Below are 56,167 nucleotides of genomic sequence, written 5' to 3' on the forward strand. Positions count from 1 at the left end.
TACATCTCCCTCGACGACTACCGGATCGTCGCCGACCAGCTGACGGGCGAGGGGAACCGCTCCACAGCCGACCGGGTGGCCGTGCCGTACACCCTCTTCATGACACCGCCGCTGGCCCGCGTCGGCCTGACCGAGACCGAGGCGCGCGCCACCGGCCGGCCTGTGCGCGTGGCCGCCAAACCGATCGCGGCCATCGCGGCGATGCCCCGCGCCCGCATCCTGGACGACGTCCGCGGGCTGATGAAGTTCGTGATCGACGCCGAGACCGACGCCATCCTCGGAGCCGCGCTGCTCAGCGTGGACGCGCAAGAGCTGGTGAACACCGTGGCGCTGGCGATCCGCAGCGGGGTGACCGCCGGCGGGCTGCGGGACGCGATCTGGACCCACCCCAGCTCCACCGAGGCCTTCAACGAGGTACTGGCCAACGTGGTGCGCTGACCCGACCGCGGCCACAGTCTCAAGGAGACACATCATGACGAGCAACCCCACCACCGCGACGCACCAGCTTCGGCCCGGCCTCGCGCTCACCGTGCGCGCGGCCGGACACGGTCGGCCAGTGCTGGTGCTGCACGGCGCCGGCGGTCCCCACACCATCGACTCGCTCCTCGTGCACCTCGCCGACGGGCAGCAGGTGCTCGCACCGACCCACCCCGGCTGGGACGGCACCACCCGCCCCGAGAGCATGACCAGCGTCGCCGATCTCGCCGCCACCTACCTCGAACTGCTCGAAGCAGAAGGGCTGAGCGAGGCGACAGTGGTCGGCGTCTCGTTCGGCGGCTGGGTGGCCGCCGAGATGGCCGTGCGCGACCGGGACCACCGCGTCGGCCGGCTCGTGCTCATCGACGCCATCGGCCCGCAGATCCCCGGACAGCGCCCCGCCATGCCGAGCAACGCGCCACCGGAGAATCTGGCCGCGCTCCGCGCCTACACCCGAGACACCCTGGAAGACCCGACCCTGCTGGACCGGGCCCGGCTCCGTACGATCCCCGAACTCCTCGTCTGGGGTGCGGACGACCCTGTCGTCAGCGCCGAATTCGGCCGCCGTTACGCCGACGCCATCCCCGGCGCACGTCTCGTCCTCATCCCGGGTGCGGGGCACCTGCCCATGCGGGACGCGCCCGAGGCGACGTTCGCCGCCATCGACGCCTTCCTCGCGGAGGCCGCCCCCACGAGAAGCTGACTGCCGGGCGATCCGACGACCCGCCCAGGCGCATTCATCGACTCGGTCGTCGGCGAAGCAGGGCGGTGGCTCAGTACTGCTGCGGGCCGACGGAGCGCTTCAAGTTGGCCGCGGTCACGCCTCGGGCTCGCGATTGCCGGGCGTCTCCCGTGCAATCGGCGAGGCGAGATCCTCGAGCGGCCGCTGCCGGCTCCGCAACGCGTCGACCAGCGCGATAAGAGCCAGCACTCCGGCCACGACGCTCAGTCCGACCATCGGCGACCAGCGCGCCAACGCCGTCGTGACCAGCAGCAGAACCACCAAGCCGATCACCCGCGACCTGGGGACCCGGCCGAAGATCTCGTAGTCCAGCCGAATCCGAGCGAGGAGGAAGAGCACCGGGCCGCCCACCACGAAGAGCAGCCACGTCGGCCGCGGCGGCCCGAACGGTTGCGCGATGACCAGCTCGTAGCCAACCGCGGTGACCAGCACGCTGAGTACGATCAACGCGTGCGTCCGTTCCGACGCCGTACCCAACTGGCCGGGCAGGCCCGCCCGCCCCAACGCCTCGTTCAGCAACCGGCCGGCGCGGTGAAAGTAGATCCGCCACAGCACCGCGCTGGTGATGAACGCGATCCCGAAGGCGGCCGCCCGCTCCGCGGAGTAGTCCACGCCACCGAAAGCGGCGCCGATGACCAGAATCGACTCGCCGAGCGCGATGAGGAAGATCTGCTGGTGACGTTCGGCCAGATGCTCTCCGGTGATCCGCCAGCGACCGACCGCCGCGGCACCGAGCCGAGGCAGCGGCCAGCCCAGAGCCCAGGCGAGGTAGTCCACCGCCAGCGCGGCAGCCCACAGCGACAGGCGAAGCCGGTCCGGGCCCAACGCGCCGACCAGCCAGAGCGGTGCGGAAAGCGCTGACCAGGCGGCGAGTCGAAACGGCACCAGCCGCCGTGGATGGCCACGCAGTGCGGCCGCGACCACCAGCGGCCGCACCACCATCACCATCAGGTACGCGACCGTGAACGGCACCGCCCGCTCCTCCACGGCGCGCGGCAGCGTCACCGCCATCACCAGGGCGGCGAACATGGTGCCGATCACGACCGCCTGAATGATCGACCGTTCCGGCTCGTAGCGACTGGTGATCCAGGTGGTCTGCGACCAGATCAACCAGAGCGCCAGGAACAGCAGCAGCGTACGACCGAGCCCGCCGACGAGCGCCCAGCCGGTCTCGTCGCTGACGTCGGCGAACCGTTGCGAGACCCGGGTCAGGGCGACGACGAAGGCGAGATCGAAGAAGAGCTCCAGGAACGTGGCACGCCCCGAACTCGCTTCGGCGCGCAGCAGCGCAGCACCGCGTCCCGCCGCCATCGTCCGCTCCCGTCCGCCCCTGGCACCAACGAGTTGGCCGGCGGCCCTGACCGAACCGACAGACGGGTGTGGGGGCCGGCTGGCTGCTGGCCCCCACACCCTGTGACACATGCCCGTTCGTCATGTCGGCACGTGACCAGCGGATCCCGCACGATGCTTCTATCCGTGGTCGGCGGTGTCGGCGAGTCGGTACACCTGGCACCGACTTCGATCGGTGCGAGGCGACCGTCGGCCGGGCCGCCCAGGAACCAGGCCTCCACGGCGGGCATCCGGGTTCCCCGGATCAGGGCCGTGTCGTTTGAGGGCCCGGTCGGATCGGCTGCTGGCCGGCAGGGGCGTACAGCACTGAGGCCAACCGCGGCTGTCTGCGCCGACGCGGGATCAAGGCGGCCATCCCGGGAATGCACGGCGCGCCGTGCGCTACGAAGCCACCGTTCACGTCGCCTCGATCAGCATCTGGCTCCGGGGCCTGAAACGACACACGTAGAACATGATCTCGAATCTCACCCCGTGCCCTGCGGTTGCCGACCGAGGCGGCTCCAGCTCCTAGTCCTCGACGTCCACGTCCACGTCGATGTTCCCGATGCAGACGACGGTGTTGTTGGGCTGAGTCTGGTTGTCGTTCGTCGTCTCGACCGACGCGGACTGCTCGTAGCTGACGTCGCTGTCCTCGATCTTGTTGTCGCTGATGATCTGGTTGATGCTCACCTTGTTGGTCTGCACGGTGTTCGCGCAGGCAACCTCGGTGCGGTCCGAGGCCTGTTCGTAGGGTGCGGCGTGCGCGGCAGCGGGCGTGCCGAGCAGCAGGGCGCCGCCGCCCAGCGCCACCCCTACGGCGAGCTTGGTCAGAAACCTCTTCGACATGTCCCTCACTCCCTCCTGGTCGTCTCGGGCAGACGAGCCATGACGAACATAAGAAGGATTCATGTCCGTTCGGAGCGCTTTCCGGGTTTCTGACGCAAGCATGCCTTGGACTGCTATACGAGGTTGCCTCACGTTTTCGGGTGATAGGCCTGGTTCAGGTCTTGTCTGCGGCGACTCATGGGAACGTTGGCTGTACCCCTGACGGGACTGCCTCAGCCTCCGTTGGAGCGGAGTGACTGGCGACCGGTCTCCTCATTTGGCTCGTTGTCCGCCGCCGGCTTGCCCAGCCGGGCCACCCAGTCGACGAACTCCGCGTCCTGCCTCGCCAGCGGCTCGCCGTCCGCCGGGGTGCCCGTGCCGTCCCCGTCGGCCCGGGACTTGCTGCGCCGGAACAGGCCCAGCCGGCCGCTGGCCCGCCCGCCGGCCCGTCCCGCCTCGACGACGGATGCCGGGCCGGCCGGCGCGGTGCCGGTCGCGGGCGGCGGCCCGGCCCGCCGGGCGCTCGCGAGGGCGTCCCAGTTCGCGGCCAGGTTCAGGTTGGGCAGGGGCGGCCGGTGCCGGGGTGGGAGCGCCGGCTCGAGCCTCTCTTGCTTGCCGGCCGGTTGGATCGCCTCGGCGCCAGGAGCGGGCTCGGTGGAGGGCGGCACCCGTCGCGCCGGAACGACCGGCCAGGTCGACTGAACCTGCGTCCGGTCGGTCTTCGGCGGTTGGTACATCCGGAGGGTTCCCGGGGCGACGAGTGCCCCGCCGGTCGGCATTCCGTCGGGCCCGATGTTGTCGGCCTCCGTCTCCGCCGTTCCGGAGTCGTCCCCGCCGAATCCCGCGGGAAGGTGGGCCGCCGTCGCGGGGATCGGTTCCGATGTCTCCGAGGTGTCGTCGAGATCGGCGGGTACGGCGCGGGCCGCCGGCACGGTGGCGACCGCCGGTGCGGCGGTCCGCGGCGCGTGGTCGGCCGGTACGGCGCTGTCGTCCCGGTCGCCGGGCGGCGCATCGAGGCTCAGCGGTTCGGCGGCGCGCGGGAGCTCCGCTGCGATTGCACCGGTGACCGGCAACGTGCCGGCCAGGTCGGCGGGCCCCGGCTCGTCGGCCGGCGTCATGGCCTGCGGCACGGCCGCGTCGACGGAGAGTGGACGGAGGACCTCGGTCGGCTCGACCGCCTCCTCATCGGCCGTGCGCCGCAGGAGCGGCCAGCGGAACGACGCGACGACGGCCGAACCGAGCAGACCGGCGACGACGGCGAGCAGCGCGGTGTAGTAGGGCGTGATCTGGTACCGGTCGACGGCCTCGCCGGGACCGGCGGTCAGGTAGGCGAAGGCGACCAGCACCGGGCCCGCCGCGCCGGTCGCGCCGTTGACCAGCGGCGGATGCCCGCGCCGGCGGGCCAGCCCGCTGGTCACCGCGCCGAGGAGCAGGGCTACCGCCGGCAGGATCAGGATCGCCTGTCGTTGGGCCGCCTCCGCGCCGAGCCCGACCGGTTCCAGCACACCGAGCCGTACGGCGGGCAACACCCCGGCGGTCGCCAGCGACGGGACGACCGGGACGAGCGCCAGCAGCCAGACCACGCCGCCCACCGCCGCCATGTTCCAGCCCAGCGGCGGCTTCACCAGTGCGGCGATCGCACCACCCGCGCCGACCAGCGCGCCGAGGATCGCGCAGATGCCGACGGCCCAGATCGGGTCCACGGAGAGACGCTCGGCTGCCTGGACCGGCCGGACGCAGAGCGGCGCCACGACGGTGGCGCCGAGCGCCGCGGTGGCGGCGATCGCCACCAACCTGCCCGTGCTTCCCGGCTCCCCGTAGCGGCGGGCCAGGCGTGCGGTGACGACGGTGCCGGCCACGGCGGCGTATGCCGCGAACCAGCCCACCCAGACGAGCTGGGCAGGCCACTGGTTCACTGTGGTGTCGGCGGGGGCGCCGGCGAGCTGGACGATGCCGAGGCCGAACGCGATGCCGAGCTGACCGGCACCCGCGAGCACTCCCAGCCCGAGCGCTGTGAGCAACAAGTTACGCCAGGTACGAAGGACCATGTCCGGAACGTTACGCAACTGATGCAGACATTTACGGCGAAATGCTGGATTTCACATCGGACTGCAGTGTCGACGGTCACCCTCAGTGCGGGTCCGGCGCGCGATTCGGGTGCTGCCGCCACTGTGGCCAGCATGTGGACGACGTCCGGGTGGTGACGGTCGCCGCGTCGGCCAGTGTGGAACGTCGAGGCGCGGGTCCTGCCCGCTCCTGGTCGGCGCGTTCAGGTCGCGTCGGCCGTGCAGCAGGAGCAGTCCGGCCGGCATCCGCACGCATCGACCTCGCCGACGCCGGGCCCACCGGCGGCGGTGGCGGTGCGGGGGGCGGTCAGCGGGACGGCGCAGCAGGCGTCACCGCGCCACGCCTCGCGGCCCTCCTTCACCGCCACCGCGGCGATGACCAGCGCGGCGATCGGGTCGGCCCAGGACCAGCCGAAGAGGCCACCCCCAGACCCACGAGCAGTACGCCGGAGAGGTACGTGCAGAGCAGGGTCTGCTTGGAGTCCGCGACCGCCGAGCGTGAACCGAGTTCTCGCCCGGCGCGGCGCTGCGCGTACGACAGCACGGGCATGATCGCCAGCGACAGCGCCGCCAGTACCAGCCCGATGCTGGAGTGCTCGGCCTCGGCGCCGCCGAACAGCGCCCGTACCGACTCCACGGTCACGTACGCGGCGAGGGCGAAGAACGAGAGCGCGATGATCCGCAGTGCGACCTTCTCGCGTGACTCGGGATCGCGGCCGGCGAACTGCCACGCCACCGCCGCCGCGGACGACACCTCGATCACCGAGTCCAGCCCGAAGCCGATCAACGCGGTCGACGACGCGAGCGTGCCGGCGGTGATCGCCACGACCGCCTCGATGACGTTGTAGGTGATCGTGGCGGCGACCAGCAGCCGCACTCGCCGGGCGAGCACCTGACGGCGCGCGGGCGGCGGCCCCGCCGGGGGCCGACCGATCAGGGGCAGGTCCATCAGCAGCAACCCTTCTCGTCGGCATCCGGGCAGGCGGCCGGGTCGACCGCCAGCACGAGACCGAGCAGGTCCGCCAGGGCGTGTGCCAGCCGGCCGTCGGCCAACTCGTAGCGGGTGCGGCGGCCTTCCGGCGCCGCGACCACCAGGCCGCAGCCACGCAGACACGAGAGGTGGTTCGACAGGTTCTGCCGGGTCGTGCCGAGCAGGTCGGCGAGCTCAGCCGGGTAGCCCGGCCCCTCGCGCAGCGCCAGTAGCAGCCGGGCCCGCGTCGGATCGGAGAGGGCGTGACCGAAGCGGGCCAGCACCTGACCGTGCGTCAAGGTCTCCACTCGTCGGACAGTACAGCATATGATGTACTATGCCGCGAACTCGGGCGTAGTCGCTCCGAGCCGGTGGCGGAACAGGCGGGTCGCCGCGGCCCTCCGCCCGTTCGTACCGCCTGGTTCACACCCGGGCTTCCACGCGCTCCGGTGCGGGATCGAGCGGCAGGTCGCGCAGCCGGCGGATCGGGGTCGACAGGTAGATGATCGGGGAGAGCACGGTGAGCGCGCCGAAGATCAGCAGAGTGGTGCGGGCGCCGAGCGGCCCGGCCAGGGCGCCGGCGAGCAGGCCGCCGAGCGGAATGGCGCCCCAGGAGACGAACTTGACCGTGGCGATCACCCGCGACAGCAGCTCCGGCGGGCTGGCGAGCATCCGGTAGGTGCGGGTGGTCACGCTGAGCACCACCGAGCAGCCGGCGAAGACGAGGTTGCCGACGGCGAAGGCGAGGTAGGCGACGGTGCCGGTGCCCAGCGGGATGACGAGCGCGCCGACCACGCTGACGACCGCCGCGATGACCAGGCCGCGTGCGGTGCCGACCCGATCGGTGAACCGGGTCGTCAGCGCGGCGCCGACGAGCGAGCCGAGGCCGTCGACGGCGATCAGCAGACCGACCAAGAGCGGCGGGGCGTGCAGCTCGCGCAGCAGGTAGTACGGGAAGAGGGCCAGCATCGCGCCGGAGACGAAGTTCGTCGCGGTGGCGTCCCACATCGCCGGTCCGATGATCGGGTGGCGGTGCACGTAGTGCCAGCCCTCGCGGATCATCGTGACCATCGGGGGCCGCTCGGCCGGTCGCTGCACCCGCCGGGCCGGCAGGGTGCGCAGCAGCGTGGCGGAGATCAGATAGCTGACGGCGTCCACGAAGAGCGTCGGCACCGCGCCCAGCAGCTGCACCGCGAGCCCGCCCAGCGACGGCCCGCCGAGCTGCGCGGCGGCATGCGTACCGGAGGTGAGGCTGTTACGCGCCTGCAACTGCGCCGCCGGCACGATCTCCGGCAGGAAGGTCTGGTTCGCCACGTCGAAGAGCACGTTGGCGAAGCTCGTCACCAGGGCGACCGCGACCAGCTGGGCCACCGTCAGGGCGTCGAACCACCACGCCAGGGGGACGGACGCGATGGCGAGCGCCCGGATCAGATCCAGGGCGACCTGCATGCCGCGCAGCGGCAGGCGCTGCACGATCACCCCCGCCGGCAGGCTGATCAGCAGGTACGCGAGGTAGCCGGCGGCCGTGATCAGACCCATCTCGAAGGCGGACGCGTGCAGCACGGTCAGTGCGGTCAACGGCAGGGCCAATCCACCGACCGCCGAGCCGAAGAGGCTGGTCGTGCCGGCGACCCACCAGCGCCAGAAGACAGTAAGTTTCATAATGGAACTGACCATAGTGATGGCTGCGCGGAAAGTCGACCTCGCCCTCCGGAGACCGCCCGGTACCGCGGTACCGGCGGAGGGCCGGGCCGGGCCGGATCGCGGGGGATCGGTCAGGACGCCGGAGCGCCGCCCCGGATCGCGGCCGCCTCCTCCTCGGTCGCCACCACCGGCGGCGCCGCCGGCATCGGGCGGCGGGCGGTCTCCGGCGCGAAGTACACCGCGATGCCGCCGACCAGCCCGGCCGCCACCAGCAGGAAGGCGGGGGCGATCAGGCTGTGGGTGCCGTCGACCAGCGCCGCGGCGACCAGCGGCGTCGTGCCGCCGAAGAGCGAGGTGGAGATGTTGTACGTGATGGAGAGCGCGCCGGCCCGTACCCGGGTGGGGAAGAGCGTCGGCAGGGTGCCCGGCTCCGTGCTGTCGAAGCAGAGGTACATCAGGCCGACGAGCAGCGTGCCGAAGAAGACGGCGACCACCGTGCGTTGCTGGATGATCAGGAAGGCCGGCACGGAGAGGACGACCAGCAGGACGCAGCCGGTCATCATGACGGGCCGACGCCCGACGCGGTCGGAGAGCCGGCCCGCGAACTGCAGCAGCACCATGAGGATCACCAGGACGACCACCACCACGATCAGCGAGGTGTTCTGGGAGAAGCCGAGCTGCGCCGACAGGTAGCTCGGCAGGTACGCGGTGAGCATGTAGCTGGGCACGTTCAGCACGAGGACGAGGCCGAGGCAGACCAACAGCGGGCGGCGCTGATGGCGGACCAGTTCCTTCGCCTCCCTGCGGAGCCCGGCCGAGCGCTTCGGCGCGCGGGTCTCCAGATGCTCGAAGGCGGGCGTCTCGGTCAGCCGCAGGCGCAGGTACAGGCCGACCAGGCCGAGCGGGCCGGCGACGAGGAACGGGATTCGCCAACCCCAGGAGTCGAGGTCGGCTGTGGACAGCACGCTGGTCAGGAGCGTCACCAGCGACGCGCCGAGCACGAAGCCGGTCAGCGTGCCGAACTCGAGCCAGCTGGCCACGAAGCCGCGCCGGCGGTCCGGCGAGTGCTCGGTGATGAACGTCATCGCCGAGCCGTACTCACCGCCGGTGGAGAAGCCCTGGATCAGCCGGGCCAGGAGAAGCAGCACCGGGGCCCAGACGCCGACCTGGGCGAAGCCGGGGAGCAGCCCGACGGCGAACGTGCCGAGCGACATCGTGATCACGGTGAAGACGAGCACCCGCTTGCGGCCGATGCGGTCGCTCAGCGGGCCGAAGAAGAGGCCACCCAGGGGACGGACGAGGAAGGCCGCGGCGAAGGTCGCGAACGACGAGAGGAGCTGCGCCGACTGGCTGGCCTCGGGAAAGAACACCCGCCCGATCGTCACGGCGGTGAAGCTGTACACCCCGAAGTCGAACCACTCGATCATGTTGCCGACCGCGGTCGCCGCGACGGTACGCCGGAGATCGCCGAGGCGGACGACGGTCACCGCGCCCGGGTCAGGGCTCCCCGCCGCGCCGTCACCGGTCGGGGCCGAGCCGTCCGGGCCGGCGTCTTCGCTCATCTCGTACGCCCTCCTGGCCTGCGCTGTGCGACCACGGCGGGCGGGCCCGTCTCGATCGCGGGGAGGCGCATTCCCGGCCGCGGGTTCGCGAAACGCGCTCCCCTTCGTTCCGGCTGCCGACCGCGGTTCACCGCGCGCCACGACCGGGCCTTTTCGTCCGGCGATGGTGTCCCGGAGCAGGGGGCCTGTGGGACCATCACCGCATGAGGCGGACCTTGGCCGACGTGGTCGGCCGGCGTTACGAGGGCTACTTCCGCGACCGCACTCCCGTGCCGTTCGAGATCGTCGACCGTGACGGCGCTACCCACGGCTTCGGGGTCAGCGAGGCCCTGCCACCCCGGTTCAGTCTGGTCGTCCGCGACGACGTCGGTCAGCAGGCGCTGCACTCCCTCGACCAGCTCCAGGTGGTCCTCGCGTACCTCGCGGGACACCTCGACGTCGAGGGTGATCTGTTCGCCGCGCTGACCATGCGCCGGTTCTTCTCCGACGTGCACCCGATCGCCTTCCTCGGCCGCTGGCTGCCGGCCCTGGTGCACGGGCGGTACGGCCATGACCAGCGGTCGATTTCCCGGCACTACGACGAGGACTCCGACTTCTTCCTGACCTTCCTCGACACCCGGCACCGCTGCTACACCGAGGGCGTCTTCGCGCGGGACGACGAGGCGCTGGAGGACGCGGTGACCCGCAAGCTCGACCTGGCACTCGACGCCATCGGCGTCGGTCCGGGGGACCGGGTGCTGGAGGTCGGCGGCGGGTGGGGAGCGTTCGCCGAACACGCGGCGCGGCGCGGCGTGGCAGTCACCACCGTGACGCTGGCCGCCGAGTCCGAGCGTTTTCTCACCGACTTCTTCGCCCGGGAGGGGTTGCCGGTCACCGTGGTGCGGGAGCACTTCTTGCGCTACCGGTCCGCCGAGCCCTTCGACGCGATCGTCAACATGGGCGTGACCGAGCACCTGCCCGACTACCGGGCCACACTGCGGGCGTACGCCCGGCTGCTGCGTCCCGGCGGGCGGATCTACCTCGACGCCCTCGCCATGCGGCGCAAGCAGCATGTGTCCACGTTCTTCAAGCAGTACGTCTACCCGGGGAACTCGGCCCCTCTGGTGCTGCACTCGTACCTGCGGCAGGTGGCCCGATCTCCGTTCGAGCTGCTCGACCTCGAGGACGACCGGCACAACTACTTCCTGACCTGCCGGGCCTGGGCGCAGCGGCTGGACGCGCGGCGCGAGGAGATCGTCGCCCGCTGGGGGGAGCCGCTCTACCGCCGGTTCCGGATCTTCCTCTGGGGTTCGGCCGCCGGCTTCGACACGGGTCTCGTCCAGGCGTACCGGTGGGTCCTCATCCGCACCGCGGCCCGCCCGGCCTGAGCCGACCGAGGCCGGGCGCGGCCCGACCTCGGCCCCGAGCGGACCGGGTACGACGGGTACGCGGTGCTCGACGCCGGAGGCCGGATCGTGCGTCTGCTTACGCCACGGCTCCGGTCACCGCGAGGGTGTACTCCCAGAGCCGGTCGGCGGCGGCGGGATCGACGGACCAGCCGGCCACGCCGGCCATCGCCCCGGGACCGTTCGCCAGCGTGTGCGGGCCGCCCTCGACGACTTCGGCCTCCTGGTTGTGCTCGAAGTAGCGCCCGGTCACGCCCTCGAGCATCGGCGCGGCGGCGAGCAGGACCGTGGTGGCGGCCCCCTGCGCGGGCGTCTTGTAGTAATCCGGAGTGAGCAGGTCACCGTTCGCGTCCATGGCGCCGAGCGCTTGCAGGGTGGCCGCGTCCATGTGCCGCGTCAGGTTCGTGTGGATCGAACCCGGCGAAGCGGCGTTGGCACAGATCCCGTCCTCGGCCCATCGACGGCTGAGCGCGACGGCGAACAGCGTGTCGGCGGCCTTCGACTGCGCGTACGCGATGAGCGGGTCGTACGGCCGCCGCTCGAAGTGCGGATCGTCGAAGTCGAAGCCGGCCAGCAGTTGCGCGCTGGAGCTGACCATGACCACGCGCGGACCGAAGCTCCGCGTGCGCCCGGTCGACCGGAGGGCCGCCCGCAGGCCGGTCACCAGAGCGAAGTGGCCGAGGTAGTTGGTGGCGAGCTGCATCTCCCAGCCTGCCGCGTTGAGCTGGCGCTCGGGGAGCGCCATCACGCCCGCGTTGGCGACGACGGTGTCCAGCGGGCCGTCCCACTGGTCGCAGAAGGCACGTACCGACGCCAGGTCGGCGAGGTCGAGTGCGGCGACGGTGGTGCCCGGGAACTCCTCGACGATGGCCTTGGCGGCGGCAGGGTTGCGGGTGGCGATCGTGACCTGGGCGCCGGCGCCGGCGAGCGCGCGAGTCGTCTCGCCTCCCAGCCCAGACGCCCCGCCCGTGACGATCATGCGGCGTCCGGTCAGGTCCACTCCGGTGAGGATCTCCGCCGCCGTGGCGCGCACGGAGAAGGGGGTAGTGATGAGTGACATGGCTGGTCTTCCAATTCTCGATGGAGCAGGCCCGCGCGACACGCGACGACGGCGGCGACCGGAAGGCGCCCCGGTGGCCGGAGGGTGCGGCGGGCGTTGCGGGGGAGGGCGCGTCAGGCGGCGGCGGTGTAGTGGCCGGGGACCATCCGGGTGGAGACGCCGAAGCGGTTGAAGGCGTTGATGGTGGTGATGGCGGCGATGAGGTGGGCGAGTTCGGTCTCGTCGAACTCGTTCGCGGCGCTCGCGTACACCTCCTCGGGGACGAAGCCGTCGGTGAGGACGGTGATCGCCTCGGTCAGCGCGATCGCGGCGATCTCCCTCGCCGTGTAGAAGTGCTTCGACTCGGTCCACGCGCCGAGCTGGATGATCCGTTCCGCTGATTCGCCGGCCGCCAGGGCGTCCTTGCTGTGCATGTCGAGGCAGAAGGCACAGTGGTTGAGCTGGGAGGCGCGGATCTTCACCAGGTTGAGCAGGGTCGGTTCGATGCCCTGCCGCGCCGCCGTGTCGAGCCGGATCATGGCCTTGTAGACGTCGGGGGCGAGCTTCATCCAGTCCAGGCGCGGGGCGTGCTCGGGGAGCCGCTCCGTGCGGTCGTTGATCGTCATGCCGGCAACCGTACGGCTCATGTGGCCCTGAGATCTGGTCCAATTTCGCGGTAGATCTCCGGACCAATTCGGAGGGTGCCCCACCGCCGCTCTGCGGCGCCGACCCGCATCCCGGCCTGGCGGGGGCCCGCGCTTCGCAGCTCGCCGCGCGGGCCCCGGCGTGCCCTCCGGGGGAGGGTCAGGTCAGTCGAGGTTCGGTGCCACGAATCCGCCGAACTCCCGCTCGAGCAGCTCCGCGAAGCGGATGGGCGTGTGATCCTCGAACATCGGTCCGATCAGCTGGACGCCGATCGGCAGACCGTCGCGAGACCGCGCGACGGGGGCCACCGTGGCCGGGTTGCCGGGCGCGGACGCGATGCCGGCCCAGACGAGCTGGTCGGGGTAGTCGTACTCGACGCCGTCGACGGTGATGCGGCGTGCCCACTGGTCGGCACTCTGGTCGTGTCCGAAGGCGGTGGTGGGCGCCGCCGGGCAGAGCACGACGTCGAACTGCGTGAACAGCGCGGCCCAGGCGGCCCGATGCCGGGTGCGGAGCGCGTCGGTCTCGAGCCAGTCCCGGTGACTCAGCGCCGCTCCGCGCGCCCGTTCGGCGGCCAGGCTGACGTCGCCGCTGTCGATCTGCTCTGCGGCCTTGCGGACCTGTTCGTAGGCGTCCGGCGGGTAGGCGGCGGCGACAGCGGCAAGCAGGAGGCGCATGTAGAGCCGGGCCGCCTCGGTCTGATCGGGCAGGAGTGGGCTGTGCCGCTCCACCCTCGCGCCCGCCGCGGCGAGCTTCTCCGCGAGACCGTCGATCGCCGCGGCGACCTCGGTCGATGTCGGAATGGCCGGATGGCTGTCCAGGACGAGGACCCGGTAGTCGGCCAGGCGGTCGTGGCGGGCCGGTGGCGGTTCGTGCCGGTACGCGACGCCGAGCCCCGGCGTCTCCGGCTCGGCCAGCAGGTCGAGCAGGAGCGTGAGATCGGCGGCGGTGCGGGCCATCGGGCCGATGACGGCGAGATCCCGGTCGTACGACAGCGGCGGCGTCGCCGGTGGCGTGTGCCCCCGCGACGGCAGCAGGCCGAGCGAGGGCTTGTGCGCGTACACCCCGGAGAAGTGGGCCGGTAGCCGCAGCGAGCCCGCGATGTCGGAGCCGAGTGACACCGGGCCGAACCCGGCGGCGAGCGCCGCGGCTGAACCACCCGAGGACCCGCCCGGCGTACGGCTGGTGTCCCACGGGTTGTTCGTCGTGCCGTACAGCGGGTTGTAGGTCTGCAGGTCGCCGAGTGCGATGGGGACGTTCGTCTTACCGAGGATCACGGCCCCGGCGGCCTTGAGCCGCGCGACCGCGAGGGCGTCCTCGGCCGGAACGAAGTCCTTGAACGGCGGAATGCCCCAGGTCGTCGGCAGCCCCGCGACGTTGAACGACTCCTTGACCGTCATCGGTATCCCGAGGAGAGGCCCGCCGGCTCTCCGCGCCCTGGCCCGGTCGGCCTTCCGCGCCGCGTCCAGGGCCCGATCGAAATCGCGCACGGGTACGGCGTTGAGCTTGCCGTCGTAGCGTTGAATACGCTGGATCACGACCTCGGCCAGCTCCACGGCGGACACCTCGCGCGCCTCCAGCGCGGCGGCCAACTCCCGCACCGTCGCGTACGCGTAGTCCTCGGTACTCAACATCCACTCCTTGGTGATTGCCAATCGGCGAGGGATCGTGCGCGTGGGTCAGCTGCTCGGCGAGTCGACCCAGTCGCCGTTCGCGACGATCGCGAGACCGTCGGGGTCGAGGCTTCGGCCGGATTCGGTACGCGGGCCGATCGTGACCGGCTCGCCGGTGCTGCGTTCGACGAGTCGCAGCGGCCCGCCCTCCTCGGCCTGCAGGTGCTTGTTGCCCCACTGCATCAGGGCGAAGACCGCGGGGAGCAGGTCCTTGCCCATCTCGGTCAGCAGGTACTCGTCGCGGGTGCGCTTCCCCGGCTCCTGATAGGGCTGCTTGACGAACAGCCCGATCTCGGTGAGCTGCTTCAGCCGAGCCGCGACGATCGCCTCGCTGATCCTCGTCCGGCGAGCGAAGTCGTCGAAGCGCACCGTGCCGCACAACGCCTCGCGAAGGATCAACATCGACGAGCGCGTGCCGATGACGTCCATCGCCATGGCGATCGAGCAGTTCTCCAGCCGCCAAGCGCTCCGGTCGGCGAGCACTCCCGCGAAGGTGATCGACACAGCCCCTCCCCATCAGTCAGGTCAGCTGGTCCGGAAGCTACCACCTGACTACTAACCATCAAAGCCAGCTCCGCTGTGACCTTCCGAACGGACGGTGACGCCTCGATCCATGGCACGCTCGGGTCGCGATCGTCGGGGCGCTGTTCCGTCGGCCGGACGTGCGCGCCGGTGGGCCCTCGGTGCGCTCGACACCGCAGCGAACCGGGACGTTCCGGGCCCCTGGCCGCAGTGAACCGCGAGGGCGGCCCGCTCGTGATCACCACACACGACCGGGCCGCCGCCGCCCGACCACCGGGCCGGGCGGCGACCCCCGACCCACCTCACCGCGAGGCGGATCCGAGGGTGTTCGTGCGCTCCGCGCACTGGCCGACCAGCGCTCGCCGAACACGCGCCGCGGCCCGGCGATCCGTGACAACAAGGAGGATAAATGTCCGATTCATGGCTTCCCACCCTGCGTACGGCGACCCCGGAGGAGGGATTTCAGCTCGCGATCAAGCTCTCGCGGATCGGGGTGAAGATGACCCAGCCCTCCGCGGAGGTGCGCGAGAGGCTTCGCCCCGAGTACGCCGAGAACGCCGACAGCCTGATCGCCAGCTCTCAGGTGATCGCGCTCAACTTCCAGACGGTCGCACAGGCGAACGACTTCTGGCGGAGCTGACCGGCTCGCACCCCGATCCGCCGGCGCACGGCAGGCGTTCGTCCGCTGCGACGCGTCCGCCCGATGGCCGGCGGGGCCGGGCTGCAGTGGCGGCCCGTCCGGCGACCTGTTCGTCGGCGGGGCCGCCGCTGTGCCGCAGGGTGACGAGATGCACACGATCCGTGTAATTGCTTTGTCAAGCAAGTAGTTCTAGGTTGGGACCTGCGTCCCACGACGCGAAGTTCCTTCCATGCGTGTGCACAGAAGCCAGTTACAGGAGGTTCACCATGGCAATGGTGACGAACAAGGTCGCTCTCATCTCCGGGATCGCCCGAGGGCAGGGCAGGTCGGACGCGGTGCGGCTGGCCGAGGAGGGCGCCGACATCATCGGCTTCGACATCGCCGCCGACGACCCCTCGGTCGAGTACCCGCTGGCCACGAAGGAGGACCTCGCCGAGACGGTCCGTCAGATCGAGGCCACCGGCCGGCGGGCGTACGTCGCGGTGGCGGACGTACGCGACTACGACGCGGTGGAGAAGGTCATCACCGAGGGGACCGACAGGTTCGGCCGGCTCGACATCGTCATCGCGAACGCCGGCATCGCCCCCGTCACCAACCAGCTCCGATTCCGCCGGGACACCTTCGTCGCCGCGATCGACGTGATGCTGACCGGCGTCTTCAACACGGTCTATCCGGCGATCCGGCACATCAGGGCCGGGGGCCAGGGCGGTTCCATCGTCATCCACGGTTCGACGATCGGCGTCGTCGGCGGCATCCTCACCGAACCGTCCCCCGGAGAGATCGGATACGCCGCCGCCAAGCACGGAGTGGTGGGTGTCATGCACACCCTCGCGAACGCGGTCGCGGCCGACAGCATCCGGGTCAACGTCGTACACGCCACCGGCGTCAACACGCCGATGGTCGTCAACGAGGCGATGGGCCGCCACTTCCAGGACCACCCCGAGATCGCGAAGATCGTGGTGAACCCGCTACCGGTTCCCGGCGGAATGCTGGAGCCGGCGGACGTCACGAACACGGTCCTGCACCTCGTCTCCGACGCGGGACGCTACATCACCGGGCAGTCGGTCGTGGTCGACGCCGGCTACACCACCTACCGCTGACGCCGATGCCGACGCCGGGGCCCGTCGGCTTGCCGCCCGCCCGGCGAGGCCCCGACGAGGCTCCACCACGATCTCCACGTTCAAAGTGCCGTAGGCCCCTCGTCCGCGACCCGGATGATCGTCTTGCCGGGCGTGCGGCGGTGGCGGGCGAACGCGGCGGCCGTCTCGGCGAGCGGTCGCACGTCACCGACGAGGGGCGTGAGTCGTCCGGCCCGCAGGCGCTGGGCGAGGTCGGCCAGCCGGGCACGGTCGGGCTCGACGACGAAGAAGACGGCTCGCCCGTCCTCGGGCTGCACCTCGGGAGGCGCGGCGATGGTGACGACGGTGCCGCCGGGGCTTACCAACTCGGTCGATCGCGCGAGGATGTCGCCGCCGATGACGTCGAAGACCACATCCACCTCGCCGACCTGGCGCAGGTCGTCGGCGGCCAGGTCGAGGAAGGTGTGCGCGCCGAGACCGAGCGCGACGTCGCGGTCGTCGGCCCGGCCGGTGCCGATCACGCGGGCGCCGACCTCACGCGCGAGCTGGACGGCGATCGAGCCGACCCCGCCCGCGGCGCCGTGCACGAGGACGGTCTGGCCGGTCGTGAGGTGGGCGTGGTCGAACAGCCCCTGCCACGCGGTGAGCCCAGAGATGGGCAGCGCGGCGGCCACCGTGTGGTCGATGTCGGCCGCGAGGGGAGCGAGGTTGCGGGCCTCCACCGCGGTGTACTCGGCCAGCGATCCGTCGCGGGCCCAGTCGGTCAGCCCGAACACCCGCTGGCCCACGGTGAGGCCGGTGGTGCCGTAGCCGAGTTCGGCCACGACTCCGGAGAGCTCGTGCCCGGGGATGGTGGGTGTCCGGTCACGGCCGGCGCGGTCGGTCCACGTCGCCGGCCAGTCGAGCTCTCCGGGGGTGAAGCCGGCCGCGTGCACATGCACGATGACGTCGTTCTCCGCGGCATGGGGATAGGGCATGTCGGTCAGGGTGAGTCCACCGACACCCGCGTCCCGGTCCCGCACGGTGATCGCTCGCATGCTCGAAATCCTTTCCGGAAGGTTCGTCGATATGGCTGGTGGCCCCGCTTCCGCCGACGGCCTCGCTGCCGGACCGGTCCACATCGTTCGCCGCGTGGCCTCGGGTCCGGTCAGCTCGACCAGGGCGAGCCGAGAATCAGCTGGACCGTCGTCGGGCGCTGGAAGCCGGGGATGAAGTGCTCGAGGATGTCGGAGTTCATGTTGCCGTTCGTCGTCTCGGGGCGGTCCTTGAGCCCGTCGACGTGGGCGCGCAGGAACTCGTTCTTGAAGTCCCCCCGCGGGTGGGCGGCGAGGATCTCATTCACCTGGTCGGGATCCAGCCCGTCCAGGCCGATGCCGACCACATCGGTGGCGATGCCGAGCTGCGTGATCGCGATTTCCGGGCCCATCCGATCCGGGATGCCGAGCGTGGTGTGCAGCGCGATCGCCGTCCAAACGGTCTCGGCGGCGGCCGGGGAGAAGCCCCGCTCCAGGAGGAACTTCCGCGCGTGGTCGGCGCCGTCGACCTCGAAGCGCTGCTTGACCTCGGAGAACGGAGTCAGGAGGCCGAGGTCGTGGAACATGGACGCCAGGTAGAGCAGCTCCGGGTCCACCTTCACACCGAGCTGCTGAGCCTGGATGACGCCGAACAGGAACGCCCGCCGGGAGTGGTGGTAGATGACGGGGCGGGTGGTCTCCTGGATGAGCCTGGTCGCTTCGGCGACCGCCGCTGTCTCAGGAATCTCCAACCCCGCGATGACCTCTGGCATTACCTCTGACCTTTCGGAAGGGTGCTGGCTGTAGACCGTCTGTCCGACTTCCATGCTGCCCACCGACCGTCTCGCGCCGCCGCCTTCGTCCGGCCAGGAACCACTCAAATGCGGACCACGCCTCAGCCGCACCGCGTACGGCCGACTCCTCCGCGATGGGGTGCGACTTCGCGCCGTACGGCACAGCTCGTCCCGCCCGGCGCCCGGTGTCGGGTTTGTCGCGAGCGTCGACCGGGCGTCGGCTGCGGCGCGACACTTCTCGTGGACCAGTTCGCTCGTGCTTACCCGCTCTGCCGCCTCGAATGAGGCAGCCCACCGAATTCCGGGTGACCGGCCGACCGCCGTCCTCAGGGATCCCACTGATCGCCGATTACGGTGTGCTACCAATGGACGGTGTCCTTGCCTCCCGCGTCGCCGACCCACCGGCGGTCCGTGCCACCGGAGTCCCGCTGGTCGTCGCGCGAATCCGGCTCCGGGGACCTCCCGGTGGCGAACGCCGGCCCCCACCGCGTGGTGGTCCTCGCCTACGACGGTGTGACGCTGCTGGACCTCGCCGGTCCGGCGGAGGTGTTCAAGGAGGCGAACCGGTTCGGCGCCGACTACCGGATCGCACTGCTGTCACCGACGGGTGCGGACGTCACCTCGAACCTCGGGGTCCGGGTCGCTGTCGACGGCGACCTCTCCTCGGACGCGGCCTCCGACACGTTGCTGGTGCCCGGATCCGACCTCTATCCGCGTACCCCGGTCCCCGGCTACCTGGCGAGCGCCGTGCGGATACCGGCGGCCGTGGCCGGCCGGGTCGCGTCGATCTGCACCGGGGCGTTCATCCTCGCCGCGGCCGGCCTCCTCGACGGCAAACGCGCGACCACCCACTGGCAGGTCACGCACGAACTCGCCGCCCGATGCCCGACGTGCCGCGTCGAGCCCGACGCGATCTACGTCCGCGACGGCAGCACGTACTCCTCGGCGGGGGTGACAGCCGGCATCGACCTGGCGCTCGCCCTCGTCGAGGAGGACCACGGCGCGGACCTGGCGCGCCACGTCGCCCGCGCCCTGGTGGTGTACATGCAACGCGCGGGCGGGCAGTCCCAGTTCTCCGCGCCGTTGCAGGGGCCGCCGCCCCGCTCGCCGGCGCTCCGCACGATCACCGACCTGGTGACGGCGCAGCCCCGCCGGGACCACTCGCTGGGTGAGCTGGCGAAGCACCTCAGCGTCAGTACCCGGCACCTCACCCGGCTCTTCCAGGACGAGCTCTCCACGACACCGGCCCGCTACGTGGAGAACATCCGGTTCGACATGGCTCGGGCCCTGCTCGACCAGGGCCACACCGCGACGCAGGCCGCGACCCTCGCCGGGTTCCCCAGCTACGAGAGCATGCGGCGGGTCTTCGCGAGGAAGCTGAAGATCAGCCCGGCCGCCTACCAGCGCCGGTTCAGCACGACCCGCCTCGCGAGTGTGTGACCCGGAGGGTACGGATCACCGGCGTCGGACCCTCACGCCGGCGGCCGAGTCGCCCGCCGGCGTGAGTCCTCTGTCGATCAGGCGGCGGACGGTCCGTTCTGGACTCGACTGATCAGATCGTGCAGCGGCTTGGTGCCGCTGCCGACCATCACCCCGGTGATGATCGCGTCGATCCAGACAGCGAGCCCGTTCCAGTCCGGCCCGGCCACCGCGTGCAGGACATAGAACCCGGTTGAGCTGGACGCGACGGTCGCGAGCCCGCTCGCGAGTCCCCATGCGACGATCGTGCGGTTCGCCTTAGCCCGGGCGATTGCCGCTCTCGCGGTGGTGACGGCCTCCGACGAGACGTCGGCACGGTTGCTCGCGGCGGCCAGCGTCCGCTCCAGCGCGGCCTCGGCGCGGCGTCCCGGAAGCCACCGGGAGAACGGTTCCAGGATCCGTTCGAGCGCCGCGGCGAAGACCAGCAGGGTGAGGAAGACGGCAGTGGTGTCCGACGGTTCGATCTTCGCCGGGTTGGCGCCGCTGCTCCAGACCGTCCAGGCGACGAAACCACCGGCGGCCATCAGTACGAACGCGGCGACCACCGCACCGGGCCCAGCCTGCTGCGACGCGACCGCGAAGGGAGTGACACCCGGGTCGGCCTCCGTCGTCGGAGCCGACTCACTCGCCCCGTCGGCCCCGGAGCTCGGCCGCGGCGCGACAGCGCGGCCCTGCGCCATGTCCGTACCACTGGCCTCGGACATTTGTTGGATCAAGATTTCCGACCAACCTCTCGACTGTCGCACTCACGGGCAGCCGCAACCGTTCCGGATTCTGACCGCCGTGCGCGCAGGCGCACAGACATCGTTTGATGCGGGAGGTTACGTCACGACAAGGGTCGCGACAATGCCTGTTGTGTCGACCGGGCGTCGATCTCCGACCACTATCGACGCCGGCCCCGATGAGCAGCGAGAACGGTGGATAAAAGCCGGATGAGACTAAAGCCACATAGGACGAATTGAACCGATGGCCATTCCGAAGCGGAGGCGTCCGGAAACACAAAGTGATAGCGCCGGATCGCGGGCTTTCCCCAATTCGAGGGACGATCGCCCCAGGACGTCCACCGAACCGTCGACGGGGGCCACCGGCCTCGACTGTCACAGGCCCGTGTGACGATCCGCGCCGTGACTGGATGGAGCTACAACGATCGCCCCGAGGGCGCCGGTTTCCTCACCGAGCGGATCGCGGAGCCGGGTCGAGGAGAGATCGACGGCGAGATCTGGAGCTGGGTCGTACGCGGCGAGGATGACGCCGACGAGTTCGTGGAGTGCTTCGACGACGACGAGGAACGTCACGGCGCCACCGACGAGGAGCTTCGGGCGGCGTACCGGAGGGCGGTGGCCGCCCGGCGGGAACAGCAGGCCGCGTGGGGCGAGGTGCGGAGCAACCTCACCGCGGCCTTCGCCGAGCTCAACGAACTCGGCGTGCTGGCCCGGGAGAACTTCAGCTGCTGCGGCACCTGCGCGGCGGCCGAGATCCACGACGAGCGGGACGACTCCCGGCACTGGCACGGATACCTCTGGTACCACCAGCAGGATACCGAGTCGCTGATCGCGCGCGAGGACGGCGAGGTCTACCTCGGTTACGGCGCCTATCCGACGCCGGACTTCGACGAGGACGCCTACGCCGCGCTGCCCGAGGCCGAACAGCAGGCCCGGTACCAGGCCGACCTGGAGCGAATGCTGGACGAGATCGCCTTCCCGGTGCTGCGCCGGCACGGCATGCGGGTGGAGTGGAACCGCAAGCAGTCCAGGCGGATCCGGGTCACCGGCGCCCAGTGGTACGCGCCGATGAGCTGAACTCCGCCCGCGCGGCGGGGGCCAGGCCGCTCGCCTGACCCCCACCCGGCCGATCCGACCCGGTCAGCCCAGGTACTTCTCCCAGGGCCCCGTGATGGCCAGGGTGAGGCCCGGGTCCTGCATGTTGACGAAGAGCATCTTGCCGTCGGCGCTGAAGGTCGGCCCGCAGAACTCGGAGTCGTTGAGCTGGTTGCGGGCGATCGCGTACGTCGGGCCGCCGGGGATCGCGCTGAGCACGTGGGACGCGCCGGAGCCGTCCTCGGCCAGCACGAGGCTTCCCCACGGGGTGACGGTCACGTTGTCCGGGCCGTCGAAGGTGAGGTCGTTGTACTTGACCGCCGTACCCTCCTCGGACTGGGTCTGGTGCGGGAAGTACGTCACCAGCTGGATCGTCTGGGCCTTGTAGTCGTAGAACCAGACCATGCCGTCGTGGGGCGCGGCGTCAGCCGGGGAGGTCGCCCTCGTCCCAGGCGTAGGAGTTGACCACGTAGACGCCCTCGTCGGTGCCCCACACGCCCTCGAACTTGCGCCCGCGGGTGACCTGGCCGTCGGCGAACTGCTCACGCACCGGCTTGGTCCGCGCGTCGCGCTCGGGCACCGGAACCCAGCGCACCGGGAACGGGCGGCCCAGCTGGGCGGAGGTCAGGTAGGCGACGTCCGGCAGCACCGAGCCGTCGTCCATGATGATCTGCATCGCGGCGAGGACGCCCGCGTTCGGAGCGAGGCGGGGGAGCACACCCGGGCCGAGCTTGACGCCGTGCGGCGCCGTCCAGCGGTAGAAGAGGCCGTTGGGGCCGTCGGCGTCCTCGGAGAGGTAGACCTTCGTCCGGTCCTTGTCGATCGCCAGGGCCTCGTGGGCGTAGCGGCCCAGGCACTTGATCGGCGTCGGGTCCGCGCCGCCGTCGGCGCGCACCTCGAAGACGTACCCGTGATCCTTCTGGAAGACGCCCGACCGGCCGCCCTCCTCCCACTTGTCGCCGGCCCGGTCCTCGGTCTCCTCGCAGGTGAGCCAGGTCCCCCACGGGGTCGGTCCGCCGGCGCAGTTCGCGGCGGTGCCGGAGAGGGCGACGAACTCGCCGAGGTTGCGGCCCGAACGGTCGGTCTTGATCACGGTGCAGCCACCGGCGTCGACGGCGCCCGCGTCGTAGACCGTGCCCTTGACGTGCGGCACGCCGAACTCGCCGCCCGGGTCGATCTCGTGGTTCTGGATCAGCGTGTAGCGGCCGTGGCCGGCGTCGTAGACGGCCATGCCGTCGTGGGAGGAGGGGGTGACGCCCTGGCCGCGGTCGAGGCGGGTGACACCCGTCCGCGTCACGATCGTGTAGCTGAAGCCCTCCGGCAGGGCCAGGATGCCGTCGGGGTCGTCGACGAGCGGCGGGAAGGGCACGTGGCCGGCCCCGGCCGGCGGGCGGGGACGACCCGGGTGGGCCTGAGCCAGGGACGGGAAGGCGCCGGCGACGGCGATGCCCACGCCGGCGGCGGCACCACCGGCGAGGAACGTACGACGAGAGGAAGGCACGTGGATCAGCTCCTGGTCAAGACAGTTGCGACGAGCTGAAGCCAACTCCTGCGGGCGGACGCCGACGCGTCACTCAAGGGGGCACTCGGTGACATGGAGGTGAAGAATCAGGGCTGCTCGCGCATCGTTCAGGCGGCGGCGTACCGCCGGAGACCACGCTCGGCGGCGGCCGCCGCCGACCTCCGAGCCCTCAGGGCTGCGGGTGGAGGTCGCCGAGGAGCTTCTCGACGCGGGCGCGGATGTCGTCGCGGACCTGGCGGACGACGTCGATGGGTTGGCCGGCCGGGTCGGTGAGCTTCCAGTCCTCGTAGCGTTTGCCGGGGAAGACGGGGCAGGTGTCGCCGCAGCCCATGGTGACGATGACGTCACCGGCTTCGGCGGCATCCCAGGTGAGGCGGACCGGGGTTTGGTCGGTGATGTCGATGCCGACTTCGCGCATGGCTTCGACGGCGACGGGGTTGAGCTGGTCGGCGGGTTCGCTGCCGGCGGAGCGGACCTCGACGGTGTCGTCGGCGAGGTGGCGGAGCCAGCCGGCGGCCATCTGGGAGCGGCCGGCGTTGTGGACGCAGACGAACAGGACGGTGGGCTTGTCGCTCATCGTGCTTCGGTCTCCTGGGTGAGGTGGGGTACGACGACGGCGTCGGCGGCGTCTCCGGCATGGGGGTACCAGGCGGCGAGCGCGGCGACGGCGAGCAGGCCGCCGACGAGCTGGGCGGCCAGGAAGCCGGGCACCGAGCTGGGGGCGATGCCGGCGAAGGTGTCGGTGAAGGCCCGGCCGATGGTGACGGCGGGGTTCGCGAACGAGGTGGACGAGGTGAACCAGTACGCCGCACCGATGTAGGCGCCCACGGCAGCGGGCGTGGCCGAAGTCCGGCCGGTGCGGGCGAGGGCGAAGACCAGGACGACCAGGCCGGCGGTGGCGACCGTCTCGGCGAGCCACAGGTTCCCGCCCGTGCGGTCGGTCCGTGACCAGGCGGCGGCGGGAAGGTCGAACATGAGGTTCGCCAGCACGGATCCGGCGATCGCGCCGGTGACCTGTGCGGCGCTGTAGGCGGCGAGGTCGGCGCCAGTCAGGCCGGTGCCGGCGCGGCGGCCGAGCCACCAGTCGACTGCGGACACGACGGGGTTGAAATGCGCGCCGGACACCGGCCCGAACGTGAGGATCAGCGCGCCCAACGCGAGGGCGGTGGCGATCGCGTTCTCCAGGAGTTGAAGCCCGACATCGGCGGGGGAGAGGCGGGCCGCGGCGATCCCGGACCCGACGACGGCGGCGACCAGGAGCGCGGTTCCGGCGAACTCGGCCGAGGCGCGCCGGGCGAGGGTGCGGCTCACGCGCCGGCGGGGGTGGCCGTGCCGGGCAGGTCGAGGAGCGCGCCGAGCTGGCGGAACGCCTCGGGTCGGACCCGATACCACACCCACGTGCCGCGCCGTTCGGAGTCGACCAGGCCGGCCTCGCGCAGCACCTTGAGGTGGTGGGAGATGGTCGGCCCGGACAGGTCGAACGCCGGAGTCAGGTCGCAGACGCACATCTCGGGCACCGAGGCGATCATCGACATCAGCCGCAGTCGGACCGGGTCGCCGAGGGCTTTGAACATCGGCGCGACCACCGCCGCCTGCTCGGCGTCCATCGGCCGAACCGCGAGCGGGGCGCAGCAGCCCACCGCTTGAAGGTCCACGACCGGCAACGTCTGTTTCGACATTTCTCTAGGTTGACAGATTTCGAAACAGGGTGCAACGTGGGGGCTGATTCGAAAACCATCTAGACAATGGCGGAGCGCAGCCGCCCGGCTCCTCCGTCCGTCGACCCACCATCACCAGCAGGAGGTTTCCCGTGTCCCGTGTCCAGCTCGCCCTGCGCGTGTCCGACCTCGAAGGTTCGGTCGCCTTCTACTCGAAGCTGTTCGGCGTCGAGCCGGCGAAGCGTCGCCCCGGCTACGCGAACTTCGCCGTCGAGAACCCGCCACTGAAGCTCGTACTTCTCGAAGGTGAGGCCGACCAGCCCACCGTCATGGACCATCTGGGCGTCGAGGTGTTCAGCACCGACGACGTCAACGCCGCCACCGCGCGTCTCACCGACTCCGGCCTCATCACGTTGGAGGAGAAGAGCACCGAGTGCTGCTACGCGCTGCAGGACAAGGTCTGGGTGCGCGGCCCCGGCAACGAGCCCTGGGAGGTCTACACCGTCAAGGCCGACGCCGAGACGCTCGCCAAGACGACCGAAGGGGAGTGCCGCTGCGGCGAACCGAACGGTGTCGCGGCGGAGCAGGCGACGGTGGCGAGCGGCGCCGGATCGCGCTGCTGCTGAACGAAGGAACGTGCGCGCCTGACCGTGGGCAGGTGTCAGGCGCGCACGCCTCCGCTGCCGACGACGACCGCTTCCGCGAGGGGCGCGGTCGGTCAGCAGGTCGCCGGCGGGACGCTCTGCTCGTACTGGAAGACGTTGTGGGGGTCGTACTTCGCTTTGATCTTGCGTAGCCGGTCGAAGTTCTCTCCCCAGTAGGCGGTCTCCCACTCCGCCATCCCGATGTTCGGCACGTTGACGTAGGCACCGTGGACGTACGGACGCAGTGCCTGGCTGAACTCGGCGATCCAGGCCTGGGCGATCGGCGTTACCGCGTCGCCGCTGTCCGGCTCGCCACGAGTGCCCCAGCCGGCGCCGGGCTCGGAGTAGAAGAGCGCCCTGCGGTGCGGGAACGCCGTACCTCCCTGGGGTTCGTTCGTCTGCGCGCCCCTGCCGAACGCCTGGGTGAAGAAGTTGCTCTCCTCCGAGGGGGCGTCCTCCATGAACCCGCGGATCACGCTGATCGCCTTCTTCGGGAACGGCTCGTTGGTGAACTGCGAGAAGAACTTCCAGTTCGCCGGCTCGTCCTCGATCGGGACCTGGAAGCCGGAGTAGATGTCGCCCCAGTTGCCGAGCTGCACAGTGACCTGCGGGCTGCCGATCGAGAGGACGGCCTCCAGCAGGTGCCGGGCCTCTGCCTCCGATCCCTCCGCGAGCACCCCGAAGAGCAGGATCTCGGACTTGTGGATCTCCAGCTGGGTGCCGAGGCGCGGGTCGGTGAACGGAGCGGAACGCTGCCACGTGTCGAAGACACCGTGCAGGTCGTCGAGGCCCTCCCAGGTCGCTTGCAGGTACGCGACGCTGCGCAGCGGAGCCGCCTGGTACGTGAGTGAGGTGACGATGCCGAAGTTGCCGTTTCCCGCGCCGCGCAGCGCCCAGAGCAGGTCGGAGTGGTGGTGCAGGTCGACCTCGACCGCCTTCGCCCCGTCGGCGCCGTGCGGGAGGACGACCTCCGCTCCGATGAGGTTGTCGCAGGCCATGCCGAGGTAGCGGGTGAGGAAGCCGAAGCCGCCGCCGAGAGTCGCGCCGGAGAGGCCCACGCTCCCCTCGGTCCCCGTCGTCGCGGCCAGGTCGTGCTCGGCGAGCGCGGTGACCGCCTCCAACTGGTTGAGCCCCGCGCCGACGCGTGCGACGCGGGCGGCGACGTCGATCTGGGTCGACTTCAGCTCGCTGACGTCGATCACGATGCCGTTGTCCACGTTCGACCAGCCCTCAAGGCTGTGCCGGCCGCTGCGTACCCGGAGCGCGACGTCGTTCTGCCGTGCCCAGGTGAGGGCGTTGACCACGTCCTGGGTCTCCTGGGCGAAGACGATGACCAGCGGATAGCGGACGAAGAGTTCGTCCCAGCCGAGGCTGGCGTCCGCGTAGTCGGGGTCCTGGGGCCGGACGATGCGACCGGTCAGTCGTGCCGGCGGGTGCTTCTCGCTCGACGACCACCCCGCGGTGTCGGCTGCGAAGCCCGGGGTGCCCCCGGACAGGAGGCCCGGAAGAGCCACCGCCCCGGCGCCGACGGCGGTCGCCTTGAGTAGCTTGCGACGGGAAAGGTCGTGCATGATCCGCATCCTCTCGATCGGGCCACGCCGGCTGCCGATCAAGAGGACTCTTGCCTGTCAGCGGACGTGCCAACCGACGGTATTACGAGAGGTTTTGTCCGGGTTGTGAGTCTTTGTCGTAATAGCCCGCTCGGGTGATTCCCGCCCGGCCACGGCAGAGAGCGGTCGGGGCGGCCACGTCACGGTGCGGGTGCGCACTCGCGGCCTAGCTTCGCGGTGCGAGGGTGCGCAGGACGCAGAACTCGTTGCCCTCGGGGTCTGCCATGACCACCCAGCTCCGGTCCGCCCCCTGGCCCACATCCGCCCTGGTGGCGCCGAGGCCGAGCAGCCGGGTCACCTCGTCCTCGGTGCTGCCGTCGATCGGGCTGACGTCGAGGTGCAGCCGGTTCTTCGCGGTCTTGCCCTCGGGCACCCGGATGAAGAGCAGGGTGGGCGGCATCTGGCGGGCCCGAACCTGCTCGACGGTCGGCACCCAGGAGCCGATCTCGACCTTGCTCTCGCCCCGGTCGATCACCGTGAAGTCCAGGACCTCGCACCAGAAGGCGGCGAGCCTCTCCGGATCGTGGCAGTCGACGGTCAACTCGGTGAACCTGCTTGTCACGACTCTCCCCGATGGTGCGGACGAGGTTGAGGACCAGGGACATCAGACTTGCTGACCTGGCGCATCGGATGCGTGCGGAACCCCCGGTGGGTCCAGGTCCGCGAAGGATCGGTTCCCACCGGGGGCTTCACGCGTTGGCCAGTATCACCCATTCCGGCACGCCCGATGGCGGTCGGGTCGGCGTCGCTCCTTCGACGTGGAGGGCGACGATGCGTCCGTCAGCTGCGCGCCCGCCGGGTGATGCGGGTCTGGGCGGCGAGGCTGATGAGCGTGAGTAGAACCGTCAACGCGGTGTAGCAGACGACCGCCGGCACCTCGCCGAGTGGGCCGGTGAGCTGCCCCTCGACGACGATGGGTAGCCCGAAGGCGACGTACGAGACGACGTAGATCCCGCCGACGAGTCCCGCGCGCTGGTGCGCCGCCGCGAGCGGGAAGACCAGGCGCAGCGCGGCGGTGAAGGACGCGCCGAAACCGACACCGGCGATGGCCTGCCCGATGATCATGATGGCCAGGCTCCCGGCGAACACCCCACCGATGATGCCGAGGGCCCCGACGAGGGACGCGTAGATCCCGATGGTCATCGCTCGCCGCGGATCGAGGCGGGCGAAGGTCAGCCCGACGACGGCCGCCACCGCCGGGGCGATGAACCCGGTCACGCCATTGAGCACACCGCTGTCCAGGTGGAAGACACTGCGGACCATGCTCGGGGCCAGCCCGCCGGAAAGCCCCGCGAGCATCCAGACGGCGGCAACCACCGGCGCCGCGGCGGCGAACTCCGTTCGGGCGGCGGGCGGAACAGCGACGCGCGGAACCATCGAGCGGAGCGCGCCCGAGGTGCGGGGCATCGTCTCCGGCGACAGGGCGATGACGACCGCCCCGAGCACCGTGAGGGCGATGAGGACGACGAAGACGATCGTGTTCGCCGTGGCCGTGAACTGGATGGCGAGACCGGCCAACAGCGAGCCGGCACCCAGACCGCCCGTCAGGCCGACACTGCCGAGGATCGTGCCGAGTCTCTTCCTGTTCGACGGGGCGAGCTCGACGAGCGCCGCGGTGAAGGCGGCCGTCGCCGCGCCGCTGGCGACACCTTGCACGATGCGCCCGGCGATCACCCAACCCACATCGGGGGCGACGAGGAACAGGACGTTCGACGCCAGCTGGATGACCAGCGCGCCGACGAGCACCGGACGCCGTCCCACATGGTCGGAGAGCGACCCCAGCGTCAGGACGGCGGCGAGGAAGCCGATCGCGTAGACCGCGAAGGCCAGCGTGAGCAGTGACGGCGCGAAGTTCCACTGCTGGCGGTAGAGCACCAGCAGGGGGGTCAATACACCCGCCCCGAGATACAGGCTGGTGAACGCGAGCGCCGCGCCCGGCAACGCCAGCCCGGCGGGGAGAGTACGCCGCCGGCGGGTCGCGGGCGCGCCGATGGTTCCCGGAATCGAGGACATGACAGCTCCCTGGAACGGTCGCGCGTGGCGATGCGCGAGCCGATGAGTTGGTGAAGGTGGAGAGGGAATCCGCGGCCGGGCCGGACCGTCGTCGGCCGGGAACTGGTCCACGGGCGAGTTCGGTGCGCGGCCCGGCGCCCGGATGGTGATCGTTAGTCGGTGATGACGACGACGCCCGACGGCGCATCCAGCAGCTCCACGGTGCGCGCGGCAGCCCGGTCGATCTGGACTCGGGGCTCGGCGGGGATCTGCTCTTCGTTGTAGGTGCCGGGCCCGTAGAACTGCCCGTAGCTCAGCACCACACCACCCTCGGCGAGGACGGTGCGCTCCAGCTCGGCGACGGCCCGGGCGTCGGGCCCGTCCGGCAACTGCCAGGCGACGGTCTGGGCCAGGATCTTCGGCGATCCGCTCTGCCGGGCCGCCTCGATCAGGTTCTGGTTGCCCTCGGTCCGGATGCGGGCGTTCAGCTCCGCATGATCACCGATCTTCTCCACCTCGTCCGGCAGATCGGTCAGCTCGTTCAGGATGACGTCCGGTTCGAATTCGCGAACCGCCTTGATCAGGGCGTCCCGGTCGAAGACGTCACACAGGATCGGCTCGGCGCCGAGCTGCGCCAGCAGCTCCGTCTTGTCGGACGAGCGAGTCATGCCACCGACCACATGCCCTGCCTGAACCAGCCGGGGGATCAGCCGCCGCCCGATCACACCGGACGCGCCGGCGAGAAAAATCCGCATCATCGCTCCCAAACAATCGTGGTTTCGTAGGTCGAGCCACGTGCGCCACCCGGGTCGCACCGGAATCTGCCCGGTTTCAGGCGGGCTGTGTTCCTTGCGTCCGCTGTCCGAATGTGGGTGCCTGCTTCGTGGTTACGCCGCAAAGTTACGCGCCAGGTGGCACCACGATCTGGTCCAGTTACACGGCGACTCCGTGGGCCAATTAAGCGTCGATCCGACCAGCTGCCGAGACGTGCGCGGCCTGGTGGGACGGTCGATCGCGACCCGTTCACCGCCGCCGGCTCACCGGGGTCGGACGTGCTCCGCCGCCCAGCACCGAGCGGGTGACGTGCTAAGCCGACCGGCCGGGCGCGCGGGGCGGTGGAGGGCCGATCAGCAGCTCGGCGGCGGGTTGATCGCGCAGGTCAGACGGCGCTGAGCAACGCGTCGAGCGGCCGCGGCAGGCGGTCCCGGGCGACGGCCGCCTCGACGAGCAGGCGCGCGTACCGCTGGTTGCGGCGGGAGCTGCTGCGCAGGAACCGCCACAGTTGCGCCTCGGGCTGCCGGCCGCGCCAGGCGGGCTGGCTCTGGAAGGAGTGGAACGAGCGGAGGTCGCCCTGCGAGTCGAAGAGCGCCTCGACCTCCTCGGTACCCAGGGCGCGGATCAGCTCGTCCTCCAGGTCCTTGTCGCAGACGTAGAAGCCGAGGCGCTCCATCTCGCCGCGCGTACGGGGCGAGCCGACCTGGGCGGCCTCCAGCCCACGCCGGAACACCGCCTCCTCACGCACGTCGCAGAGACCAGCCCGTCTGACCTGAGGGCCCAACGGGGCCAACCTGGTGAGGAAGTGGCCGATCGCGTGTGCCCCGCCGATCGGCACGATCACGACCCGCTCCGCCTCGAGGTCCCGGCCTCGGCCCACGGCGGCCGTCTCCAGCGCGATCTGATCGCTGATGCCCTCGACGAGCACCACGGCCAGGGCGGACTCGACCTTCGCCAGCGCCCGGGCCGTCGCCCGGATCGAGGCGGCATTGCCCCCCAGGTGGCCGTCGAGCGCGTCGGCCGGGGAGGTGTCAGCCTGTCGGGTCGTGGCCATGGCCGCAATCATCGACGATGTGCCTCTCGTCCGACCAGGGATTTAGGGTCTGATCAACGGGGGAGTCAGGCCGCGTAGCTGGGGTCGGCGACGGTCTCGGCGATGCGGGTCAGCCAGTGCAGGTCGTTGGCGCGAGACTCCGGGCTCGCCGCGGAGTTGAGGATGCCGTCCAGGAACGCGGCGGCGTCGTCGAGGTGCCGTTCGCCGCGGTAGTAGCTCAGCGTGGTCCGGTCCACTTCGTACGGGCCGTAGCCGGTGCGGAAGAGCGCGGCACGGTGTGCGTTGATCGGATGGTCGCCGAAGTCCTGGCTGTAGACGAACATCAGGTCCCGTTCGCGCGGCGCGAGGATGGGCGCGTCCCAGTCCACGACGTGCAGGGGGCCGTCGCCGTCGGCGATCAGGTTGCCGGGGTGGATGTCGGCGTGGCAGATGACGTGTCGACCCGGCGGCACGTGGCCGGCGAGCTGCTCGACCGTCTCCGACAGGCGGTGCAGCGCGGCACCGTACCGGGCCCAGAACGCGCCGAGGGCTTCGCTCGCCGCGGCCTGCCCGCCGAGGAGGCGCAGCCGCTCACCCGCGTTCGATCGGTAGGTCTCGCTCGGCAGGTCCGCGGCGATGTCGGCGCTCGGGGCGACCGCGTGCAGCCGGCCCAGGAACTCGCCGTACTCGGTCCACTGCCGGTCGGTGAGACCACGCCCCCAGCGGCTGCCGCCGTCATGGAACGGGTAGAGCAGCAGCTGGTAGGCGCCGAACCCGTGGCTCGATCCGCCGTCCGGCAGGTCGATCGGTGCTACGACCTGCCGGACGCCCTGCGCCCGGAGGAAGCCGGGCAGCCGGGTGGCCGCCCGGCCGAACTCGCCGTGGCGCAGCTTCAGGAAGTAGCGCCCGCCCTCGGACGTCTCCACCCGGTACGCCCATGCGTGCCCGTCGAGCCCGACCGGCATGAACGTGAGACTGGTGAGGTCCACCGCCCAGGCGGCGGCCACCTCGGTCGCGAGTAGCCGCTCGTCGACATCAGGCTTGTCGATCACAGCCGGAGCGTCGCAGCTGGCGGCCCACCCGGCAAGGCGGTTTCGTCTGCCTGCGCCGGCGGTGGCGAGACAGGCCACGTTCACATGAAGTTGCGGGTGTGCAGCGCGGAGAGTGCGGCCGCCTCGTCGGCCGGGAAACCGATGTATTCGAGCCGCCGGCGGCGACCCTCGTCCATCGCCTGTTGCAGGCGGAGCACCTCCTGCCAGCCGTGGCTTATCGCCGTCGGCGTCCAGGACCCGGCGGCGAGGACGACCAGCGCGTCGAAGACCTGCTTGTTCAGCCCGGCCGTGTCGGCGAGGGCGGCGTGACGTCGCTCGACAGCCGTACGCAGCAGGTGCAGGAAGCCCTGGTCCGCCCGGACCACATGGGCGGTGTGCGCGACCCCGAAGGCGACGTGTCGGGCCTCGTCGCGGGCGGCGAGTCGGGTGACGTCCGCGGTGACCCGGTCCGGGGCATGCCGGTGCAGGAAGTGCAGCAGGTCCAGGAAGCTGCCCTCGCCCAGGACGGAGAGGAGGAACGAGGCGAGGGTGAAGTCGGGCTCCTCGATCAGGGTCTGCAGCGACGCCCGGCCACCGGCGCCGGAGAGCCCGAGCACGTCCCGGTTGAGCAGGGCCCTCCGACTGAAGATCTCCACGTGCCGCGCCTCGTCCGCGGCCTGGGCCGCGAGCAGCTGCATGACCTCCCGGAAGTGCGGATGCAGCCGGGACAGCAGCCGGGCCGGGATCATCAACGCCGCCTGCTCGTTCTCGACCAGGTAGGTCATCACCTGGACGACGGCGCCCTCGACGTGCTCCGGCAACGACCCGGCCGCCGCCCAGTCCACTGCGGTCGCCGGATCCCACTGGTTCGCGGTGGCCTGGGCGTAGAGGCGAGGTGCGAGGTCGGCCCAGACCAGGTCGCGGTCGACCCAGTCGACCGCCAGGGCGGGGCCACCCGGCTCCACCAGCGCGCCTCGGGCGGCCAGCCCCCAGTGGCGGCTGGCGTGCGCGACGACGTCGTTGGCCGTCGCGCCGGCCCGCTGCGCGTCCCGCCAGCGATCCAGATCGGCGTGGCCCCGGATGATGGTCGGCCCCTCGACCGCCGGGTCGAGCCGGTGCCCTTCGGCGCGGCACCAGGCGGCCAGGTGCACGCCGAGCGCGGGATGACGGCCGCGTACCACCAGCCGGTCACCGGGCGTCAGCCCGGCCAGCGCCCGCTCGACCAGGAGGTGACCGCCGGAGTCCAGACCGAGATCCTCAAGGTCGATAGTCGGCGGCACCGAGTGCTCCCCGGGGATCGTAGAAGTCGGTCTCCGTGACCGCCCTGTCCAGCGCCGCGTAGCGGTCCGTCCGGCCGGGCAGCCACTGCTTCAGCCCCTCCAGGTCCAGCAGCGGCCGGGCCGAGTCGTCCGCGTAGGACATGCCGAGCAGCAGCTTGCCGAAGTGGTCGACGAGTGCCGGGTCGGCGGCCGGCCCGGCGGTCAGGTTGCAGTGGTCGTACGGCGCCGTCTGGGCGAGGACCCGCACCGATCCCGCCGGCAGCGTGCCCTCCCGCCCGAAGAGCAGCAGGTTCGCGTCGAGCAGGCAGGCCGCGTCCGCGCGCCCGGCGCGCAGCGCCTGCGCGGCGTCCCGCTCCCCGCCCACATGGTCGCCGTGCAGGCCGACCCCGACGTCGAACCGGAGCACCTCGATGTCCACCTTCGGGTCCAGGCCCGCGGCGCGCAGCAGCGCCAACGGCAGCAGGGTCGCCTGCGGCGAGTCGACCGCACCGGTGGCCACCGTCCGGCCACGCAGGTCGGACAGAGTCTGATGCGCCGAATCGGCTCGCACCACGACGACCGAGGTGAGGTCGCGATCCGTGTCGCGCATCGCGATCGGACGTACCGTCGCGTCCTGCGCGCGAGCCAGCCGCTGGGCGCGCAGCCAGGCCAGGGGAGAGTTCCAGGCCAGGTCGATCCGGCCGGCCAGCAGCTCCTCGACCTGCCGCTCGTACTGGGAATAGAGGACGTAGTCCAGGTCGAGGCCGCGGTCGCGGAACCAGGACCGGAAGCCGGTCCAGATGGTCACGACCTTCGGGTCGTAGGCGACGGCGCCGAGCAGCAGGGTGTGCCTCACGCGTCGGCTCCGTCCAGCAGCGGCAGGCCGCACAGCGCCCGCCCGACGAAGTCCAGCAACGCCGGCGTGGTCGGCGCCATCACCCGGGCGGCCCGGGAATCGCGGAAGCGGCGTTCGATCCCCAACTCCTTGCGGAACGCGGCGCCGCCGCACGCCGTCATCGCCAGGTCCGCGACCTCGGCGGCACCGCCGTCCGCCGCTGCCTTGATCTCCAGGACGAGCAGTTGGGCGTCTTCACGCCCCTCAGCCAGGGCGGCCAGGGTCGCGTCCAGGAGCGCGGCGGTGCGATCGGTCTCGATCCGCATCCGGGCCAGGATCGCCCGGGACTCCGGCTGCCCGGCGAGCGACCGGTTCAGGTGCTGCAGCCGGGTACGGGTCAGATGCTCCGCCGTCTCCCGGGTCACCGCCTGCATCAGTCCGATGCTCGCGGCCGCGTTGAGCAGCAGGAAACAGGGCAGCACCGCGGTGAGCGCGAGGTCCAGGCCCGCGCCGTCGGGGCCGAGCCGGGCGCTGGCGGGCACCAGCAGACCGTCGGCGGCGACCGGGCGGGAGTCGTTGCCGCGCAGTCCGAGCCCGTCGAACTCCGGGCCGATGGAGAGTCCCGGTGAGCCGGCCTCGACCAGCCACAGCGACATCGGCCCGGCGGCGGTGAGCGGCCGGCTCGACCAGACGTAGCTGTCCGCCTCGCCGGCCGAGGTGACCCAGCTCTTCCGGGCGTCCAGACGTACCTGCCCGCCCTCGTCGGTGGCCGTGCTCACCGGCGCCCAGAAGTGGCTGCGTGATCCGGCCTCGGAGAAGGCCAGCGTGCTCAGGTGCCGTCCGGCGGCGATCTCGCGCAGCACGTCGCCGGAGTCCGCGGCGGTCAGCGCGGCCACCGCGCTGTAGTGCATCAGGGTGACCATCGCGGTCGACCCGCAGGCGGTCGAGAGTTGCCGGATCACGTCCGTGGCCGCGCGGAGATCCTGCCCGCCGCCGCCGTGTTCGCTCGGCACCGTGAGGGCGAGCAGGCCGGCGTCCGCCAACGCGTCGACGGCCTTGCGGGGAAAGGCGGCGGACCGGTCGACCTCCGCGGCCTGGGGTACGACGATCTCCTCGATGATTCGACTCAACGACTCGTGATGTCCCATTGTTTCCTCCCCAGATGCAGAGTGAACCGACCTGTGGTGGTGCCAGTGGCGTGGGAATCCGGGTGGGACGAGTGGCTGCGCCCACCGATGCGGCGGGGGTGTCCGGTGTGCAGTGGCGCGGACAGCGGAAGCGGCAGACGGCACCGGAGGCCAGGTGCGGAGTGGGTGTGCTGGCTGGGCAACAGCGTAGTTACGGAACGCGACGACTGGAAGAGGCTCCCATCGATCGGTCATCGCGCGGGCGCCCGCTGCGGCAGCGAGCGGGCCACCCCGGCCTCGCCGGCCCGGTGACGTCGCGGCGGGTCAGGCGGCCGGGACCCGCTCGGCCGGCTGGGCGGGTGGGTGCGCCAGCAGGTCTGATCGTCGGGGCAGCAGGAGCGGGGTGGCGAGCAGGAGGACGCCGGAGAGAGCGATCGCGGCGAGCGGGCCGACGAGCGTGGCGAGCAGCCCCCAGATCACCATGAGGGTTGCCTGCGTGAGTCTGCTGCTGACGCTCCAGGTGGTGAGGACCTGGGCGGCGCGGTCGGCGGGAGTCCGTTGCAGGCGTTCGGTGGCGTGGATCGGGTTGAAGACGCCCATGCACGTGATCAGCAGGCCCTCGACGACGATCACGGTGAGGAGTCCGCTGAGGCCGGGCTGGAGAAACGCGAGGCCGAGCGGGAAGAGCGACCGCAGCCAACCGGAGACGGTCATGACGCGGTACCGGCCGTGACGCCGCACGAGGCGTGCGCAGAGTCGGGCCCCCACGAAGCCGCCGAGTGCCGGGAGGCCGAAGGCGAGACCGTACTGCCAGGCGGGGAAGTGGTACTCGCCCAGCAGGAGGAGGGCGAGGAGCGGGGCGGTGGCCATGATCAGGCCGCCGACCAGAGTCGAGTTGAGGAACAGTCGCCGTAGTACGCGGTCGCGCAGGATGAACCGCCAGCCGTCGAGGAGGTCGGCGCGGCGCAACCGGGTCGCCGGGTCGCGGGGCGTCGCGACGTCGCCGCCGCGGATGCCGAGCACCCCGAGCGCGGAGAGCAGGTAGCTGATCGAGTCGGCCAGGATGGTGACGACTGGGCCGAGCAGCCCGCTGAGCGCGCCGCCGAGAGGCGGTCCGGCCGCCGTCGCCACCCAGCTCGTGCCCTCGAATCTCCCGCTCGCGATGAGGAGGTGATCACCGCGGACGAGGTGTTTCAGGTATGCGCCGGAGGCCGCGGTGAAGGTGATGCTCGCGGCCCCGGAGACGACCGAGACGACCAGCAGTTGGCCGTAGGAGAGCGAGCCGAGGAGATACGCCGCCGGGACACTCGCCATCGCCAGGAACCGGGCCAGGTCCATAGCGATCATCACCGGACGCTTGGGCCGGTGCTCGACCCACGGCCCGAGCGGGAACGCGATGATCGCCGCGACGGCGAGCCCGGCGGCCTCCAGGAGCGAGACCGCGAACGCCGACGCGTGCAGCTCCCGGACCGCGATGAGCGGGAACGCGCCGAAGGCGATCCACGTGCCGTAGGTGCTGACCGCGTAGGCCGACCAGAGCCAGCCGAAACTGGCGCCCAACTTCACGCGCACGTCGCCTCCGGGGACAACTGATGGTGGTGTCCCTGCATCAGATCGGCCGGGAAAGCGCAGGGTCAAACAACCGCTCCACGGCGAGCCACAACGATCAGTTGGGCAGGCATAGGCTGGGCTGGTGGATACCGAGGCGGTGCGATCGTTCGTCCGGGCGGCCGAGTTCGGGCAGTTGCAGCACGCGGCCGACGAGCTGGGCGTGACCCAGCAGGGGATCTCGAAGCGGGTCGCCGCCCTGGAGCGGGAGCTGGCGGTGCGGCTGTTCGCCCGTACCGCCCGGGGGGTCGAGCTGACGCTCGACGGCCAGGCGTTCCTTCCGCACGCGCGGAGCATCGTCGCGGCCGTCGACCGGGCGGTCACCGCGGTCCGGCCGGGCTCGCGGGCACTCCGGATCGACGTCCTCGGCCTACGGAGCGCGCAGGCCGTCGTGCTGCACGACTACTAGCGGTCGCACCCCGAGACGGAGCTCGACGTGGTGACGCTCAGGGTCGACGACCCGCACGTGGTGGCCGCCGCCGTGCGGGCCGGCGAGATCGACGCCTCGTTCCGCACCGTCACCGATCCGGCCACGCTCCCGCCCGACGTACGGATGATCCACGCCTTCGACTCGCCGCTGGAACTCCTCGTCGGCCCCCGGCATCCGCTCGCCGCCGCACGAACGGTGACCCCACGCCAGCTGCGTGAGCGTCGGATCTGGGTGCCGGGCATCGTGCCCCGAAGCGAGTGGGCGGAGTTCTACGACCAGCTCGCCGCCGCTTTCGACCTGCGGATCGACGCGGCGGGCCCGAACTTCGGCACCGAGGTGCTCCTCGACGCCCTCGCGGACTCCGCCGACGTGGCCACCCTCGTCGGCTCACGCGACCGGTACCTCTGGCCGGCGAGCCACGACCTACGCCGCATCCCGATCGTGGACCCGACGCTCGTCTACCCGCTCTCGCTCATGCTCCCCGAAACCGATCCGCATCCGGGACTTCGGGCGATCATCGAGCACTTCGCGAGCCTGACCCCGATCCCCGAGCCGGCCTGGCTCCCCTCCTGGGCGGCGGCAGCACGCCGCAGCGCTGACGAGATCGCGGACAGCCGCCGCTGACGGGCGCGGCCCCGTCAGCGACCGGAGCGCTCGGCCTCCAGGAAGAGCCCGAGGGCCTCCACGACCAGGCGGTGGTCGTCGAGTTGGGGCAGGCCGGAGACGGTGACGGTGCCGACCGGGCCGGTGCCCTTGAGGATGATCGGGAAGCAGCCGCCGTGCGCCGCGTAGCGGGCCGAATCGAGGTGGGCCTGCTCCTCGAAGGTGGTGCCGCGGTCGCGGAAGCTCTGGCCCACGCGGTAGGAGCTGTGCCCGAACCGGCGTACGACGCGGATCTTGCGCTCGATCCAGTCGTCGTTGTCGGCGGAGGTGCCGGGCAGCGCGTAGTGGAAGAGCTGGTGGTCGCCGAGACGGATGTCGACCGTGATGGCGTGGCCCCGGGCCCGCCCCAGCTCGACCAGACGGGTGCCCAGGGCCCACGCGTCGTCGTGGTCGAAACGGTCGAACTGGAGGCGTTCCTCCTGCTCCTGAAGCTCTGCCATCACGGTGTGCCGCTCCCTTCCTCGTTCGTCACAGCGATCTAAACAGAGCGGAAGCCGGCGAGGCGCCACGGTGTGCCTACCGCAACAGCACGGCGGCGGGCCCGGCCGTGACGCGCCGGCGCGTGCCACCACGGATGGCATGGGCGGCACCCGGTCGGGTACGCGACGACGATGCGCGTCACCAAGTACCTGCACTCGTGCCTGCTCGTCGACACCGGCGCCGCCCGGCTGCTCATCGACCCCGGCCGGTTCACCTTCGTCGAAGGCCGGGTCACCCCGGAGGACTTCGGCGACCTCGACGCGATCGCCGTGACCCACCACCACCCCGACCACGCCGACCCGGACGCCCTGACCGCGATCACGCGACGCACGGGCGCGCCGCTGCTCGGCAACCGGGAGAGCGCCGAACACCTCGCCGCGTACGGCCTGACCGTCACCGTGCTCGAACCCGGACGGCACCACGTCAACGGCGTGACCATCGACGCGATCCGCGCCGACCACGAACCGGTGCTCGCCGAGGAGACCCCCGCCAACACGGCGTACCTCGTCGACGGTCGCGTCCTGCACTGCGGCGACTCCCTGCACCCGGCCCTCTTCGCCCACCAGGGCGTCGACCTGCTCGCCGTGCCCGTCCTGGGTCCGTACCTGACCGAGCGACTCGTCGCCGGCTTCATCGCCCAGCTCCGGCCCGCAGCCGTCGTCCCGTTGCACGACGGCTACGCCAAGGAGTTCTTCATCACCCAGCGTTACGACACCTACCGCCCCTACGTCGAGCAGCTCGGCATCACCTGGCACGACCTCATCAGGCCCGGCGACACGGCGACCCTCTGACCGGGCGGGCCTACGGCATGACGCCGCAGAGCGCGTCCAGCGCGCCCGCCCACGCGCTGTCCGAGGGGGCCGCGTAGTTGACCACCAGCCCGTCCGGCTCGGCCGACCGCCAGCCCGGGTCGGCCAGTTCGTGACGGAAGTCGGCCATCGGGGCCACCGCCAGGCCCCGGTGGGCCGCCGCCTGGACCACCGACGCCTCGGTGCCGGGCGGCAGCTCGAGGACCGCCTGCAGCCCGGCCGCCATCCCGGTCACGCGGACGCCGGGCGCCCGCTGGGCCAGCGCCGCGACCAGCTCGTCCCGGCGGCGCCGGTAGCGCACCCGCATCGAGCGCACCTGACGGTCGTACGCGCCGGAGGCGATGAACTCGGCGAGCGTCAGCTGCTCCACCGCGCTCGACATGTAGTCGATCTCCCCCTTGGCGGCCACGATCTCCGGGACCAGATCCTTCGGCAGCACCATCCACCCGAGCCGCAGCGCGGGCGCCAGCGACTTGCTCGCCGTGCCGAAGTACACCACCCGCTCCGGGTCCAGGCCCTGCAGCGCGCCCACCGGCTGGCGGTCGTATCTGAACTCCCCGTCGTAGTCGTCCTCCAGGACCAGCCCGCCCGTGGCGCGGGCCCAGTCCACCGCCGCCGTGCGTCGCTGCGGGGTCAACGCGACCCCCGTCGGGTACTGGTGCGCCGGGGTCAGCAGCGCCGCGCCGACCCCGCTCAATCCCGCTAAATCGTCGGTGCGCGCGCCGTGCTCGTCGACGTAGAGGGGCGGGATCCGCAGGCCGGCGCTGGTCAGCAGGTCGCGATAGACGTCGAGGCCGTACGACTCGACGGCCAGCGCCGGGACCCGCCGCGCCCGAAGCACCTGCGCCATCAGCGTCAGACCATGGTGGAAACCGGCACAGATCACGATCCGATCCGGCGTGGCGTACACCCCGCGAGCCCGCGCCAGATAGTCCGCGAGGGCGGTACGCAGCTCCACCCGGCCGTGGGCGTCGCCGTAGCCGAAGGCGTCGTTCGGGGCCGTCGTCAGCGCCCGGCGGGCGGCTTTGAGCCACTCCGCACGGGGAAACTCGGCGAGGGTCGGCGTACCCGGCAGCAGGCCGTACGTGGGACGGCGCTGAGCGGGCCGGGCGCGAGCGGCGGCGGACGCCGCGCCGCGCGGTTCGGCCCGCTTGGCCACCCGCGTTCCGGAGCCCTGCCGGGCGGTGAGCCAGCCCTCGGCGACGAGTTCGGCGTAGGTGTCGGCGACGGTGTTGCGGGCGATACCGAGATCGGCGGCGAGTGAGCGGGACGACGGCAGCCGGGTGCCGGGCACCAGACGTCCGGTGCGGATGGCCTCCCGCAGGGCGTCGGTGAGCCCGGCGCGCAGCCCGGAGCCGGTCAGGTCCAGATGCAGGTCGGCACCGGAGACCGACGCTGGGACGGCGGAACTGGACCAGGAATCTGTCACGGAAGTGGACCGTATCGCAGTGCCACCGGCGACGTAGCGTTGCCGGCATGACGATCAACGACGGCGTGGAGCGAACTCTGCGCTCCGACGCCCCGCACACCCTCGGGGCGTGGCCGAGATGACCGCCGCCACCTTCCGCGCCCTGCACCAGAACCGCGCCGGCGGTGACCCGCTCGTCCTGCCCGGACCGTGGGACGCGGCGAGCGCCCGGGCCTTCGTCGAGGCCGGCTACCCCGCGTTGGCGACCCCGAGTGCCGGGATCGCCGCCTCGCTCGGGTACGAGGACGGCTCGACTCCGGCCGACGAGATGTTCGCCGCCGTGGCGAGAATCGCCCGCGCCGTCGCCGTCCCGGTCTCCGCCGACGTCGAGGGCGGGTACGGACTTCCGCCCCGGGAGCTGGTCGGGCGGCTGCTGGAGGCGGGTGCCGTCGGCTGCAACCTGGAGGACTCCGTGGAGCACAGCACGCTCAATGATCCCCAGCGGCACGCCCAGTGGCTGGCCGAGGTGCGGGCGGAGGCGGGTGACGACCTCTTCATCAACGCGCGCGTCGACACCTTCCTGGTCGGGACGGGCGACCCGGATGACGCCGTGGCACGGGCGCGGCTGTACGCGGCCGCCGGCGCCGACTGCGTCTACCCGATCATGGCGCCGGCCGAGGTGATCCCGCTGCTTCGGGTGGGCATCGAGGGCCCGCTCAACCTGGTGGGAACGCCGGAGAAGGAGGCGGTGGCCGAGCTGGCCCGGCTGGGCGCGACCCGCATCACCTTCGGTCCGCAGCTGCAGTGGCACGCGCAGGGGGCGACCGCCGAACTCGCGGCGCGGTTGCGCGGCTGAGGCCCAGCGCCCCGCAGCCGCCACTGGACCGGCGCTCCAGAGCCGCGACTGAGGGCGTTTGCGAGGCTGGCCGGGCCCGGGGTTTGTTGACGCGGATCGCGTCCCGCAGCGCCAGAAGTTGGGGCTGGTTGCCTCATCCGACGCACCGCGACGAGGATCAGCACATGTCCAGCAGCACCAGGATCCGCCTGATCGAGCCCACCGACGCCGCCCTGATCGCCGCGCATCGGGTGCGGGACCTTGAGGCTTTCCGGCAGTGGGAACCAGCCCAGCCGGCCGACTTCTTCACCCCGGAGGGCCAAGCGGAGCGGATCGACAGGCTGCTGGCCGGATACCGGGCCGGCACGGTCTGGCCGGGGGTGGTGCTCGCCGACGAGCAGGTGATCGGGCAGGTCACCGTCGGAGGCATCCTGCCTCAGCCGCACCTGCGCCGCGGCTCCGTCGGATACTGGATCGCCACCGTCGCACAGAACCAAGGGCACGCCCGGCGCGCCGTCGGGCTTGTACTCCGGGTGATGACGGACGAACTCGGGTTGCATCGCGCCGAGGCGTCCACCAATCTGGAGAACCTGCCGTCGCAGCGGGTGCTGCGCCGCAACGGGTTCAACCCGTACGGTGTCGCGCACTTCTCGATTCTCCTCGACGGGAGTTGGCGGGACGGGCTGCTGTGGGAGCGGGTCCTCGGCGACTAGGTTCTGCCTGGCGGATCATGAGTCCGGCCCATGATCGGCAGGACGCGTCCTAGCCGAGAAAGGTCAGCAACTGCCGTGCGGTCTCCTCCGGAGCCTCCTCCGGAATGAAGTGTCCGACCGGCACCGGACCGCCGCGGACGTCGTCGGCCCATTCTCGCCAGATGGCGAGCGGATCGTCGTAGAGCTTCGCGACCGCGCCGTGCTCGCCCCAGAGGAAGAGGACGGGGCAGGTGATCCTCCGCTGGCCCCGGTCGGCCTCGTCGTGCCGGTAGTCGACGCTCGCGGCGGCCCGGAACTCCTCGCAGATCGCGTGGACGGTCTCCGGGTCGCCGAACTTCGCGACGTATTCGGCGCGCACCTCGGCGGGGAAGGCGTCCTTCACCGTCGGCCAGTTGTCGAGCATGAAGTCGACCAGGACGGCGGGGGCGGCGCCGATGAACCGCTCCGGCACCGGCTCGGGCGCGGCCAGGAAGGACCAGACCCAGTAGGCGAGGCTGAACTCCCGGTCGGCGCGGTTCCACGCGTCGCCGCCGGGAATGACGTCCATGACGGCCAGCCGCAGGACGGCGTCCGGCTCGTCGAGGGCGAGCCGGTAGGCGCATCGCGCTCCACGGTCGTGGCCGACGAGCCGGAACCGGTCGTAGCCCAGGCTCCGCATGACCTCCAACTGATCGTGAGCCATCGCCCGTTTGCTGTAGGGCTCGTGGCCGGCGGTGCTGGCCGGCGTGCCGCTGTCGCCGTACCCACGCAGGTCGGTGGCGACCACGGTGTACCGCTCGGCGAGGTGCGGCGCCACGTGACGCCACATGAGATGCGTCTCCGGAATGCCGTGCAGGAGCAGCACGGGCGGCCCGCTGCCGCCCTGGCGTCCGTGGATCGTCGTGCCCGTGGTGGTGACGTCGAACTCCTCGAATCCGTCGAACACGAGCAGATCCCCTCCGGTGCGTCGTGACTGCCTCCGTCCCGGCGGCGCAGCGGTGGCGGGCGAGGGGTGCGCCGGTGGCCGGGCGGGACGACGAGCGGATCGCAGGCCCGGGAGCGATGGAGCGAGGCGGAGGGGCAACCGGTGCGCGGCTGCCCGCCTCGTTGTTCGACGTTACCAACGCCGACCGTGGCAGACAGGGCTTCTCGCGCGCTGCAACCTCGGCCGCCGAGGTGGGGAGGGGCGCCGGCCGGATCACCAGCGGGTGCGGACGCGCCAGCGGGTGCGGTACACCGGCCGCCCGTAGTGCGGGAGGAAGGCGATCGCCACCATCGCACCGGTCGTGATGGCGGCGACCGCGAGCGGCGGTAGCTCCCGCAGGGCCGGTGCCGCGAGCGCCAGGACGACCACGCCGAGCGGCAGCCGCCACAGCATCGCCCGGAACACCACCAGCGCGTATACGCTGCGTCCGGCGAGGAAGACCGCCGGACCGGCGACCACGATGGCCAGCTCCGTGACGGTCGTCTGCCCCAGGGGATTCATGGCGACGATGTCACCACCGGCGGCGATCAGCACCACGCCGGAGACCATGACCAGATGCGCGTACGCCGCGACCAGGGCGAGCCGGCCGGGATTGCGGGACTCGTCGATCCCGGTGGCGAGGTGGTCGGCGACGTAGACGATGTAGATCCGCCACATCGTCACCGTCATGACGAAGAGGAGGACCACCCCCATCGTCCGCAGTGACACGAACGGCGGGTCCCCGTAACGCCGCACCCCGACCAGGACGATCTCGCCGAGCGCGACGATGAACATCTGCCGGTAGCGCTCCGACAGGTGCTCGCCGGCCACCCGCAGCTCCTCCGTGGTCGCCCGCCCGAGTCTCGGCAGCGGATATCCGAAGAAGCCGACCGCGAAGTCCGTCATGACCGCCACCCCCCAGAACACCAGCCGGACCCCGCTGGGCAGGAACGCGCCGACCACCCACAGCACACCGGTGGCGCAGAACCAGATGAGCACCCGCATCGGTCGCGCGCGCAGCGCGTGACCACGCAGGGCGGTGACGAGGATGAGCCCGCGACAGAGGTGCAGGCCCACGTACGCCCCGGCGAAGGCGATCCCGCTGGCGTCCTCGAAGGCGCTGCTGACGGCGAGCGACATCAGCAGACCGCCGAAGAGTACGAGCAGGACGATGAGCTGGACCAGCGGCAGGCCGGGGTCGTACCAGTCGGTGGTGTAGGCGGTGACCGTCCAGACCCACCAGACGGCGGCGAGCAGGACCATGGTCTCCAGCGCGTGGTTCCAGCTCAGGTTGCCGGTCAGTCGATCGGAGAGCCGGGTGAGGGCGACGATGAGGCCGAGGTCGAAGAGCAGCTCCAGGTAGGAGATCCGGCGGGGGGCGTCCGGACTGCGCAGAATCCACCCCGACCGCGCCTGTGCCACCGCCTCCTCTTCCGGTTTGTCCCGTTCGAACTTCGTACCATGCCGAACCAGGCGTGGCGGGACCTTTGCCCGCACAACCGGACATGACCGGCGTGAACTCGAGAAATCCGCGCATTCAGCCGCCGGGGGCTCGGTCAGTCGTCCTGCTGCGGGCCCAGCCGGCTGATCTCGTACCCGTCGGGGTAGCTCCTGGTCGTGATCCCGTCCGTGAACAACGCGGTCGTCCGCGGCTTGCCGAACCAGCGCTGCGACCGGGAACGGCCCGTCAGCACCAGGTGCAGGCCGGCTCGGACGGGCCAGGCCGGCCGAGCGACCTGCGTCGCCTCCCGCAGCCGCTCGTCGTAGAGGGCGGCGACCATCGCGTCGCCCAGCGGTGCGAGCGCCCGCGGGATCCGGGCGAGCATCAGCATGCGGGTGGCCCGCTCGACGGCCGCGGCGTGCTGGTTGGGCCGCAGATGCGCGGCGTCGTGGGCGTCGAACCAGGTCTCGAACGCCTGGTAGGAGTCGGGGATGCCGGTGATACCCATCCGGCGGCCGAGCTCGCCGTAGAAGCGGTGGGTGGCGCGCAGCTCGTGGCAGCACGGACGGCGCCAGCCGTAGCGCTGCAGCCACCGGGTGGGGATCACCACCAGGCAACCCAGGACGTAGAGGTAGTCGTCGTTGCTGATGTCGTACCGGCGGTGGATCTGGTTGACCCGGCGCAGGGCGTCCCGGCCGCGCTGCTCGTCGAAGCCGTTCAGCATCATCTCGTACATCAGGATGCCGGTGTCGTCGATCCGCTTCTGCGTACGCTCGGTCAACTCCCCGGTGACCGCGTGCACGGCGGCGATCGACGGGAGGGAGAAGGACCGGTTGAACGCCAGGTTGAGCCCCAGCTTCAGGTCCCACGGGAACTCGTACCGCAACATCGCCTGGTAGATGGCCAGGTGGTCGTGCTCCGGATCGAGTGCGCGGATGCGAGCGAGGTTGGCGTAGCGGGCTCTCATCGGTGGGCAGCTCCGATCGGTGGTCACCGGGTAGGGTTTCGACGCCGCCCGCCATCATGCGGCAAGCGGTCAGAAAAAAGTTCCGCCGGTGATGTCGAGAACCGGTGCCCGGCTCCGTCCCCGCTGTGAACGCGACGAGAATGGGTCGCACCAGCATCGAGGAGAACCACGATGGCCAAGTACCTGCTGCTGAAGCACTACCGTGGCGCCCCGGCCGCCGTCAACGACGTGCCGATGGACCGGTGGACGCCGGAGGAGATCTCGGCGCACGTGCAGTACATGAACGACTTCGCGGCGCGACTCGAGGCCAACGGCGAGTTCGTCGACGGCCAGGCGCTCGCCCCCGAGGGGACGTTCGTCCGGTACGACGGAGAGGGGCGACCGCCGGTCACCGACGGCCCGTTCGCCGAGACCAAGGACCTCATCGCCGGCTGGATGGTGATCGACGTCGACAGCTACGAACGGGCCGTCGAGCTCGCCGGGGAGCTGTCGGCCGCCCCGGGGGCCGGCGGGAAGCCGATCCACGAGTGGCTGGAGCTGCGTCCGTTCCTGACCGCGTCGCCCAACGTCGCGGACTGCCACTGAGGTGGACGAGCTCCTGCTCCGGAGCCTCACCCCGAAGGTGCTCGGGATCCTCGTCCGCCGCGGAGCCGACTTCGCGGCGGCCGAGGACGCCGTGCAGGACGCCCTGATCGAGGCGGTCCGCGTCTGGCCGGCCGAACCGCCCCGGGATCCGAAGGGCTGGCTCGTCACCGTGGCCTGGCGCCGGTTCCTCGACATGGCCCGGGCGGACGCCGCCCGCCGCCGACGTGAGGAGCTGCTCGACGCGGAACCGGCGCCCGGGCCCGCCCCCGAGGTGGACGACACGCTCCAGCTCTACTTCCGCTGCGCCCACCCGTCACTGACCCCCTCGTCGGCGGTCGCGCTCACGCTGCGCGCCGTCGGCGGGCTGACCACCCGCCAGATCGCCCGGGCCTACCTGGTGCCGGAGGCGACCATGGCGCAGCGCATCAGCCGGGCCAAGCGGACCGTCTCCGACGTACGGTTCGACCAGACCGGCGACGTCGCCACCGTGCTGCGCGTGCTCTACCTGGTCTTCAACGAGGGCTACTCCGGCGACGTCGACCTCGCCGCCGAGGCGATCCGGCTCACCCGGCAGCTCGCGGCCGCCATCGACCATCCCGAGGTGGCCGGGCTGCTCGCCCTCATGCTGCTCCACCACGCCCGGCGGGCCAGTCGGACCACCGCCGACGGGACTCTGGTGCCCCTCGCCGAGCAGGACCGGGGCCGGTGGGACAGCGGCTCGATCGCCGAGGCCGTCGAGATCCTCCAGGCGGCCCTGGCCCGCGACCGGCTGGGCGAGTTCCAGGCCCAGGCCGCCATCGCGGCACTGCACGCCGACGCGCTCACCGCCGAGGAGACCGACTGGGTGCAGATCGTCGAGTGGTACGACGAGCTCGCGCGCCTGACCGACAGCCCGGTCGTCCGGCTCAACCGGGCGGTGGCCGTCGGTGAGGCCGACGGAGCGCGTGCCGGGCTGGCGGCGCTCGCGGAGCTGGACGACACGCTGCCCCGCTACGCGGCGGTGGCGGCGTACCTGCACGAGCGCGACGGCGACCTGGCGACGGCGGCGCGGCTCTACACCGAGGCGGCCCGGCAGGCGCCCAACCTCGCCGAGCGCGACCACCTGACGCGCCAGGCCGCCCGGCTCAACACCCGCCGGCGTAGCTGACCCGGCTTCCCGCGCCGGCCTCAACCCCGGTCGGCCCCGCGCGGGGCCGACCGGGGCCGAGGTGGGCCGCCGCCCGGTGCCGCGTACGTCACACCTCCCGTGCCCGCTCGGCCGTCACGAATCGGTGCACCAGTCGGTCCTACCTGGCGGACCGGCAGTGCGGCTCGGCCCGAGCCGTCCCGCCGGCAGGACCCTGTCTCACCGTGTCGACCTCCCGCCCCGGCGACGAGAGGTCGGAACCGTCGGAAGGCGGCCACCATGACCGACATCGTGCGAAAGCAGCCGAGCGCGCTCGACCAGATCCCGGATCGAGACCCCGAGGAGACCGCCGAGTGGGCGGCCTCACTCGACGCCGTCACCACCGCAGCCGGTCCGCACCGCGCCTCGTACCTCCTGCGCCGCACCCTCGAACACGCCGAGGGCGCCGGCCTCGGACTGCCGAAGCTGCCGGAGACCGAGTACGTCAACACCATCCCGACCGCCGCCGAGCCGGAGTTCAGCGGCGACGAGGAGATGGAGCAGCGGATCACCGCCTGGAACCGCTGGAACGCCGCCGCGATGGTCAGCCGCGGCAGCCGCTACGGCCTCGGCGGCCACCTCGCCACCTTCGCCTCCGCCGCCTGGCTCTACGAGACCGGCTTCCAACACTTCTTCCACGGCAAGGAGGCCGACGGCTCCGGCGACCAGCTCTACATCCAGGGCCACGCCTCCCCGGGCATCTACGCCCGCGCCTTCCTCGAGGGGCGGCTCACCGAGGAGCAGCTCGACCGGTTCCGGCAGGAGGCCGGCGGCGACGGCCTCCCCTCCTACCCGCACCCGCGCCGGCTGCCGTGGCTCTGGGAGTTCCCGACCGTGTCGATGGGGCTGGGCCCGCTGTCGGCGATCTACCAGGCGCGGTTCAACCGCTACCTGCAGCACCGCGGCATCAAGGACACCTCCGGCTCCCGCGTCTGGGCCTTCCTAGGTGACGGTGAGATGGACGAGCCGGAGTCGACGGCCGCGCTCGCCCTCGCCGGTCGCGAAGGCCTGGACAACCTCACCTTCGTGATCAACTGCAACCTGCAACGGCTCGACGGGCCGGTGCGCGCCAACCTCAAGATCGTCCAGGAGCTGGAAGCCCAGTTCCACGCGGCCGGCTGGAACGTCGTCAAGGCGCTCTGGGGCACGGCCTGGGACGACCTCTTCGCCCTCGACACCACCGGCGCGCTCCTGCGCCGGCTGCGCGAGGTCCCCGACGGGCAGTTCCAGACGTACGCGGCCCGCGACGTCGCCTACATCCGCGACCACTTCTTCGGCACGGATCCGGCGCTCGTCGAGATGGCGAAGGTACTGACCGACGCGAAGATCGCCGAGTGCTTCCACGTCTCGCGGGCGGGCCACGAACCCCGCAAGGTGTACGCCGCCTACCGGGCCGCGGTCGAGCACCGGGGCGCCCCGACCGTGATCCTCGCCCAGACCGTCAAGGGTCACACCCTCGGCTCCGGCTTCGCCTCGCGCAACGCCAACCACCAGATGAAGAAGCTGACCGGCGAAGAGTTCCGGACCCTGCGCGACCTCCTGGAACTCCCGATCCCGGACAGCAGGCTCGACGGCGACCTGATGCCGTACGCCCACCCCGGCGCAGACTCGCCGGAGGTCCGTTACCTCCACGAGCGCAGGGCCGCGCTGGGCGGCCCCGCCCCGATCCGCCGAGTCCGGCCGGTGGTGCTGCCCGAACCGCCCGCCAAGGCGTTCGAGACCCTGGCCAAGGGGTCCGGCACCCAGGAGATCGCCACGACGATGGCCTTCGTCCGGCTCGTCAAGGACCTGATGCGGGACCCGCGGACCGGCAGGCGCTGGGTGCCCATCGTCCCGGACGAGGCGCGCACCTTCGGTATGGAGTCGCTCTTCCCGAGCGCCGGGATCTACTCCCCGCACGGCCAGACCTACGACCCGGTCGACCGGGACATGCTCCTGTTCTACAAGGAGGCCACGAACGGGCAGATCCTCCACGAGGGCATCACCGAGGCCGGTTCGATGGCCGACTTCACCGCCGCCGCCACGTCGTACGCCACCCACGGCGAGCCGATGATCCCGTTCTACATCTTCTACGCGATGTTCGGCTGGCAGCGCACCGGCGACCAGATGTGGGCGCTCGCCGACCAGCTCGGCCGCGGCTTCCTCATCGGCGCGACCGCCGGCCGTACCACGATGACCGGCGAGGGCCTGCAACACGCCGACGGCCACTCGCACCTGATCGCCTCCACCAACCCCGCGGCGATCGCCTACGACCCGGCCTTCGCCCACGAGATCGCCGTGATCGTCCGCGACGGCCTGCGGCGGATGTACGGACCGGACGCGGAGGACGTCTTCTACTACCTCACGGTCTACAACGAGCCGAAGGTCCAGCCGGCGATGCCGGCCGGCCCCGACGTCGAGGAGGGCATCCTCAAGGGCCTCTACCGGTTCAGGACCGCCGACGCCCAGTTGCCGGCGGACGCCCCGCGCCTGCAACTGCTCGCCTCCGGCACCGCCATCCACTGGATCCTGGAGGCCCAGCGGCTCCTCGCAGCCGACTGGGGGGTGGCGACCGACGTGTGGTCCGCCACCTCCTGGAGCGAGCTGCGTCGCGACGCACTGAACTGTGACGCGGCGCAGCTCCGGGGCGAGGACCGGACCCCATACGTCACCCGGGTGCTGGACGGCGCCCCCGGCCCGGTGCTCGCCGTCAGTGACTGGATGCGGGCCGTCCCGGACCAGATCAGCCAGTGGGTGCCGCAGGAGTGGCACTCGATCGGCACCGACGGCTTCGGCCTCTCCGACACCCGCGAGGCCGTCCGCCGCCACTTCGGGGTCGACCCGCAGTCGATCGTGGTCGCGGCGCTCGCCGCCCTCGCCCGGCGCGGCGACGTCAAGCCCGAGACCGTTCAGCAGGCCCGTGAGCGCTACGGGCTCTCCGCCGACCGCTGAGCGCCAGTCACGAACAGTGACCCGCTCCGGTCCCACCTGACGAGCCCGCGTACCCCCTGGCGCGGGCGCGACGAGGCCACGACCACGGCGTCAGACCGCCGTGCGGCTGGCCTCGACCGGCCGCCCCCCTGACCGCACAGGGGGGCGGCCACCCCTCACCGCAGAACGGGAAACACCATGAGCAAACTAGAACGACGCCTCTCCACCTCGGTCCTGGTGATCGGCACCGGAGGCTCCGGCCTGCGGGCCGCGATCGAACTCGCCGAGCGCGGCGTCGACGTCCTCGCCGTGGGCAAGCGACCCAAGCTCGACGCCCACACGTCGTTGGCGGCCGGCGGGATCAACGCGGCGCTCGGCACGATGGACGCCGAGGACAGCTGGCAGCAGCACGCCGCGGACACCATCAAGGAGAGCTACCTGCTCGCCAACCCGCACACCGTGCAGATCGTCGCCCAGGGCGCCGCCCGGGGGATCCACGACCTCGAACGCTTCGGGATGGGCTTCGCGCGGGAGGAGGACGGCCGGATCTCCCAGCGATTCTTCGGCGCCCACAAGTATCGCCGCACCGCGTTCGCCGGCGACTACACCGGCCTCGAGATCCAACGCGCCCTCATCCGGCGCGCCGCCCAGCTCTCCGTCCCCATCCTCGACACCGTCTACATCACCCGCCTCCTCGTCCGCGACAACGTGGTGTTCGGCGCGTACGGCTTCGACGTGAACGACGGCACCCGCTACCTCGTGCACGCCGACGCGGTGATCCTCGCCGCAGGCGGGCACACCCGGATCTGGCGCCGGACGTCCTCACGTCGGGACGAGAACACCGGGGACTCGTTCCGCCTCGCGGTCCTCGCCGGCGCCCGCCTGCGCGACCCCGAACTGGTCCAGTTCCATCCGTCCGGCATCCTCGAACCCGAGAACGCGGCCGGGACCCTCGTCTCGGAGGCCGCCCGCGGCGAAGGCGGCATCCTCCGCAACGCGGTGGGGGAGCGGTTCATGGAGCGCTACGACCCCGAGCGGATGGAGCTGTCGACCCGCGACCGGGTGGCGCTCGCCGCGTACACCGAGATCAAGCAGGGCCGGGGAACGCCGAACGGCGGGGTCTGGCTCGACGTGTCGCACCTGCCGCGCGAGATCATCATGAACCGGCTGCCGCGCGTCTACCAGATGATGCTGGAGCTGCAGATGCGCGACATCACGACCAGCCCGATGGAGATCGCACCCACCGCGCACTACTCGATGGGTGGCGTCTGGGTGCGCCCGGAGGACCACGGCACCGACGTCGCGGGCCTCTACGCGATCGGCGAGGCGGCGAGCGGTCTGCACGGCGCCAACCGGCTGGGCGGCAACTCGCTCATCGAGCTGCTCGTCTACGGCCGCATCGTCGGCGCCACCGTCGCCGACTACACCGCCGGGCTGGACGCGCAGCGGCGTTCGCGGGAGGCCGTGGGCGAGGCTCGCGCCGAGATCGACGGGCTGCTCTCCGCGGACGGCCGCGAGAACGTACGCGCGCTGCAACGGGCGATCCGCAACACGATGACGGAGCACGCCGGTGTGGTCCGCGACGAGCAGGGGCTGCGCACCGGACTCACCGAGCTGGGCGCGATCGAGGACCGGATGACCGACATCGGCGTCCACCCGGACATCGCGGGTTATCAGGACCTGGCGCACGCCTTCGACCTCAAGGCGTCGGCGCTCGCGGCGCGAGCCACCCTGGAGGCCGCGCTGGAGCGGCGTGAGACACGCGGCTGCCACAACCGGAGCGACTACCCGAACCTCGACCCCACGCTCCAGGTCAACCTCGTCTGGTCGCCGACGGCGGGCATCGTCCGCGAGGAGATCCCACCGGTCCCCACGGAGATCGCCGAGCTGATGCAGGACGTGTCGACCGTCGGGAAGCTCGTCGAGTAGTCGTCGCCGTGTGGCGTTCGGCCGCCGTCCTCGGCCGAATCCCGCCGGCGCACCGGCGGGGGCGGGCGCGGACCGACACCTGCGACCTCCACCGCCATGCGCGAGCCGGGCCGGTTCACCGGCCCGGCTCGACGTATTCGCACGGCCGCAGGCGCGACAGCGGCCGAGGGCAGACGGTCGCCGGGCCCCGCGAACGGGGCCCGGCGACCATCTCCACGCCGGCTCGCCGCCGGCCTTCGCCCGCCCGGGCGCCGACCGCGAGCCGCCGCCTACCTGGCGGGCTTGTTCTGCACCAGCCAGTCGGCGTACGCGACCTTGCCGAGGAGCGCGCCGTCGTCCGGCACCAGGCTCCGCTCCTCCAGCTCGGACCCGAAGTAGTGAGCGTGCGGGTCGGTGACCACCTCGCGCGGGTCGCCCGCGGCGGCCAGCACCTTCCGGAAGAACTCGTCCATCCGGACCTGCTCGGGCCCGGCGATCTCGACCCGACCGTTCAACGGCGAGCCCACCGTCACCCGGCCGAGCGCCTCGGCCACCTCCTCGCCGGCCATCGGCTGGAAGAGCACCGGCGCGATCCGGACCACGCCGCCGTCCGTCGCGGAGTCGGCGATGCCGGGAACGAACTCGAAGAACTGCGTCGCGTGCACGAGCGAGAACGGAATCGAGGACTCCTCGATCAGCTTCTCCTGCGCGATCTTCGCGCGGAAGTAGCTGTTCGCGGCGAGCCGCTCGGTCCCGACGATCGAGAGCGCCACGTGGTGACCCACGCCGGCCGCCGCCTCCGCCGCGAGCAGGTTGCGGGTGGAGGTCTGGAAGAACTCCATCACGGCGTGCTCCTCCCACGAGGGGGAGTTCGACACGTCGACCACCACGGACGCGCCGGTCATCGCCTCGGCCAGGCCCTCGCCGGTGAGGGAGTTGACGCCGGTGTTCGGCGACGCCGCCACCGCCTCGTGGCCGTGCTCGCCGAGCTTCGCGACGAGCTTCGACCCGATCAGGCCGGTGCCGCCGATTACCACGATCTTCATCTGAAGCCTTCCCATTCGCCTTGAGCGTCAGTTGTCATCCGTCACCCGCTACGACCGGACAGCCTCCCGGCCTGTGACGTCCTCCGCCGTTCTGATCTTGAATTCCTGCCGCCGGAGCGGCTCCACCCGGAGGCGAGGCGCGCGGAGGCCGGTCTCGCGTCCTACTGCGCCGGCTCGTGCTCGCGTACCACCCGGGCGATCCGGCGGTCCGGGACCACCCACACGATCACGATGGCGACGAAGCAGGCCAGCGCGATCCCCACTCCGACGCGCCCGCCGATCAGCAGGGCGGCGAGGATTCCGGCGACGTCGAATGCCACGGAGAACTTGCCCTTGAGGTCGCTGCCGACCGCCTCGCGCAGCGGCGAGTCCGGCCCCTGCTGCCGGATGATCACCTGCTGGAGCACGACGTACGCGACGGCCGCGCTGAGCAGGTTGAGACCGTAGACGACGACCGGGGTCTCTTCGAACCTCGACTCGGAGACCCAGGTGGTGGTGAACGGCACCAGCGACAGGCAGAACAGCAGTCCCAGGTTCGCCCAGAGCACGGCGCCGTTGACCCGCCGGACCAGGTGGAACATGTGGTGATGGGCGTTCCAGTAGATGCCCACGTAGACGAAGCTGAGCAGGTACGTGAGCAGGCCGACGCCGGTGTCGTGGACGAGGCCGGGAAGGTCGTGACCCTCCGGCACCCGCAGCTCCAGCACCATGATCGTGATGATGATGGCGAGCACGCCATCGCTGAACGCCTCGACTCGACTGGTCCTCACCGCGCCGCTCTTCTCCTTCCGATGCCCGGACTCCGGCCCCCGAACCCGCCGTCGGCGCCGTCGGCGACGGCGACGCGAGCGGCCGCCGGGGCGCCGACCGGTACGAGGTCGGGCCCGCGGCCAGGAGGCAGGGGTGAGGTCGTCGGCGACGTTGCCGGGGCCTCGCCCCTGCCGGTTCGGGGGCCACGCCGAGATCCCTGCGCCCGCTATCGGTGGGCATGCGCTTCTCCCGGCGCCTTTCCGTTCTCCGGCAGTCGAGACAGCGCAGCCTTGGGATCTGTGACAGGCGCGGTGGATCGATCACGCCGGGCCGGCGCGCGGGCCCGGCGGCGGGAGAGGGGTGGGAGAGCAGTGCCGCGTCCTGCCTCGGGCTCTGGCTCGAGGCACGACGCGGCTACGGGGTGGGGCGTGGTCGGCTGGTCTCAGGGCACCAGCACCACTTTGCCGCCGGCGTGACCGCCGTCGCTGAGCTGGTGCGCCGCGGCGGCGTCCGCGAACGGGAGGACGGCGGCGACGGTGGCGGTCACCTCGCCGCGGACGAGACGGTCGGCGAGCGCGGCGAGGTCGGCCGCGGATCGCTGCTCCGGTCCGGCGGTGAAGACGACGCCGAGATCCGGCGCGGAGCCGTCGGCGATCGTGACGATCCGGTCGGTGCCCCCACGCAGCTCGATCGAGTCCGGCAGGGCGTTCTTGCCGGCCACGTCGAGCACCGCGTCGACGCCGTTCGGGGCGAGCGCGCGGACCCGCTCGACCAGTCCCGGGCCGTAGACGGTGGGGACGGCGCCGAGTCCCCGTACCCGGTCCTGGTTCGCCTCGCCGGCGGTGCCGATCACGGTGGCGCCGCGGTCGGCGGCGAGTTGTACGGCGATCTGGCCGACGGCCCCGCTCGCGCCGTGGATGAGCAGGGTGTCCCCGGCGCGGACCCGCAGCAGGTCGAGACTGCGGGTCGCGGTCTCCAGGGCGACCGGCAGCGCCACCGCCGCCGCGAAGTCCAGGCCGTCGGGAAGTTTGGTGTACGTGCTGGCCAGTGCGAACTCCCCGTAGGCCCCGGCGGGCGCGTCGGCCCAGCCGACGATCCGGTCGCCGACGCTGACGTCGGTGACGCCGTCGCCGAGGGCGTCGACGACCCCGGCGACGTCCACCCCGAGTACGGCGGGCAGCGGGGTCGTGAAGATCGCCTCCATGGAGCCGCTGCGGATCTTGCCGTCGATCGGATTCACCCCGGCGGCCCGGACCCGGATGCGGATCTGCCGCGGGCCGGGGGTCGGCTGCGGCAGTTCGGCGACCTGCAGCACCTCGGGCCCGCCGAACGAGTAGAACGTGATCGCCTTCATGGTCGACTCCTGGTTCTGTGGATGACACAGCCCGTCCATCAGGATTAGCTGTCTAGGACAGGTAACTGACCGTGGGGCTGGGTGTATTTCGCATCCACCAGTGACTGCCGCCACTGCTGACCAGGTCAGGTAATCTGCCGCCATGGGGACGGGTGACACGCCGGGCGAGGGCGAGCTGCCGGAGACCGCTCTCGGTGGCCCGATCAGCTACGCCATCGTCCGTCTCGGCCGGATCCACCGGCTGCGCGCCGCGCAACTACTGCGAGAGGCCGGTCTGCACACGAGCCAGGAGTTACTGATGATGCGTCTGTGGGACTCGGGCCCACAGCGACAGGTCGACCTGGCCGCCTGGTTCGACACCGACTCGGCCAGCATGAGCCGTACGGTGCAGCGCCTCGAACGCGCCGGCTACGTGCGACGGGTGCCGGACCCGGACGACCGGCGGGCCACCCTGGTCGAGCCCACCCCGGCCAGCCTCGCGCTGCGGCGCGAGGTCCAGCGGATCTGGACGGAGCTGGAGCGCCTGACCGTCAGCGAGCTGACCGCGGAGCAGCAACGCGCCGTGCTCGGCCTTCTTCGGCAGATGGAGAGCAGCCTGCTGAAACCCTCGGCGGCCGATTAGTCCGCCAGGTCGGCTCAGGGATGTCGGTGCACGACACCCTCGCCCGGTACTCCCGAGGGGGAGCGGGATCCCCCGGGCGGGTGTGCTGCCACCGCCGGAACCCTGCGACGTTCGGTATGGCGACGGGCGCGCTGAAGCCCAGTGGCCGGACGAGAAGCATCGGACCGTGCGAAGGCGAGGCGAGGCGTGGCATGGCTCAGGCGACCAGGCAGGCAGTGGCGGGGGCAACGGCACGGTGCGCGCCGCCGCCGCCGCGATGGGCACGTTGGGCGGGACATGCGGCATGGGTGGCGCCGGTGCTCGGCTTCATCCCGCTCCACGTCCCGTGGATCCTCGGCATTCCG

General features: G+C 71.4%; 55 protein-coding genes and 1 pseudogene (2 of these 56 only partly in view). 19 read left to right on the forward strand and 37 right to left on the reverse strand.

Going from position 1 to position 56,167, the window contains the following annotated elements; all coding sequences use genetic code 11:
- On the forward strand, positions 1-438 hold the 3' portion of the coding sequence (locus D7044_RS09600; RefSeq protein WP_120674319.1) for an FAD-dependent oxidoreductase. Its footprint begins 939 nt before the window's first position; the window shows 438 of its 1,377 coding nt (coding positions 940-1,377); its start codon lies beyond the left edge, outside the window; the stop codon is at positions 436-438.
- Between the two features lie 34 nt (positions 439-472).
- Entirely contained in the window at positions 473-1,180 is a 708-nt protein-coding gene (locus D7044_RS09605; RefSeq protein ID WP_120688584.1) for an alpha/beta fold hydrolase, read from the forward strand.
- A gap of 114 nt (positions 1,181-1,294) precedes the next feature.
- Here the strand turns inward: D7044_RS09605 and D7044_RS09610 are convergent, their stop codons facing one another.
- The 7 genes and pseudogenes from D7044_RS09610 to D7044_RS09640 form a co-directional block, all read right to left on the reverse strand.
- Positions 1,295-2,530, reverse strand: a complete 1,236-nt coding sequence (locus tag D7044_RS09610) for a low temperature requirement protein A (protein WP_120674323.1) — start codon at positions 2,528-2,530, stop codon at positions 1,295-1,297.
- A 546-nt stretch (positions 2,531-3,076) separates the two neighbouring features.
- Positions 3,077-3,394 carry a hypothetical protein gene (locus D7044_RS09615; RefSeq protein ID WP_120688585.1) on the reverse strand — a complete coding sequence of 106 codons (318 nt, stop codon included), beginning with the start codon at positions 3,392-3,394 and terminating at the stop codon, positions 3,077-3,079.
- A 212-nt stretch (positions 3,395-3,606) separates the two neighbouring features.
- Positions 3,607-5,421, reverse strand: a complete 1,815-nt coding sequence (locus D7044_RS09620) for a hypothetical protein (protein ID WP_147434621.1) — start codon at positions 5,419-5,421, stop codon at positions 3,607-3,609.
- Positions 5,422-5,642: 221 nt separating this feature from the next.
- A pseudogene (locus tag D7044_RS09625) lies at positions 5,643-6,388 on the reverse strand (cation transporter).
- Positions 6,388-6,717 carry an ArsR/SmtB family transcription factor gene (locus D7044_RS09630; protein WP_120688587.1) on the reverse strand — a complete coding sequence of 110 codons (330 nt, stop codon included), beginning with the start codon at positions 6,715-6,717 and terminating at the stop codon, positions 6,388-6,390. The pseudogene D7044_RS09625 and the gene D7044_RS09630 overlap by 1 nt, the downstream one beginning before the upstream one ends.
- A 115-nt stretch (positions 6,718-6,832) precedes the next feature.
- Entirely contained in the window at positions 6,833-8,071 is a 1,239-nt protein-coding gene (locus D7044_RS09635; RefSeq protein ID WP_120688588.1) for an MFS transporter, read from the reverse strand.
- A 113-nt stretch (positions 8,072-8,184) separates the two neighbouring features.
- Positions 8,185-9,615 (reverse strand): MFS transporter, encoded by a 1,431-nt coding sequence (locus tag D7044_RS09640; RefSeq protein ID WP_199716554.1) that lies wholly within the window; start codon positions 9,613-9,615, stop codon positions 8,185-8,187.
- A 203-nt stretch (positions 9,616-9,818) separates the two neighbouring features.
- On the opposite strand from D7044_RS09640, the gene D7044_RS09645 reads away from it, so the two are divergent.
- Positions 9,819-10,982, forward strand: coding sequence for a class I SAM-dependent methyltransferase (locus D7044_RS09645; RefSeq protein ID WP_120674335.1), 1,164 nt, complete (start codon positions 9,819-9,821; stop codon positions 10,980-10,982).
- Positions 10,983-11,079: 97 nt separating this feature from the next.
- Here the strand turns inward: D7044_RS09645 and D7044_RS09650 are convergent, their stop codons facing one another.
- The 4 genes from D7044_RS09650 to D7044_RS09665 all read right to left on the reverse strand — a co-directional run bounded on the left by D7044_RS09650 (position 11,080) and on the right by D7044_RS09665 (position 14,861).
- On the reverse strand, positions 11,080-12,060 hold the full coding sequence (locus D7044_RS09650) for an SDR family NAD(P)-dependent oxidoreductase (RefSeq protein WP_199716555.1): 981 nt from the start codon (positions 12,058-12,060) through the stop codon (positions 11,080-11,082).
- Positions 12,061-12,173: 113 nt separating this feature from the next.
- Positions 12,174-12,665, reverse strand: a complete 492-nt coding sequence (locus tag D7044_RS09655; RefSeq protein WP_120688589.1) for a carboxymuconolactone decarboxylase family protein — start codon at positions 12,663-12,665, stop codon at positions 12,174-12,176.
- 183 nt (positions 12,666-12,848) lie between these two features.
- Entirely contained in the window at positions 12,849-14,315 is a 1,467-nt protein-coding gene (locus tag D7044_RS09660; RefSeq protein WP_233564916.1) for an amidase, read from the reverse strand.
- 48 nt (positions 14,316-14,363) lie between these two features.
- Positions 14,364-14,861: a winged helix-turn-helix transcriptional regulator gene (locus tag D7044_RS09665; protein ID WP_233564917.1), complete on the reverse strand. Its 498-nt coding sequence runs from the start codon at positions 14,859-14,861 to the stop codon at positions 14,364-14,366.
- Positions 14,862-15,288: 427 nt separating this feature from the next.
- On the opposite strand from D7044_RS09665, the gene D7044_RS09670 reads away from it, so the two are divergent.
- Both D7044_RS09670 and D7044_RS09675 read left to right on the forward strand, forming a co-directional pair.
- The gene (locus D7044_RS09670; protein WP_120688591.1) at positions 15,289-15,519 is read left to right on the forward strand and encodes a hexameric tyrosine-coordinated heme protein; all 231 of its coding nucleotides are present in this window, start codon (positions 15,289-15,291) and stop codon (positions 15,517-15,519) included.
- 266 nt (positions 15,520-15,785) lie between these two features.
- Positions 15,786-16,619 (forward strand): mycofactocin-coupled SDR family oxidoreductase, encoded by an 834-nt coding sequence (locus D7044_RS09675; RefSeq protein WP_120688592.1) that lies wholly within the window; start codon positions 15,786-15,788, stop codon positions 16,617-16,619.
- An 80-nt stretch (positions 16,620-16,699) separates the two neighbouring features.
- Here the strand turns inward: D7044_RS09675 and D7044_RS09680 are convergent, their stop codons facing one another.
- Positions 16,700-17,635: an NADP-dependent oxidoreductase gene (locus D7044_RS09680; protein ID WP_120688593.1), complete on the reverse strand. Its 936-nt coding sequence runs from the start codon at positions 17,633-17,635 to the stop codon at positions 16,700-16,702.
- A 110-nt stretch (positions 17,636-17,745) separates the two neighbouring features.
- Positions 17,746-18,384, reverse strand: coding sequence for an HD domain-containing protein (locus tag D7044_RS09685; protein WP_120674349.1), 639 nt, complete (start codon positions 18,382-18,384; stop codon positions 17,746-17,748).
- A gap of 393 nt (positions 18,385-18,777) precedes the next feature.
- Between D7044_RS09685 and D7044_RS09690 the strand changes: the two genes are divergently transcribed.
- Positions 18,778-19,845 (forward strand): GlxA family transcriptional regulator, encoded by a 1,068-nt coding sequence (locus D7044_RS09690; RefSeq protein WP_233564918.1) that lies wholly within the window; start codon positions 18,778-18,780, stop codon positions 19,843-19,845.
- A gap of 77 nt (positions 19,846-19,922) precedes the next feature.
- Here the strand turns inward: D7044_RS09690 and D7044_RS09695 are convergent, their stop codons facing one another.
- Positions 19,923-20,588, reverse strand: a complete 666-nt coding sequence (locus D7044_RS09695; RefSeq protein ID WP_120688594.1) for a hypothetical protein — start codon at positions 20,586-20,588, stop codon at positions 19,923-19,925.
- A 420-nt stretch (positions 20,589-21,008) separates the two neighbouring features.
- On the opposite strand from D7044_RS09695, the gene D7044_RS09700 reads away from it, so the two are divergent.
- Positions 21,009-21,683, forward strand: a complete 675-nt coding sequence (locus tag D7044_RS09700; RefSeq protein WP_147434622.1) for a DUF6891 domain-containing protein — start codon at positions 21,009-21,011, stop codon at positions 21,681-21,683.
- A gap of 63 nt (positions 21,684-21,746) precedes the next feature.
- Here the strand turns inward: D7044_RS09700 and D7044_RS32920 are convergent, their stop codons facing one another.
- From D7044_RS32920 to D7044_RS09720, 5 genes are all read right to left on the reverse strand, one after another.
- Complete coding sequence (locus D7044_RS32920; RefSeq protein WP_325050886.1) at positions 21,747-22,106, reverse strand: alkaline phosphatase PhoX; 360 nt, start codon at positions 22,104-22,106, stop codon at positions 21,747-21,749.
- A gap of 19 nt (positions 22,107-22,125) precedes the next feature.
- Entirely contained in the window at positions 22,126-23,202 is a 1,077-nt protein-coding gene (locus D7044_RS09705) for an alkaline phosphatase PhoX (protein WP_233564919.1), read from the reverse strand.
- A gap of 190 nt (positions 23,203-23,392) precedes the next feature.
- A complete protein-coding gene (locus D7044_RS09710; protein ID WP_120688596.1) occupies positions 23,393-23,800 on the reverse strand; it encodes an arsenate reductase ArsC in 408 nt (135 codons plus the stop codon).
- Positions 23,797-24,534 (reverse strand): aquaporin, encoded by a 738-nt coding sequence (locus tag D7044_RS09715; RefSeq protein WP_199716556.1) that lies wholly within the window; start codon positions 24,532-24,534, stop codon positions 23,797-23,799. The genes D7044_RS09710 and D7044_RS09715 overlap by 4 nt, the downstream gene beginning before the upstream one ends.
- A complete protein-coding gene (locus D7044_RS09720; protein WP_120688598.1) occupies positions 24,531-24,902 on the reverse strand; it encodes an ArsR/SmtB family transcription factor in 372 nt (123 codons plus the stop codon). The genes D7044_RS09715 and D7044_RS09720 overlap by 4 nt, the downstream gene beginning before the upstream one ends.
- A 131-nt stretch (positions 24,903-25,033) precedes the next feature.
- Between D7044_RS09720 and D7044_RS09725 the strand changes: the two genes are divergently transcribed.
- Entirely contained in the window at positions 25,034-25,507 is a 474-nt protein-coding gene (locus D7044_RS09725; protein ID WP_120674364.1) for an ArsI/CadI family heavy metal resistance metalloenzyme, read from the forward strand.
- A 92-nt stretch (positions 25,508-25,599) separates the two neighbouring features.
- Here D7044_RS09725 and D7044_RS09730 read toward each other — a convergent pair whose 3' ends face one another.
- The 10 genes from D7044_RS09730 to D7044_RS09775 all read right to left on the reverse strand — a co-directional run bounded on the left by D7044_RS09730 (position 25,600) and on the right by D7044_RS09775 (position 36,758).
- Positions 25,600-27,096, reverse strand: a complete 1,497-nt coding sequence (locus tag D7044_RS09730) for an FAD-binding oxidoreductase (RefSeq protein WP_120688761.1) — start codon at positions 27,094-27,096, stop codon at positions 25,600-25,602.
- A gap of 205 nt (positions 27,097-27,301) precedes the next feature.
- Complete coding sequence (locus tag D7044_RS09735; RefSeq protein ID WP_120688599.1) at positions 27,302-27,697, reverse strand: VOC family protein; 396 nt, start codon at positions 27,695-27,697, stop codon at positions 27,302-27,304.
- Between the two features lie 218 nt (positions 27,698-27,915).
- Positions 27,916-29,148, reverse strand: coding sequence for an MFS transporter (locus D7044_RS09740; protein ID WP_120688600.1), 1,233 nt, complete (start codon positions 29,146-29,148; stop codon positions 27,916-27,918).
- Between the two features lie 152 nt (positions 29,149-29,300).
- Positions 29,301-29,885, reverse strand: coding sequence for an NAD-dependent epimerase/dehydratase family protein (locus D7044_RS09745; RefSeq protein WP_120688601.1), 585 nt, complete (start codon positions 29,883-29,885; stop codon positions 29,301-29,303).
- Between the two features lie 401 nt (positions 29,886-30,286).
- Entirely contained in the window at positions 30,287-30,955 is a 669-nt protein-coding gene (locus tag D7044_RS09750; protein ID WP_233564920.1) for a TOPRIM nucleotidyl transferase/hydrolase domain-containing protein, read from the reverse strand.
- A 65-nt stretch (positions 30,956-31,020) separates the two neighbouring features.
- A complete protein-coding gene (locus D7044_RS09755) occupies positions 31,021-31,986 on the reverse strand; it encodes a phosphotransferase enzyme family protein (RefSeq protein WP_120688602.1) in 966 nt (321 codons plus the stop codon).
- Between the two features lie 80 nt (positions 31,987-32,066).
- Positions 32,067-33,245 (reverse strand): ferritin-like domain-containing protein, encoded by a 1,179-nt coding sequence (locus D7044_RS09760; RefSeq protein ID WP_120688603.1) that lies wholly within the window; start codon positions 33,243-33,245, stop codon positions 32,067-32,069.
- The gene (locus D7044_RS09765) at positions 33,223-34,080 is read right to left on the reverse strand and encodes a phosphate/phosphite/phosphonate ABC transporter substrate-binding protein (RefSeq protein ID WP_120688604.1); all 858 of its coding nucleotides are present in this window, start codon (positions 34,078-34,080) and stop codon (positions 33,223-33,225) included. Before D7044_RS09765 ends, D7044_RS09760 begins: the two co-directional genes overlap by 23 nt.
- Entirely contained in the window at positions 34,077-35,207 is a 1,131-nt protein-coding gene (locus D7044_RS09770) for an acyl-CoA dehydrogenase family protein (RefSeq protein WP_120688605.1), read from the reverse strand. Before D7044_RS09770 ends, D7044_RS09765 begins: the two co-directional genes overlap by 4 nt.
- A 303-nt stretch (positions 35,208-35,510) precedes the next feature.
- The gene (locus D7044_RS09775) at positions 35,511-36,758 is read right to left on the reverse strand and encodes an MFS transporter (protein WP_120688606.1); all 1,248 of its coding nucleotides are present in this window, start codon (positions 36,756-36,758) and stop codon (positions 35,511-35,513) included.
- Between the two features lie 121 nt (positions 36,759-36,879).
- Between D7044_RS09775 and D7044_RS32925 the strand changes: the two genes are divergently transcribed.
- Both D7044_RS32925 and D7044_RS32930 read left to right on the forward strand, forming a co-directional pair.
- A complete protein-coding gene (locus D7044_RS32925) occupies positions 36,880-37,203 on the forward strand; it encodes a LysR family transcriptional regulator (protein WP_233564921.1) in 324 nt (107 codons plus the stop codon).
- Between the two features lie 27 nt (positions 37,204-37,230).
- Positions 37,231-37,848 carry a LysR substrate-binding domain-containing protein gene (locus D7044_RS32930; RefSeq protein ID WP_233564922.1) on the forward strand — a complete coding sequence of 206 codons (618 nt, stop codon included), beginning with the start codon at positions 37,231-37,233 and terminating at the stop codon, positions 37,846-37,848.
- 14 nt (positions 37,849-37,862) lie between these two features.
- Here D7044_RS32930 and D7044_RS09785 read toward each other — a convergent pair whose 3' ends face one another.
- Positions 37,863-38,327, reverse strand: coding sequence for a heme-degrading domain-containing protein (locus D7044_RS09785; protein WP_120688607.1), 465 nt, complete (start codon positions 38,325-38,327; stop codon positions 37,863-37,865).
- 171 nt (positions 38,328-38,498) lie between these two features.
- Here D7044_RS09785 and D7044_RS09790 point away from each other — a divergent pair, with 171 nt between their 5' ends.
- Positions 38,499-39,158: an MBL fold metallo-hydrolase gene (locus tag D7044_RS09790; protein ID WP_120688608.1), complete on the forward strand. Its 660-nt coding sequence runs from the start codon at positions 38,499-38,501 to the stop codon at positions 39,156-39,158.
- Between the two features lie 10 nt (positions 39,159-39,168).
- On the opposite strand, the gene pdxR is transcribed toward D7044_RS09790, so the two are convergent.
- Positions 39,169-40,605 (reverse strand): MocR-like pyridoxine biosynthesis transcription factor PdxR, encoded by a 1,437-nt coding sequence (pdxR, locus tag D7044_RS09795; RefSeq protein ID WP_120688609.1) that lies wholly within the window; start codon positions 40,603-40,605, stop codon positions 39,169-39,171.
- A gap of 118 nt (positions 40,606-40,723) precedes the next feature.
- Here pdxR and D7044_RS09800 point away from each other — a divergent pair, with 118 nt between their 5' ends.
- Positions 40,724-41,440 (forward strand): isocitrate lyase/PEP mutase family protein, encoded by a 717-nt coding sequence (locus D7044_RS09800; RefSeq protein ID WP_120688763.1) that lies wholly within the window; start codon positions 40,724-40,726, stop codon positions 41,438-41,440.
- A 164-nt stretch (positions 41,441-41,604) separates the two neighbouring features.
- Complete coding sequence (locus tag D7044_RS09805; protein ID WP_120688610.1) at positions 41,605-42,132, forward strand: GNAT family N-acetyltransferase; 528 nt, start codon at positions 41,605-41,607, stop codon at positions 42,130-42,132.
- Positions 42,133-42,181: 49 nt separating this feature from the next.
- Here the strand turns inward: D7044_RS09805 and D7044_RS09810 are convergent, their stop codons facing one another.
- The 3 genes from D7044_RS09810 to D7044_RS09820 form a co-directional block, all read right to left on the reverse strand.
- Positions 42,182-43,057 carry an alpha/beta fold hydrolase gene (locus tag D7044_RS09810; RefSeq protein ID WP_120688611.1) on the reverse strand — a complete coding sequence of 292 codons (876 nt, stop codon included), beginning with the start codon at positions 43,055-43,057 and terminating at the stop codon, positions 42,182-42,184.
- A gap of 252 nt (positions 43,058-43,309) precedes the next feature.
- Entirely contained in the window at positions 43,310-44,497 is a 1,188-nt protein-coding gene (locus tag D7044_RS09815; RefSeq protein WP_158609291.1) for a low temperature requirement protein A, read from the reverse strand.
- 134 nt (positions 44,498-44,631) lie between these two features.
- Positions 44,632-45,483, reverse strand: a complete 852-nt coding sequence (locus D7044_RS09820; protein ID WP_120688764.1) for an oxygenase MpaB family protein — start codon at positions 45,481-45,483, stop codon at positions 44,632-44,634.
- A 171-nt stretch (positions 45,484-45,654) separates the two neighbouring features.
- Here D7044_RS09820 and D7044_RS09825 point away from each other — a divergent pair, with 171 nt between their 5' ends.
- The 4 genes from D7044_RS09825 (at position 45,655) to D7044_RS09840 (ending at position 52,072) form a co-directional block, all read left to right on the forward strand.
- Positions 45,655-46,068 carry a YciI family protein gene (locus tag D7044_RS09825; protein ID WP_120674395.1) on the forward strand — a complete coding sequence of 138 codons (414 nt, stop codon included), beginning with the start codon at positions 45,655-45,657 and terminating at the stop codon, positions 46,066-46,068.
- A 1-nt stretch (position 46,069) separates the two neighbouring features.
- Positions 46,070-47,215 (forward strand): RNA polymerase sigma factor, encoded by a 1,146-nt coding sequence (locus D7044_RS09830; protein ID WP_120688613.1) that lies wholly within the window; start codon positions 46,070-46,072, stop codon positions 47,213-47,215.
- Positions 47,216-47,473: 258 nt separating this feature from the next.
- Positions 47,474-50,164 (forward strand): pyruvate dehydrogenase (acetyl-transferring), homodimeric type, encoded by a 2,691-nt coding sequence (gene aceE / locus D7044_RS09835; RefSeq protein ID WP_120688614.1) that lies wholly within the window; start codon positions 47,474-47,476, stop codon positions 50,162-50,164.
- A 177-nt stretch (positions 50,165-50,341) separates the two neighbouring features.
- Positions 50,342-52,072, forward strand: a complete 1,731-nt coding sequence (locus D7044_RS09840) for an FAD-dependent oxidoreductase (protein ID WP_120688615.1) — start codon at positions 50,342-50,344, stop codon at positions 52,070-52,072.
- 269 nt (positions 52,073-52,341) lie between these two features.
- Here the strand turns inward: D7044_RS09840 and D7044_RS09845 are convergent, their stop codons facing one another.
- The 3 genes from D7044_RS09845 to D7044_RS09855 form a co-directional block, all read right to left on the reverse strand.
- Complete coding sequence (locus D7044_RS09845; protein ID WP_120688616.1) at positions 52,342-53,097, reverse strand: SDR family oxidoreductase; 756 nt, start codon at positions 53,095-53,097, stop codon at positions 52,342-52,344.
- A 161-nt stretch (positions 53,098-53,258) separates the two neighbouring features.
- Positions 53,259-53,867, reverse strand: coding sequence for a TMEM175 family protein (locus D7044_RS09850; protein ID WP_120688617.1), 609 nt, complete (start codon positions 53,865-53,867; stop codon positions 53,259-53,261).
- Positions 53,868-54,289: 422 nt separating this feature from the next.
- On the reverse strand, positions 54,290-55,201 hold the full coding sequence (locus tag D7044_RS09855; protein WP_120688618.1) for an NADP-dependent oxidoreductase: 912 nt from the start codon (positions 55,199-55,201) through the stop codon (positions 54,290-54,292).
- A 142-nt stretch (positions 55,202-55,343) separates the two neighbouring features.
- Between D7044_RS09855 and D7044_RS09860 the strand changes: the two genes are divergently transcribed.
- Both D7044_RS09860 and D7044_RS09865 read left to right on the forward strand, forming a co-directional pair.
- On the forward strand, positions 55,344-55,823 hold the full coding sequence (locus tag D7044_RS09860; protein ID WP_120688619.1) for a MarR family winged helix-turn-helix transcriptional regulator: 480 nt from the start codon (positions 55,344-55,346) through the stop codon (positions 55,821-55,823).
- Between the two features lie 287 nt (positions 55,824-56,110).
- Positions 56,111-56,167 carry the beginning of a hypothetical protein gene (locus D7044_RS09865; RefSeq protein WP_120688620.1) on the forward strand. The gene runs 543 nt beyond the window's last position, so the window shows 57 of its 600 coding nt (coding positions 1-57); it begins with the start codon at positions 56,111-56,113; the stop codon falls past the right edge of the window.

This window comes from Micromonospora musae (assembly GCF_003626635.1).
In the GTDB taxonomy this organism is placed as follows: Bacteria; Actinomycetota; Actinomycetes; order Mycobacteriales; family Micromonosporaceae; genus Micromonospora; species Micromonospora musae.

What these genes read in the sequence shown, in the direction of transcription:
- D7044_RS09645 (WP_120674335.1), top strand. Translation starts at nt 9,819, where the DNA reads ATGAGGCGGACCTTGGCCGACGTGGTCGGCCGGCGTTACGAGGGCTAC.
- D7044_RS09805 (WP_120688610.1), top strand. Translation starts at nt 41,605, where the DNA reads ATGTCCAGCAGCACCAGGATCCGCCTGATCGAGCCCACCGACGCCGCC.
- D7044_RS09790 (WP_120688608.1), top strand. Translation starts at nt 38,499, where the DNA reads ATGCGCGTCACCAAGTACCTGCACTCGTGCCTGCTCGTCGACACCGGC.
- D7044_RS09785 (WP_120688607.1), bottom strand. Translation starts at nt 38,327, where the DNA reads ATGGCAGAGCTTCAGGAGCAGGAGGAACGCCTCCAGTTCGACCGTTTC.
- D7044_RS09635 (WP_120688588.1), bottom strand. Translation starts at nt 8,071, where the DNA reads ATGAAACTTACTGTCTTCTGGCGCTGGTGGGTCGCCGGCACGACCAGC.
- D7044_RS09650 (WP_199716555.1), bottom strand. Translation starts at nt 12,060, where the DNA reads ATGTCACTCATCACTACCCCCTTCTCCGTGCGCGCCACGGCGGCGGAG.
- D7044_RS09840 (WP_120688615.1), top strand. Translation starts at nt 50,342, where the DNA reads ATGAGCAAACTAGAACGACGCCTCTCCACCTCGGTCCTGGTGATCGGC.
- aceE (WP_120688614.1), top strand. Translation starts at nt 47,474, where the DNA reads ATGACCGACATCGTGCGAAAGCAGCCGAGCGCGCTCGACCAGATCCCG.
- D7044_RS09720 (WP_120688598.1), bottom strand. Translation starts at nt 24,902, where the DNA reads ATGTCGAAACAGACGTTGCCGGTCGTGGACCTTCAAGCGGTGGGCTGC.
- D7044_RS09685 (WP_120674349.1), bottom strand. Translation starts at nt 18,384, where the DNA reads ATGCCAGAGGTCATCGCGGGGTTGGAGATTCCTGAGACAGCGGCGGTC.
- D7044_RS09605 (WP_120688584.1), top strand. Translation starts at nt 473, where the DNA reads ATGACGAGCAACCCCACCACCGCGACGCACCAGCTTCGGCCCGGCCTC.
- D7044_RS09710 (WP_120688596.1), bottom strand. Translation starts at nt 23,800, where the DNA reads ATGAGCGACAAGCCCACCGTCCTGTTCGTCTGCGTCCACAACGCCGGC.
- D7044_RS09730 (WP_120688761.1), bottom strand. Translation starts at nt 27,096, where the DNA reads ATGCACGACCTTTCCCGTCGCAAGCTACTCAAGGCGACCGCCGTCGGC.
- D7044_RS09745 (WP_120688601.1), bottom strand. Translation starts at nt 29,885, where the DNA reads ATGATGCGGATTTTTCTCGCCGGCGCGTCCGGTGTGATCGGGCGGCGG.
- D7044_RS09615 (WP_120688585.1), bottom strand. Translation starts at nt 3,394, where the DNA reads ATGTCGAAGAGGTTTCTGACCAAGCTCGCCGTAGGGGTGGCGCTGGGC.
- D7044_RS09610 (WP_120674323.1), bottom strand. Translation starts at nt 2,530, where the DNA reads ATGGCGGCGGGACGCGGTGCTGCGCTGCTGCGCGCCGAAGCGAGTTCG.
- D7044_RS09675 (WP_120688592.1), top strand. Translation starts at nt 15,786, where the DNA reads ATGGCAATGGTGACGAACAAGGTCGCTCTCATCTCCGGGATCGCCCGA.
- D7044_RS09820 (WP_120688764.1), bottom strand. Translation starts at nt 45,483, where the DNA reads ATGAGAGCCCGCTACGCCAACCTCGCTCGCATCCGCGCACTCGATCCG.
- D7044_RS09750 (WP_233564920.1), bottom strand. Translation starts at nt 30,955, where the DNA reads ATGGCCACGACCCGACAGGCTGACACCTCCCCGGCCGACGCGCTCGAC.
- D7044_RS09655 (WP_120688589.1), bottom strand. Translation starts at nt 12,665, where the DNA reads ATGACGATCAACGACCGCACGGAGCGGCTCCCCGAGCACGCCCCGCGC.
- D7044_RS09680 (WP_120688593.1), bottom strand. Translation starts at nt 17,635, where the DNA reads ATGCGAGCGATCACCGTGCGGGACCGGGACGCGGGTGTCGGTGGACTC.
- D7044_RS09860 (WP_120688619.1), top strand. Translation starts at nt 55,344, where the DNA reads ATGGGGACGGGTGACACGCCGGGCGAGGGCGAGCTGCCGGAGACCGCT.
- D7044_RS09740 (WP_120688600.1), bottom strand. Translation starts at nt 29,148, where the DNA reads ATGTCCTCGATTCCGGGAACCATCGGCGCGCCCGCGACCCGCCGGCGG.
- D7044_RS09845 (WP_120688616.1), bottom strand. Translation starts at nt 53,097, where the DNA reads ATGAAGATCGTGGTAATCGGCGGCACCGGCCTGATCGGGTCGAAGCTC.
- D7044_RS09855 (WP_120688618.1), bottom strand. Translation starts at nt 55,201, where the DNA reads ATGAAGGCGATCACGTTCTACTCGTTCGGCGGGCCCGAGGTGCTGCAG.
- D7044_RS09770 (WP_120688605.1), bottom strand. Translation starts at nt 35,207, where the DNA reads ATGGGACATCACGAGTCGTTGAGTCGAATCATCGAGGAGATCGTCGTA.
- D7044_RS09670 (WP_120688591.1), top strand. Translation starts at nt 15,289, where the DNA reads ATGTCCGATTCATGGCTTCCCACCCTGCGTACGGCGACCCCGGAGGAG.
- D7044_RS09640 (WP_199716554.1), bottom strand. Translation starts at nt 9,615, where the DNA reads ATGAGCGAAGACGCCGGCCCGGACGGCTCGGCCCCGACCGGTGACGGC.
- D7044_RS32920 (WP_325050886.1), bottom strand. Translation starts at nt 22,106, where the DNA reads ATGGTCTGGTTCTACGACTACAAGGCCCAGACGATCCAGCTGGTGACG.
- D7044_RS09695 (WP_120688594.1), bottom strand. Translation starts at nt 20,588, where the DNA reads ATGTCCGAGGCCAGTGGTACGGACATGGCGCAGGGCCGCGCTGTCGCG.
- D7044_RS09620 (WP_147434621.1), bottom strand. Translation starts at nt 5,421, where the DNA reads ATGGTCCTTCGTACCTGGCGTAACTTGTTGCTCACAGCGCTCGGGCTG.
- D7044_RS09800 (WP_120688763.1), top strand. Translation starts at nt 40,724, where the DNA reads ATGACCGCCGCCACCTTCCGCGCCCTGCACCAGAACCGCGCCGGCGGT.
- D7044_RS09825 (WP_120674395.1), top strand. Translation starts at nt 45,655, where the DNA reads ATGGCCAAGTACCTGCTGCTGAAGCACTACCGTGGCGCCCCGGCCGCC.